At 61.1% G+C, this 56,130-nt stretch carries 56 protein-coding genes and 7 pseudogenes (2 of these 63 only partly in view); 52 read left to right on the top strand and 11 right to left on the bottom strand.

Translation table 11 applies throughout. The features are described from left to right. Together rpoB and rpoC are read left to right on the top strand one after the other, a co-directional pair. Positions 1–562 (top strand): annotated as a pseudogene (rpoB, locus tag MF410_RS10515) (DNA-directed RNA polymerase subunit beta); it begins 3,579 nt to the left of the window's first position. A 190-nt stretch (positions 563–752) separates the two neighbouring features. Next, positions 753–4,960: pseudogene (rpoC, locus tag MF410_RS10510) on the top strand (DNA-directed RNA polymerase subunit beta'). 162 nt (positions 4,961–5,122) lie between these two features. On the opposite strand, the gene MF410_RS10505 reads toward rpoC, so the two are convergent. Then, complete coding sequence (locus MF410_RS10505) at positions 5,123–5,416, bottom strand: hypothetical protein (RefSeq protein ID WP_003587200.1); 294 nt, start codon at positions 5,414–5,416, stop codon at positions 5,123–5,125. A 498-nt stretch (positions 5,417–5,914) separates the two neighbouring features. Between MF410_RS10505 and rpsL the strand changes: the two genes are divergently transcribed. The 32 genes and pseudogenes from rpsL to MF410_RS10345 all read left to right on the top strand — a co-directional run bounded on the left by rpsL (position 5,915) and on the right by MF410_RS10345 (position 25,642). Then, positions 5,915–6,286: a 30S ribosomal protein S12 gene (gene rpsL, locus MF410_RS10500; RefSeq protein WP_003547537.1), complete on the top strand. Its 372-nt coding sequence runs from the start codon at positions 5,915–5,917 to the stop codon at positions 6,284–6,286. Between the two features lie 77 nt (positions 6,287–6,363). Further along, positions 6,364–6,834, top strand: coding sequence for a 30S ribosomal protein S7 (gene rpsG / locus MF410_RS10495; protein WP_003578662.1), 471 nt, complete (start codon positions 6,364–6,366; stop codon positions 6,832–6,834). A gap of 29 nt (positions 6,835–6,863) precedes the next feature. Further along, positions 6,864–8,963, top strand: a complete 2,100-nt coding sequence (fusA, locus tag MF410_RS10490) for an elongation factor G (RefSeq protein WP_097630068.1) — start codon at positions 6,864–6,866, stop codon at positions 8,961–8,963. Positions 8,964–9,031: 68 nt separating this feature from the next. Next, entirely contained in the window at positions 9,032–10,207 is a 1,176-nt protein-coding gene (tuf, locus tag MF410_RS10485) for an elongation factor Tu (protein ID WP_003573803.1), read from the top strand. Positions 10,208–10,361: 154 nt separating this feature from the next. Next, on the top strand, positions 10,362–10,670 hold the full coding sequence (rpsJ, locus tag MF410_RS10480) for a 30S ribosomal protein S10 (protein ID WP_003547547.1): 309 nt from the start codon (positions 10,362–10,364) through the stop codon (positions 10,668–10,670). 39 nt (positions 10,671–10,709) lie between these two features. After that, on the top strand, positions 10,710–11,351 hold the full coding sequence (gene rplC, locus MF410_RS10475) for a 50S ribosomal protein L3 (RefSeq protein WP_003587198.1): 642 nt from the start codon (positions 10,710–10,712) through the stop codon (positions 11,349–11,351). Between the two features lie 13 nt (positions 11,352–11,364). Continuing rightward, positions 11,365–11,985 carry a 50S ribosomal protein L4 gene (gene rplD, locus MF410_RS10470; protein ID WP_003587197.1) on the top strand — a complete coding sequence of 207 codons (621 nt, stop codon included), beginning with the start codon at positions 11,365–11,367 and terminating at the stop codon, positions 11,983–11,985. Further along, positions 11,982–12,275, top strand: a complete 294-nt coding sequence (locus MF410_RS10465) for a 50S ribosomal protein L23 (protein WP_003547550.1) — start codon at positions 11,982–11,984, stop codon at positions 12,273–12,275. The genes rplD and MF410_RS10465 overlap by 4 nt, the downstream gene beginning before the upstream one ends. Before the next feature lie 11 nt (positions 12,276–12,286). Beyond that, a complete protein-coding gene (gene rplB / locus MF410_RS10460) occupies positions 12,287–13,123 on the top strand; it encodes a 50S ribosomal protein L2 (protein WP_003547551.1) in 837 nt (278 codons plus the stop codon). 15 nt (positions 13,124–13,138) lie between these two features. Next, positions 13,139–13,417 carry a 30S ribosomal protein S19 gene (gene rpsS / locus MF410_RS10455; protein WP_003573797.1) on the top strand — a complete coding sequence of 93 codons (279 nt, stop codon included), beginning with the start codon at positions 13,139–13,141 and terminating at the stop codon, positions 13,415–13,417. Positions 13,418–13,419: 2 nt separating this feature from the next. Next, positions 13,420–13,809, top strand: a complete 390-nt coding sequence (gene rplV / locus MF410_RS10450; protein WP_003573794.1) for a 50S ribosomal protein L22 — start codon at positions 13,420–13,422, stop codon at positions 13,807–13,809. After that, positions 13,809–14,540 (top strand): 30S ribosomal protein S3, encoded by a 732-nt coding sequence (gene rpsC / locus MF410_RS10445; RefSeq protein ID WP_003587196.1) that lies wholly within the window; start codon positions 13,809–13,811, stop codon positions 14,538–14,540. The genes rplV and rpsC overlap by 1 nt, the downstream gene beginning before the upstream one ends. 36 nt (positions 14,541–14,576) lie before the next feature. Continuing rightward, on the top strand, positions 14,577–14,990 hold the full coding sequence (gene rplP, locus MF410_RS10440) for a 50S ribosomal protein L16 (protein WP_003573792.1): 414 nt from the start codon (positions 14,577–14,579) through the stop codon (positions 14,988–14,990). 12 nt (positions 14,991–15,002) lie between these two features. Continuing rightward, on the top strand, positions 15,003–15,203 hold the full coding sequence (rpmC, locus tag MF410_RS10435; protein ID WP_003547556.1) for a 50S ribosomal protein L29: 201 nt from the start codon (positions 15,003–15,005) through the stop codon (positions 15,201–15,203). Between the two features lie 12 nt (positions 15,204–15,215). Further along, positions 15,216–15,455, top strand: coding sequence for a 30S ribosomal protein S17 (rpsQ, locus tag MF410_RS10430; RefSeq protein ID WP_003573791.1), 240 nt, complete (start codon positions 15,216–15,218; stop codon positions 15,453–15,455). 257 nt (positions 15,456–15,712) lie between these two features. Beyond that, complete coding sequence (gene rplN / locus MF410_RS10425) at positions 15,713–16,081, top strand: 50S ribosomal protein L14 (protein ID WP_003573790.1); 369 nt, start codon at positions 15,713–15,715, stop codon at positions 16,079–16,081. Positions 16,082–16,092: 11 nt separating this feature from the next. Further along, positions 16,093–16,401 carry a 50S ribosomal protein L24 gene (gene rplX / locus MF410_RS10420; RefSeq protein ID WP_003587195.1) on the top strand — a complete coding sequence of 103 codons (309 nt, stop codon included), beginning with the start codon at positions 16,093–16,095 and terminating at the stop codon, positions 16,399–16,401. Next, the gene (rplE, locus tag MF410_RS10415; RefSeq protein WP_003573788.1) at positions 16,394–16,951 is read left to right on the top strand and encodes a 50S ribosomal protein L5; all 558 of its coding nucleotides are present in this window, start codon (positions 16,394–16,396) and stop codon (positions 16,949–16,951) included. Before rplX ends, rplE begins: the two co-directional genes overlap by 8 nt. Before the next feature lie 32 nt (positions 16,952–16,983). Next, positions 16,984–17,289, top strand: coding sequence for a 30S ribosomal protein S14 (rpsN, locus tag MF410_RS10410; RefSeq protein ID WP_003573787.1), 306 nt, complete (start codon positions 16,984–16,986; stop codon positions 17,287–17,289). Between the two features lie 12 nt (positions 17,290–17,301). Continuing rightward, positions 17,302–17,700 carry a 30S ribosomal protein S8 gene (gene rpsH, locus MF410_RS10405; RefSeq protein ID WP_003547562.1) on the top strand — a complete coding sequence of 133 codons (399 nt, stop codon included), beginning with the start codon at positions 17,302–17,304 and terminating at the stop codon, positions 17,698–17,700. A gap of 42 nt (positions 17,701–17,742) precedes the next feature. Next, a complete protein-coding gene (gene rplF, locus MF410_RS10400) occupies positions 17,743–18,276 on the top strand; it encodes a 50S ribosomal protein L6 (RefSeq protein WP_003578670.1) in 534 nt (177 codons plus the stop codon). Positions 18,277–18,288: 12 nt separating this feature from the next. Continuing rightward, entirely contained in the window at positions 18,289–18,651 is a 363-nt protein-coding gene (rplR, locus tag MF410_RS10395) for a 50S ribosomal protein L18 (RefSeq protein ID WP_003573785.1), read from the top strand. A 130-nt stretch (positions 18,652–18,781) separates the two neighbouring features. After that, positions 18,782–19,351: a 30S ribosomal protein S5 gene (gene rpsE / locus MF410_RS10390; RefSeq protein ID WP_003573784.1), complete on the top strand. Its 570-nt coding sequence runs from the start codon at positions 18,782–18,784 to the stop codon at positions 19,349–19,351. A 14-nt stretch (positions 19,352–19,365) separates the two neighbouring features. Beyond that, positions 19,366–19,575, top strand: a complete 210-nt coding sequence (rpmD, locus tag MF410_RS10385) for a 50S ribosomal protein L30 (RefSeq protein WP_003547566.1) — start codon at positions 19,366–19,368, stop codon at positions 19,573–19,575. 16 nt (positions 19,576–19,591) lie between these two features. After that, entirely contained in the window at positions 19,592–20,068 is a 477-nt protein-coding gene (rplO, locus tag MF410_RS10380) for a 50S ribosomal protein L15 (protein ID WP_012557366.1), read from the top strand. 232 nt (positions 20,069–20,300) lie between these two features. Continuing rightward, positions 20,301–21,641: a preprotein translocase subunit SecY gene (gene secY / locus MF410_RS10375; protein WP_012557367.1), complete on the top strand. Its 1,341-nt coding sequence runs from the start codon at positions 20,301–20,303 to the stop codon at positions 21,639–21,641. Beyond that, complete coding sequence (locus MF410_RS10370) at positions 21,638–22,288, top strand: adenylate kinase (RefSeq protein ID WP_003587191.1); 651 nt, start codon at positions 21,638–21,640, stop codon at positions 22,286–22,288. Before secY ends, MF410_RS10370 begins: the two co-directional genes overlap by 4 nt. Before the next feature lie 221 nt (positions 22,289–22,509). Beyond that, positions 22,510–22,878 carry a 30S ribosomal protein S13 gene (rpsM, locus tag MF410_RS10365; RefSeq protein WP_003573772.1) on the top strand — a complete coding sequence of 123 codons (369 nt, stop codon included), beginning with the start codon at positions 22,510–22,512 and terminating at the stop codon, positions 22,876–22,878. A 133-nt stretch (positions 22,879–23,011) separates the two neighbouring features. After that, complete coding sequence (gene rpsK, locus MF410_RS10360; protein WP_003547577.1) at positions 23,012–23,401, top strand: 30S ribosomal protein S11; 390 nt, start codon at positions 23,012–23,014, stop codon at positions 23,399–23,401. Between the two features lie 97 nt (positions 23,402–23,498). Next, positions 23,499–24,509 (top strand): DNA-directed RNA polymerase subunit alpha, encoded by a 1,011-nt coding sequence (locus MF410_RS10355; RefSeq protein WP_003547579.1) that lies wholly within the window; start codon positions 23,499–23,501, stop codon positions 24,507–24,509. Positions 24,510–24,632: 123 nt separating this feature from the next. Next, a complete protein-coding gene (rplQ, locus tag MF410_RS10350) occupies positions 24,633–25,055 on the top strand; it encodes a 50S ribosomal protein L17 (protein WP_003573769.1) in 423 nt (140 codons plus the stop codon). A gap of 166 nt (positions 25,056–25,221) precedes the next feature. Beyond that, a pseudogene (locus MF410_RS10345) lies at positions 25,222–25,642 on the top strand (DUF2809 domain-containing protein). Positions 25,643–25,652: 10 nt separating this feature from the next. On the opposite strand, the gene msrQ reads toward MF410_RS10345, so the two are convergent. Together msrQ and msrP are read right to left on the bottom strand one after the other, a co-directional pair. After that, entirely contained in the window at positions 25,653–26,309 is a 657-nt protein-coding gene (gene msrQ, locus MF410_RS10340) for a protein-methionine-sulfoxide reductase heme-binding subunit MsrQ (protein ID WP_097629957.1), read from the bottom strand. Beyond that, complete coding sequence (msrP, locus tag MF410_RS10335; RefSeq protein ID WP_097629959.1) at positions 26,309–27,256, bottom strand: protein-methionine-sulfoxide reductase catalytic subunit MsrP; 948 nt, start codon at positions 27,254–27,256, stop codon at positions 26,309–26,311. Before msrP ends, msrQ begins: the two co-directional genes overlap by 1 nt. A gap of 336 nt (positions 27,257–27,592) precedes the next feature. Between msrP and ilvD the strand changes: the two genes are divergently transcribed. Beyond that, positions 27,593–29,431: a dihydroxy-acid dehydratase gene (ilvD, locus tag MF410_RS10330; RefSeq protein ID WP_097629956.1), complete on the top strand. Its 1,839-nt coding sequence runs from the start codon at positions 27,593–27,595 to the stop codon at positions 29,429–29,431. 36 nt (positions 29,432–29,467) lie between these two features. Here ilvD and MF410_RS10325 read toward each other — a convergent pair. Then, positions 29,468–29,822 (bottom strand): annotated as a pseudogene (locus MF410_RS10325) (hypothetical protein). A 21-nt stretch (positions 29,823–29,843) separates the two neighbouring features. After that, positions 29,844–30,224, bottom strand: a complete 381-nt coding sequence (locus MF410_RS10320; RefSeq protein ID WP_097629954.1) for a YkvA family protein — start codon at positions 30,222–30,224, stop codon at positions 29,844–29,846. Positions 30,225–30,481: 257 nt separating this feature from the next. On the opposite strand from MF410_RS10320, the pseudogene MF410_RS10315 reads away from it, so the two are divergent. Both MF410_RS10315 and MF410_RS10310 read left to right on the top strand, forming a co-directional pair. Then, positions 30,482–31,886: pseudogene (locus MF410_RS10315) on the top strand (DegQ family serine endoprotease). Then, the gene (locus MF410_RS10310) at positions 31,883–33,199 is read left to right on the top strand and encodes a replication-associated recombination protein A (protein WP_097629952.1); all 1,317 of its coding nucleotides are present in this window, start codon (positions 31,883–31,885) and stop codon (positions 33,197–33,199) included. Before MF410_RS10315 ends, MF410_RS10310 begins: the two are co-directional and overlap by 4 nt. A 32-nt stretch (positions 33,200–33,231) precedes the next feature. Here the strand turns inward: MF410_RS10310 and MF410_RS10305 are convergent, their stop codons facing one another. Together MF410_RS10305 and MF410_RS10300 are read right to left on the bottom strand one after the other, a co-directional pair. Further along, positions 33,232–33,906, bottom strand: a complete 675-nt coding sequence (locus MF410_RS10305) for a VIT1/CCC1 transporter family protein (RefSeq protein WP_097629950.1) — start codon at positions 33,904–33,906, stop codon at positions 33,232–33,234. Between the two features lie 286 nt (positions 33,907–34,192). Then, a complete protein-coding gene (locus MF410_RS10300; RefSeq protein WP_131711842.1) occupies positions 34,193–34,504 on the bottom strand; it encodes a DUF1883 domain-containing protein in 312 nt (103 codons plus the stop codon). A gap of 168 nt (positions 34,505–34,672) precedes the next feature. Here MF410_RS10300 and MF410_RS10295 point away from each other — a divergent pair, with 168 nt between their 5' ends. After that, positions 34,673–35,611, top strand: a complete 939-nt coding sequence (locus MF410_RS10295; protein WP_097629958.1) for an alpha/beta fold hydrolase — start codon at positions 34,673–34,675, stop codon at positions 35,609–35,611. A gap of 84 nt (positions 35,612–35,695) precedes the next feature. On the opposite strand, the gene MF410_RS10290 is transcribed toward MF410_RS10295, so the two are convergent. Next, positions 35,696–36,547: an oxidoreductase gene (locus tag MF410_RS10290; RefSeq protein WP_097629948.1), complete on the bottom strand. Its 852-nt coding sequence runs from the start codon at positions 36,545–36,547 to the stop codon at positions 35,696–35,698. Positions 36,548–36,679: 132 nt separating this feature from the next. Here MF410_RS10290 and MF410_RS10285 point away from each other — a divergent pair, with 132 nt between their 5' ends. Further along, a complete protein-coding gene (locus MF410_RS10285; RefSeq protein WP_097629946.1) occupies positions 36,680–37,567 on the top strand; it encodes a LysR family transcriptional regulator in 888 nt (295 codons plus the stop codon). Positions 37,568–37,737: 170 nt separating this feature from the next. Further along, positions 37,738–38,713 (top strand): annotated as a pseudogene (locus MF410_RS10280) (alpha/beta hydrolase). A 39-nt stretch (positions 38,714–38,752) separates the two neighbouring features. Here the strand turns inward: MF410_RS10280 and MF410_RS10275 are convergent. The 3 genes from MF410_RS10275 to MF410_RS10265 form a co-directional block, all read right to left on the bottom strand. Then, a complete protein-coding gene (locus MF410_RS10275; RefSeq protein WP_012557380.1) occupies positions 38,753–39,376 on the bottom strand; it encodes a carboxymuconolactone decarboxylase family protein in 624 nt (207 codons plus the stop codon). Between the two features lie 63 nt (positions 39,377–39,439). Continuing rightward, complete coding sequence (locus MF410_RS10270) at positions 39,440–40,975, bottom strand: PAS-domain containing protein (RefSeq protein ID WP_097629943.1); 1,536 nt, start codon at positions 40,973–40,975, stop codon at positions 39,440–39,442. Positions 40,976–41,173: 198 nt separating this feature from the next. Next, positions 41,174–41,494 carry a hypothetical protein gene (locus MF410_RS10265; protein ID WP_239620371.1) on the bottom strand — a complete coding sequence of 107 codons (321 nt, stop codon included), beginning with the start codon at positions 41,492–41,494 and terminating at the stop codon, positions 41,174–41,176. 277 nt (positions 41,495–41,771) lie between these two features. On the opposite strand from MF410_RS10265, the gene MF410_RS10260 reads away from it, so the two are divergent. The 12 genes and pseudogenes from MF410_RS10260 to MF410_RS10205 all read left to right on the top strand — a co-directional run. Further along, a complete protein-coding gene (locus MF410_RS10260) occupies positions 41,772–42,845 on the top strand; it encodes a LacI family DNA-binding transcriptional regulator (RefSeq protein WP_097629941.1) in 1,074 nt (357 codons plus the stop codon). 5 nt (positions 42,846–42,850) lie between these two features. Next, positions 42,851–44,464, top strand: a complete 1,614-nt coding sequence (locus MF410_RS10255; RefSeq protein WP_179867209.1) for an acyl CoA:acetate/3-ketoacid CoA transferase — start codon at positions 42,851–42,853, stop codon at positions 44,462–44,464. After that, on the top strand, positions 44,457–45,236 hold the full coding sequence (locus tag MF410_RS10250) for an enoyl-CoA hydratase/isomerase family protein (protein WP_097629937.1): 780 nt from the start codon (positions 44,457–44,459) through the stop codon (positions 45,234–45,236). Before MF410_RS10255 ends, MF410_RS10250 begins: the two co-directional genes overlap by 8 nt. After that, positions 45,236–46,756, top strand: a complete 1,521-nt coding sequence (locus MF410_RS10245; protein ID WP_097629936.1) for an aldehyde dehydrogenase family protein — start codon at positions 45,236–45,238, stop codon at positions 46,754–46,756. The genes MF410_RS10250 and MF410_RS10245 overlap by 1 nt, the downstream gene beginning before the upstream one ends. A gap of 88 nt (positions 46,757–46,844) precedes the next feature. Next, positions 46,845–48,107 (top strand): ABC transporter substrate-binding protein, encoded by a 1,263-nt coding sequence (locus MF410_RS10240; protein WP_222134750.1) that lies wholly within the window; start codon positions 46,845–46,847, stop codon positions 48,105–48,107. Between the two features lie 111 nt (positions 48,108–48,218). Continuing rightward, positions 48,219–49,172, top strand: a complete 954-nt coding sequence (locus MF410_RS10235; protein ID WP_183782586.1) for a sugar ABC transporter permease — start codon at positions 48,219–48,221, stop codon at positions 49,170–49,172. Further along, positions 49,169–50,140, top strand: a complete 972-nt coding sequence (locus MF410_RS10230; RefSeq protein WP_131711868.1) for a carbohydrate ABC transporter permease — start codon at positions 49,169–49,171, stop codon at positions 50,138–50,140. Before MF410_RS10235 ends, MF410_RS10230 begins: the two co-directional genes overlap by 4 nt. A gap of 3 nt (positions 50,141–50,143) precedes the next feature. Continuing rightward, entirely contained in the window at positions 50,144–51,259 is a 1,116-nt protein-coding gene (locus tag MF410_RS10225; protein ID WP_239620369.1) for an ABC transporter ATP-binding protein, read from the top strand. A gap of 15 nt (positions 51,260–51,274) precedes the next feature. Then, positions 51,275–52,821: pseudogene (locus MF410_RS10220) on the top strand (GMC family oxidoreductase). Position 52,822: 1 nt separating this feature from the next. Continuing rightward, the gene (locus MF410_RS10215) at positions 52,823–54,478 is read left to right on the top strand and encodes a GMC family oxidoreductase N-terminal domain-containing protein (protein WP_131711841.1); all 1,656 of its coding nucleotides are present in this window, start codon (positions 52,823–52,825) and stop codon (positions 54,476–54,478) included. 11 nt (positions 54,479–54,489) lie between these two features. Continuing rightward, complete coding sequence (locus tag MF410_RS10210) at positions 54,490–55,659, top strand: Gfo/Idh/MocA family oxidoreductase (protein ID WP_097625157.1); 1,170 nt, start codon at positions 54,490–54,492, stop codon at positions 55,657–55,659. A gap of 6 nt (positions 55,660–55,665) precedes the next feature. After that, positions 55,666–56,130 carry the beginning of an FAD-binding protein gene (locus tag MF410_RS10205; RefSeq protein WP_097625448.1) on the top strand. Its footprint extends 1,620 nt past the window's final position, so 465 of the gene's 2,085 nt are visible here — the first part of the coding sequence; its start codon is at positions 55,666–55,668; the stop codon falls past the right edge of the window.

Raw genomic sequence — 56,130 nt, 5'->3', positions numbered from 1 at the left:
TCTCGCCGACCAGTGGAAGCGTGGCGTTTCGATTGCAACGCCTGTCTTCGACGGCGCCAACGAAGCCGACGTCAACGACATGCTGCGTCTGGCAGGTCTCAAGGATACCGGCCAGTCGACGCTCTATGACGGCCGTACCGGCGAGCAGTTCGACCGCCAGGTGACCGTGGGCTACATCTACATGCTGAAGCTCAACCACCTGGTCGACGACAAGATCCATGCCCGTTCGATCGGTCCTTACTCGCTCGTGACCCAGCAGCCGCTGGGCGGCAAGGCGCAGTTCGGCGGTCAGCGCTTCGGCGAAATGGAAGTCTGGGCGCTCGAAGCTTACGGCGCGGCCTACACGCTGCAGGAAATGCTGACGGTGAAGTCGGACGACGTCGCCGGCCGCACCAAGGTCTACGAAGCCATCGTCCGCGGCGACGACACGTTCGAAGCCGGTATTCCGGAAAGCTTCAACGTTCTTGTCAAGGAAATGCGCTCGCTGGGCCTCAGCGTCGAGCTCGAAAACACCAAGCTTGACGAGGCGCAGGCAGCGCAGCTGCCCGACGCGGCCGAGTAAGCACCTGATAGGGCGTGCGCTGCCAATGCGGCGCACGCCGGTCCCGCCGGGCGCCGTATCCGTATCGGCCCTGCAGGGAAGTTTCGCCGCATCTTGCGGTTATTCTCGTTTAAGCGAGGGAGGCGGCTCCCGGGAATTTGCCGCCGACCATCGCATTTTGAGGGCGCTTTAGCCCATGAAGGAGACAGGCATGAACCAAGAGGTCATGAATCTTTCAATCCGCAGGTGCCTGCACAGAATTTCGATTCCATTCGGATTTCGATCGCATCTCCGGAGAAGATCCTCTCCTGGTCTTACGGTGAGATCAAGAAGCCGGAAACCATCAACTACCGCACGTTCAAGCCGGAACGCGACGGTCTGTTCTGCGCGCGCATCTTCGGGCCGATCAAGGACTACGAATGCCTGTGCGGCAAGTACAAGCGCATGAAGTACAAGGGCATCATCTGCGAAAAGTGCGGCGTCGAAGTCACGCTGTCGCGCGTTCGCCGTGAGCGCATGGGCCATATCGAGCTCGCCGCTCCCGTTGCCCATATCTGGTTCCTGAAGTCGCTGCCGTCGCGCATTTCGACGCTGCTCGACATGACGCTGAAGGATGTCGAGCGCGTCCTCTATTTCGAAAACTACATCGTCACCGAGCCGGGCCTGACTGCTTTGAAGGAGCACCAGCTCCTCTCGGAAGAAGAGTATATGCTGGCCGTTGACGAATACGGCGAAGACCAGTTCACCGCGATGATCGGCGCTGAGGCGATCTACGAGATGCTGGCCTCGATGAACCTCGAAAAGATCGCTGGCGACCTGCGCTCCGAGCTTGCCGACACCACGTCGGATCTCAAGCAGAAGAAGCTGATGAAGCGCCTGAAGATCGTCGAGAACTTCATGGAGTTGGGCAACCGTCCGGAATGGATGATCATGAAGGTCGTTCCGGTCATCCCGCCGGATCTGCGTCCACTGGTGCCGCTCGACGGCGGCCGTTTCGCGACGTCGGATCTGAACGACCTCTACCGCCGCGTCATCAACCGCAACAACCGTCTGAAGCGCCTTATCGAGCTTCGTGCGCCCGGCATCATCATCCGCAACGAAAAGCGCATGCTGCAGGAATCGGTTGACGCGCTGTTCGACAACGGCCGTCGCGGCCGCGTCATCACCGGCGCCAACAAGCGTCCGCTGAAGTCGCTCTCCGACATGCTGAAGGGCAAGCAGGGCCGCTTCCGCCAGAACCTGCTCGGCAAGCGCGTCGACTATTCCGGCCGTTCGGTCATCGTCACCGGTCCGGAACTGAAGCTGCACCAGTGCGGCCTGCCGAAGAAGATGGCGCTCGAGCTCTTCAAGCCGTTCATCTACGCCCGCCTCGACGCCAAGGGTTACTCCTCGACCGTCAAGCAGGCCAAGAAACTGGTCGAAAAGGAAAAGCCTGAAGTCTGGGATATCCTCGACGAGGTCATCCGCGAGCATCCGGTTCTGCTGAACCGCGCACCGACGCTGCACCGCCTGGGCATCCAGGCCTTCGAACCCACCCTGGTCGAAGGCAAGGCGATCCAGCTGCATCCGCTCGTCTGCACGGCCTTCAACGCCGACTTCGACGGCGACCAGATGGCCGTTCACGTGCCGCTGTCGCTCGAAGCCCAGCTCGAAGCCCGCGTGCTGATGATGTCGACCAACAACATCCTGCATCCGGCCAACGGCGCGCCGATCATCGTTCCCTCGCAGGACATGGTTCTCGGCCTCTATTACCTGTCGATCCTGAACCAGAACGAACCGGGCGAAGGCATGGCCTTCTCCGATCTCGGCGAACTGCATCATGCTCTTGAAAGCAAGGTCGTGACGCTGCACACCAAGATCCGCGGCCGTTTCAAGTCGGTCGACGAGGATGGCAAGCCCTACTCGAAGATCTATGAGACGACGCCTGGCCGTCTGCTCATCGGCGAACTGCTGCCGAAGAACGGCAAGGTGCCCTTTGACATCTGCAATCAGGAAATGACCAAGAAGAACATCTCCAAGATGATCGACACGGTCTACCGCCATTGCGGCCAGAAGGACACGGTCATCTTCTGCGACCGCATCATGCAGCTCGGCTTCTCCCATGCCTGCCGCGCCGGCATTTCGTTCGGCAAGGACGACATGGTCATTCCCGATGCCAAGGCGAAGATCGTTGCCGACACCGAAAGCCTGGTGAAGGAATACGAGCAGCAGTACAATGACGGCCTGATCACTCAGGGCGAAAAGTACAACAAGGTTGTCGACGCCTGGGGCAAGGCTACCGAAAAGGTCGCCGAAGAGATGATGGCCCGCATCAAGGCGGTCGAATTCGACGAGAACACCGGCCGTCAGAAGCCGATGAACTCGATCTACATGATGAGCCATTCCGGCGCCCGCGGTTCTCCGAACCAGATGCGCCAGCTGGGCGGCATGCGCGGCCTGATGGCCAAGCCGTCGGGTGAAATCATCGAGACGCCGATCATCTCGAACTTCAAGGAAGGCCTGACCGTCAACGAGTACTTCAACTCGACCCACGGCGCCCGCAAGGGTCTGGCAGATACCGCCTTGAAGACCGCCAACTCAGGTTACCTGACCCGCCGTCTCGTCGACGTCGCGCAGGATTGCATCGTCACGCACGTCGATTGCGGCACCGAAACCGGCCTCACCATGACCGCCATCGTTGATGCCGGTCAGGTTGTCGCCTCGCTCGGCGCCCGCATCCTCGGTCGCACGGCGCTCGACGATATCGATCATCCGGTCACCGGCGAGCGCATCGTCGATGCCGGCAAGATGATCCTCGAGCCCGATGTCATCGAGATCGAGAAGGCCGGTATCCAGTCGATCCGCATCCGCTCGGCGCTGACCTGCGAAATCCAGACGGGCGTCTGCTCGGTCTGCTACGGTCGCGACCTGGCCCGCGGTACGCCGGTCAACATGGGCGAAGCCGTCGGCGTCATCGCCGCTCAGTCGATCGGTGAACCGGGCACCCAGCTCACCATGCGTACCTTCCACCTTGGCGGTACGGCAACCGTGGTCGATCAGTCGTTCCTGGAAGCCTCGTACGAAGGTACGGTGCAGATCAAGAACCGCAACATCCTGCGTAACTCCGATGGCAACCTCGTTGCCATGGGCCGCAACATGACCGTCCAGATCCTGGACGAGCGTGGCGTGGAACGGTCGTCGCAGCGTGTCGCCTACGGTTCGAAGCTGCATGTCGACGAAGGCGACAAGGTCAAGCGCGGCCAGCGTCTGGCGGAGTGGGATCCTTACACCCGTCCGATGATGACCGAAGTGGCTGGTACCGTTCAGTTCGAAGATCTGGTCGATGGTCTCTCCGTTCTGGAAGCCACCGACGAATCCACCGGCATCACCAAGCGTCAGGTCATCGACTGGCGTTCGACCCCGCGCGGTTCGGACCTCAAGCCGGCGATCGTCATCAAGGATGCCAGCGGCAATGTCGCGAAGCTTTCGCGTGGCGGTGACGCCCGCTTCCTGCTCTCGGTCGACGCTATTCTGTCGGTCGAGCCGGGCACCAAGGTCTCCCAGGGTGACGTTCTCGCGCGTTCGCCGCTGGAAAGCGCCAAGACCAAGGACATCACCGGCGGTCTGCCGCGTGTTGCCGAGCTCTTCGAAGCCCGCCGTCCGAAGGACCATGCCATCATCGCAGAGATCGATGGTACGATCCGCCTCGGCCGCGACTACAAGAACAAGCGCCGCGTCATCATCGAGCCGGCGGAAGACGGTGTCGAGCCTGTCGAATACCTGATCCCGAAGGGCAAGCCCTTCCACCTTCAGGAAGGCGACTATATCGAAAAGGGTGACTACATCCTCGACGGTAACCCGGCTCCGCACGACATCCTGGCGATCAAGGGCGTGGAGGCTCTGGCCTCCTACCTCGTCAACGAGATCCAGGAAGTCTACCGCTTGCAGGGCGTTGTCATCAACGACAAGCACATCGAGGTGATCGTCCGTCAGATGCTGCAGAAGGTGGAAATCACCGATGCAGGCGACTCGACCTATATCGTCGGCGACAATGTCGACCGGATCGAGCTCGAAGACGTCAACGATCACCTGATCGAGCAGGGCAAGAAGCCGGCCTACGGCGATCCGGTTCTTCTCGGCATCACCAAGGCGTCGCTGCAGACCCCGTCCTTCATCTCGGCCGCATCCTTCCAGGAAACGACCAAGGTGCTGACGGAAGCTGCGATCGCCGGCAAGACCGACGGCCTGCAGGGTCTGAAGGAAAACGTCATCGTCGGCCGTCTGATCCCGGCCGGCACCGGTGGCACCATGACCCAGATCCGTCGTATCGCCACGTCGCGCGACGAACTGATCCTCGAAGAGCGCCGCAAGGGCACGGGTGCTGCCGTTGCCACGCCGATGCTGCAGGACATGGCCGAAAAGGCTCCGGCTGCAGAATAATCCGCAGCCGACGACCACCACTCAGGTGGCACGCGAATTGAAAAACCGCCCGGAGCGATCCGGGCGGTTTTCGTTTTTGGTCTGCATTGATTGGTTGGGGGAGGGAAGGTGCTGCTTCCGCTTATACTGCCTTTGCGACCCGCAGCGTCAGCGGCGGCTCCTTCAGTTGAAGCGGATGATGGCGACCTCGCCGTCGACGGCACCCTGGTAAGCAGAGGCGTGCGGCTCTTCGGCGGGCACCTCGGTCAGCATGCCGATCTGGTCGAGATCGGCCTCGATGAAGCCTTCCTCGGCAAGGGCGTTCAGGGCCTCGCGCACGGCCGTGTCGTCGTCGGGCGCCTTCAGCATGATGTGCAGGTCGATGCCTTCGCTGTCGTCGGACTCGTAGCCTTTGCCGATGATGATGAAGACCATCGGTCCGTCGAAATTATTGTCGTTATCAGGTGTCGTAATCATCGCCTGTCCTTCGGCTCTTTGACGATTCGGTCGCTCGAATCCTGCTGTGAGGGCCGCACGCCGCAATTGCTGATTCCTTAACTGCTTTTGCCGCGATGCCCAAGTTTTTATCTTGGTGCACGGCCGCCATTTCGTCTAGAAGGATGAAATCAGGGCGTTAGGCCCGCAGATCAAGGCGATACGGCGAGTTTATTTCTTAACCGGCCTTGACGAGAGGGGTGGAAACCAGTAGTACCCCGGCCATCAGATCCCATGTGAGGCTTGGCTGTTCGGGGCGACGCGCCCTGAAGTTCACCTCAAACAAGGTTCTAAACGCACGTTGAAGTCATGATGCTGCACGCACGACGCATATTTTATGCGTCCTCTGCTCCTTGTGGTCCATCTGCGGAAGCGGATTGGGCCATATTTTGCGCATTGACGGAAAGCATGCGTCACTGCCGGAGACGGCGCGAGTTCAAGCCCGCAAGGGTACTGAGATAAAACGTAAGGGATGGTTGAATGCCTACCGTAAACCAGCTGATCCGCAAGCCTCGCCAGGCGAACGTAAAGCGTAACAAGGTTCCCGCACTCCAGGAGAACCCGCAGAAGCGCGGCGTTTGCACGCGCGTCTATACGACGACGCCGAAGAAGCCGAACTCGGCTCTGCGTAAGGTCGCAAAGATCCGCCTGACCAACGGCTTCGAAGTCATTGGTTACATCCCCGGCGAAGGTCACAACCTTCAGGAACACTCTGTCGTCATGATCCGTGGCGGCCGCGTCAAGGACCTTCCGGGTGTCCGTTATCACATCATCCGCGGCGTTCTCGATACCCAGGGTGTCAAGAACCGCAAGCAGCGCCGCTCCAAATACGGTGCGAAGCGTCCGAAGTAATTCGGTTTTGAATAATCCGGCGCTGCGCGAGGTCCTCCGCGTGACGAAGCGCCTTAACGGTTGAAGAGACGAAAACTATGTCCAGACGTCATAAAGCAGAAAAGCGCGAGATCAATCCGGACCCGAAGTTCGGCGACCTCGTCGTCACCAAGTTCATGAATGCCATCATGCTCGACGGCAAGAAGTCCGTTGCTGAAAACATCGTCTATGGCGCGTTCGACGTCGTCCAGGGCAAGTCCAAGCAGGAGCCGCTCACGGTATTCCATTCTGCGCTCGACAACATTGCTCCGCACGTTGAAGTCCGCTCGCGCCGCGTCGGTGGTGCGACCTATCAGGTGCCGGTCGATGTTCGTCCGGAGCGCCGCCAGGCTCTCGCCATTCGCTGGCTGATCGCTGCCGCCCGCAAGCGCAATGAAACGACTATGGTTGACCGCCTTTCCGGCGAACTGCTCGATGCGTCCAACAACCGCGGCTCCGCCGTCAAGAAGCGCGAAGACACGCACAAGATGGCTGACGCCAACCGTGCATTCTCGCACTATCGCTGGTAATTCCGAACGGTATCGAAAGGCAGTCCACAATGGCTCGCGAATATAAGATCGAAGACTACCGTAATTTCGGTATCATGGCGCATATCGACGCCGGCAAGACCACGACCACCGAGCGTATCCTTTATTACACCGGTAAGTCGCACAAGATCGGCGAAGTCCACGACGGCGCAGCCACCATGGACTGGATGGAGCAGGAGCAGGAGCGTGGCATCACGATCACCTCCGCTGCCACCACGACCTTCTGGAAGGGCCGTGACGGCAAGATGCGCCGCTTCAACATCATCGACACCCCCGGCCACGTCGACTTCACCATCGAAGTCGAGCGTTCGCTGCGCGTTCTCGACGGCGCTATCGCGCTGCTCGATGCCAACGCCGGTGTCGAGCCGCAGACGGAAACCGTCTGGCGCCAGGCTGAGAAGTACAATGTCCCGCGGATGATCTTCTGCAACAAGATGGACAAGACGGGCGCCGACTTCTATCGCTCCGTCGAGATGATCAAGACCCGCCTCGGCGCAACGGCTGTCGTCATGCAGCTGCCGATCGGTGCTGAAACCGAGTTCAAGGGCGTTATCGACCTGATCGAGATGAACGCTCTCATTTGGCGCGACGAGTCGCTCGGCGCCCAGTGGGATGTCGTCGAGATCCCCGAGGACATGAAGGCCAAGGCCGAAGAATATCGCGAAAAGCTGATCGAAACCGTCGTCGACATCGACGAAGCCGCGATGGAAGCCTATCTCGAAGGCGTTCTGCCCGACAACGATCAGATCCGTGCGCTCGTTCGCCGCGGCACGATCGACGTCAAGTTCCACCCGATGTTCTGCGGCACCGCGTTCAAGAACAAGGGCGTGCAGCCGCTGCTCGACGCCGTCGTCGACTACCTGCCGTCGCCGATGGATATCCCGGCCATTAAGGGCATCGACTTCAAGACGGAAGCTGACATCGAGCGTCATGCCGATGACAACGAGCCGCTCTCCATGCTCGCCTTCAAGATCATGAACGACCCCTTCGTCGGTTCGCTGACCTTCGCCCGCATCTACTCCGGCAAGCTCGAAAAGGGCGCGTCGGTCATGAACACGGTCAAGGACAAGCGCGAGCGCGTCGGCCGCATGCTGCAGATGCACTCCAACTCGCGTGAAGACATCGAAGAAGCCTTCGCAGGCGACATCGTCGCTCTCGCCGGCCTCAAGGAAACCACGACGGGTGACACGCTCTGCGATCCGTTGAAGCCGGTTATCCTCGAGCGCATGGAATTCCCCGAGCCGGTCATCCAGATCGCCATCGAGCCGAAGACCAAGGGCGACCAGGAAAAGATGGGCCTTGCGCTCAACCGCCTGGCTGCAGAAGATCCGTCCTTCCGCGTCAAGACCGACCAGGAATCCGGCCAGACCATCATTGCCGGCATGGGCGAACTGCATCTCGACATCATCGTCGACCGCATGCGTCGTGAATTCAAGGTTGAAGCAACTGTCGGCGCGCCGCAGGTTGCCTATCGCGAAACCATCACGCGCCAGCACGAAGAAGACTACACGCACAAGAAGCAGTCCGGTGGTACCGGCCAGTTCGCGCGCGTCAAGATCGTCTTCGAACCGAACCCGGAAGGCGACGAATTCAAGTTCGAATCCAAGATCGTCGGCGGTTCCGTTCCGAAGGAATACATCCCCGGCGTCCAGAAGGGCATCGAAAGCGTCCTGTCTTCGGGTCCGCTCGCTGGCTTCCCGATGCTCGGCGTCAAGGCGACCCTCATCGACGGCGCTTTCCATGACGTCGACTCCTCGGTTCTCGCCTTCGAAATCGCATCGCGTGCCTGCTTCCGTGAAGCAGCCAAGAAGGCCGGCGCTCAGCTGCTCGAGCCGATGATGAAGGTCGAAGTCGTCACCCCGGAAGATTATGTCGGCGACGTCATCGGCGACCTGAACTCCCGTCGCGGTCAGATCCAGGGTCAGGAAAGCCGTGGTATCGCCGTGGTCATCAACGCGAACGTTCCGCTCGCGAACATGTTCAAGTACGTCGACAACCTGCGCTCCATGTCCCAGGGCCGCGCTCAGTACACGATGACCTTCGATCACTATTCGCCGGTCCCGTCGAACGTCGCAACTGAAATCCAGGCAAAGTATTCCGGTCAGAAGTGACCGGAATACCAATTGACCGATAACAAGAATTAGATCCCTTCGGGGACTAGCAAAACGGAGAGCCGAAAATGGCAAAGAGTAAGTTTGAGCGCAACAAGCCGCACGTCAACATTGGCACGATCGGCCACGTTGACCACGGCAAGACGTCTCTGACGGCAGCGATCACGAAGTACTTCGGTGAGTTCAAGGCGTACGACCAGATCGACGCTGCTCCGGAAGAAAAGGCCCGCGGCATCACCATTTCGACGGCGCACGTCGAGTATGAGACGCCGGCCCGCCACTATGCGCACGTCGACTGCCCCGGCCACGCCGACTACGTCAAGAACATGATCACCGGTGCTGCCCAGATGGACGGCGCGATCCTGGTGTGCTCGGCCGCTGACGGCCCGATGCCGCAGACGCGCGAACACATCCTGCTGGCCCGCCAGGTCGGCGTTCCGGCGATCGTTGTGTTCCTGAACAAGGTCGACCAGGTTGACGACGCCGAGCTTCTCGAACTGGTCGAGCTCGAAGTTCGCGAACTTCTGTCGTCCTACGACTTCCCGGGCGACGATATCCCGGTCGTCAAGGGTTCGGCGCTTGCTGCTCTTGAAGATTCTGACAAGAAGATCGGCGAAGACGCGATCCGCGAGCTGATGGCTGCGGTCGACGCCTACATCCCGACGCCTGAGCGTCCGATCGACCAGCCGTTCCTGATGCCGATCGAAGACGTGTTCTCGATCTCCGGCCGCGGCACGGTTGTGACCGGCCGCGTCGAGCGTGGCATTGTCAAGGTTGGCGAAGAAGTCGAGATTGTCGGTATCCGCGCAACTTCGAAGACGACGGTGACCGGCGTTGAAATGTTCCGCAAGCTGCTCGATCAGGGCCAGGCTGGCGACAACATCGGCGCCCTGGTTCGCGGTGTGAACCGTGACGGCGTCGAGCGTGGCCAGATCCTGTGCAAGCCGGGCTCTGTCAAGCCGCACAAGAAGTTCATGGCGGAAGCCTACATCCTGACGAAGGAAGAGGGTGGCCGTCATACGCCGTTCTTCACCAACTACCGTCCGCAGTTCTACTTCCGCACGACCGACGTAACCGGCATCGTGACGCTGCCGGAAGGTACCGAGATGGTCATGCCGGGCGACAACGTCACGGTTGCCGTCGAGCTGATCGTTCCGATCGCGATGGAAGAAAAGCTGCGCTTCGCGATCCGCGAAGGCGGCCGCACCGTCGGCGCCGGTATCGTCGCTTCGATCGTCGAGTAATTAGCGGCTGGGCCACCAGGCCCAAGGAAAGGATAGGGACGCCGATCTCGGTGTCCCTCTCGATCTTTGAAACCGGTGGCCCGCTAACGTAACTGAAGGTAAGTCGTGTCCCTGAATGGTGACACGCGGATAACAGACACAAGGATAAAGTCGAATGAACGGCCAGAATATCCGCATCCGCCTGAAGGCGTTCGATCACCGGATTCTCGATGCCTCCACGCGCGAGATCGTATCGACGGCTAAGCGCACCGGTGCAAGCGTCCGGGGCCCCGTTCCGCTTCCGACCCGCATCGAGAAGTTTACGGTCAACCGGTCCCCGCACATCGACAAGAAGAGCCGTGAACAGTTCGAGATGCGCACGCACAAGCGCCTTCTCGATATCGTTGACCCGACCCCGCAGACGGTAGACGCGCTGATGAAGCTCGATCTCGCCGCCGGTGTCGATGTTGAGATCAAGCTCTGAGACCTCGGGTCTTCGGGCTGAGTGAGAAGGATTGAACCGATGCGTTCAGGTGTGATTGCACAGAAGGTGGGAATGACCCGCGTCTATAACGACGCCGGTGAGCATGTCCCGGTAACGGTACTGCGTATGGACGGCTGCCAGGTCGTCGCCACGCGCACTGTCGAAAAGAATGGCTATACCGCAGTTCAGCTCGGTGCCGGCCAGGCGAAGGTGAAGAACACCTCCAAGGCGATGCGCGGCAACTTTGCCGTTGCCAACGTCGAGCCGAAGGCCAAGGTTGCTGAATTCCGCGTGTCGGAAGACCAGCTGCTTGAGATCGGCACGGAGATCAAGGCGGGTCACTTCGCAGCCGGTCAGCTCGTCGATGTGACGGGCACGACGATCGGTAAGGGTTTTGCCGGCGCCATGAAGCGCCATGGTTTCGGCGGTCTTCGCGCCACGCACGGTGTGTCGGTTTCGCACCGCTCGCACGGTTCGACCGGCTCGCGCCAGGATCCGGGCAAGGTTTTCAAGAACAAGAAGATGGCTGGTCACATGGGCCAGACGCGCGTCACGACGCAGAACCTGGAAGTGGTTTCGACCGACGAAGATCGTGGTCTGATCCTGATCAAGGGTGCTGTTCCCGGTTCCAAGGGTGCCTGGATCATCGTGCGCGACGCCGTCAAGTCGGCCGCGAAGTAAGGGAGCCAGATCAATGGAATTCAACGTCAAAACCCTCGAGGGAAAAGACGCCGGGAAGGTTTCCCTTTCGGACGCGATTTTCGGCCTCGAGCCCCGCGAAGACATTCTCGCCCGCGTCATCCGCTGGCAGCTTGCCAAGAAGCAGCAGGGCACCCACAAGGCAAAGGGCCGCGCTGAAGTTTCGCGCACCGGCGCCAAGATGTACAAGCAGAAGGGTACGGGCCGCGCTCGTCACCATTCGGCTCGCGCTCCGCAGTTCCGCGGCGGCGGCAAAGCTCACGGCCCGGTTGTCCGCAGCCACGAGCATGACCTTCCCAAGAAGGTTCGTGCACTCGGCCTGCGCCTCGCTCTTTCGGCCAAGATCAAGGCCGATGACGTCATCGTCATCGACAATCTGGTTGCCGCTGAAGCCAAGACCAAGGCTCTCGCGTCCGTATTCGAGACGCTCGGCCTGACCAACGCCCTCTTCATCGGCGGTGCAGAACTTGACGGCAACTTCAAGCTCGCAGCTCAGAACATCCCGAACATCGATGTTCTGCCGATCCAGGGCATCAACGTTTATGACATCGTGCGCCGCGGCAAGCTCGTGCTTTCCAAGGCTGCGGTTGAAGCGCTAGAGGAGCGATTCAAGTGACCGATCTTCGCCACTACGATGTGATCGTCTCTCCGGCGATCACCGAAAAGTCCACGCTGGTATCCGAAAACAACCAGGTTGTTTTCAATGTCGCCAAGCAGGCGACGAAGCCGGAAATCAAGGCTGCTGTCGAGGCGCTGTTCGGCGTCAAGGTTACGGCCGTCAACACTCTGCTGCGCAAGGGCAAGACCAAGCGGTTCCGCGGTTTCGTCGGCAAGCAGAAGGACGTGAAGAAGGCTGTTGTGACCCTGGCTGAAGGCCAGACGATCGACGTCTCCACCGGTCTCTGAGGTATAAGAAAATGGCATTGAAAACATTCAATCCGATCACCCCGAGCCAGCGCCAGCTGGTCATCGTCGACCGTTCGGCCCTCTACAAGGGCAAGCCGGTCAAGGCGCTGACGGAAGGCCTGACCAAGAGCGGCGGTCGTAACAACCTCGGTCGCATCACCGCCCGCTTCATCGGCGGCGGTCACAAGCGTACCTATCGCCTGATCGACTTCAAGCGTCGCAAGTTCGACGTCGAAGGCACGGTCGAGCGTATCGAATACGATCCGAACCGCACGGCTTTCATCGCGTTGGTCAACTATGCTGACGGCGAGAAGGCTTACATCCTCGCTCCTCAGCGTCTCGCTGCCGGTGACAAGGTCATCGCTTCCGAGAAGGCTGTCGACGTCAAGCCTGGCAATACCATGCCGCTGCAGTTCATCCCGGTCGGTTCCATCATCCACAACGTGGAAATGAAGCCGGGCAAGGGCGGTCAGATCGCTCGCTCCGCCGGTGGCTACGCACAGCTCGTCGGCCGTGACCAGGGCATGGCGATCCTTCGCCTGAACTCGGGTGAACAGCGTCTCGTGCATGGCTCCTGCCTCGCTTCGATCGGCGCCGTCTCCAACCCTGACCACGCCAACATCAACGACGGCAAGGCCGGTCGTACCGTTTGGCGCGGCAAGCGTCCGCATAACCGCGGTGTCGTCATGAACCCGGTCGACCATCCGCACGGCGGTGGTGAAGGCCGCACCTCCGGTGGTCGCCATCCGGTGACACCATGGGGCAAGCCGACCAAGGGCAAGCGCACCCGGTCGAACAAGTCGACCGACAAGATGATCATGCGCTCGCGTCATCAGCGTAAGAAGTAAGAGAGGAAGTCTCCAATGGCTCGTTCAGTATGGAAAGGTCCGTTCGTTGACGGCTATCTTCTCAAGAAGGCTGAGAAGGTTCGTGAAGGCGGACGTGCAGAAGTAATCAAGATCTGGAGCCGTCGCTCCACGATCCTGCCGCAGTTCGTCGGTCTTACCTTCGGCGTCTACAACGGCAGCAAGCATATCCCGGTCAGCGTCAATGAAGACATGGTCGGCCACAAATTCGGTGAATTCTCTCCGACCCGCACCTACTACGGTCACGGCGCGGACAAGAAGGCGAAGAGGAAGTAACAATGGGCAAGGCAAAAGCCGAACGCCGGCTGAAGGACAACGAGGCGCAAGCAGTCGCCCGCACGCTCCGCGTCAGCCCCCAGAAGCTCAATCTGGTTGCTGCGGCCATCCGTGGCAAGAAGGTCGAGCGCGCACTCGCTGAGCTGGAGTTCTCCCGCAAGCGTATCGCAGGTGCCGTCAAGAAGACGCTCGAATCTGCGATCGCCAACGCTGAGAACAACCACGATCTCGACGTCGACGCTCTCGTCGTCGCCGAGGCCTATGTCGGCAAGTCGATCGTCATGAAGCGTTTCCACGCTCGTGGTCGCGGTCGCGCGTCGCGCATCGAAAAGCCTTTCGCGCACCTGACGATCGTCGTTCGTGAAGTGCAGGCAGTTGAGGAGGCCGCATAATGGGTCAGAAAATCAATCCAATCGGTTTCCGTCTTGGCATCAACCGTACCTGGGATAGCCGCTGGTTCGCGGACAATGCCGAGTACGGCCAGCTGCTGCACGAAGACCTGAAGATGCGCAAGTTCGTCATGAGCGAACTGAAGCAGGCCGGGATCTCCAAGGTGGTCATCGAGCGTCCGCACAAGAAGTGCCGCGTCACGATCCACTCGGCACGTCCGGGCCTGATCATCGGCCGCAAGGGCGCCGACATCGACAAGCTCCGCAAGAAGCTGTCGGATATGACCAACTCAGAAACGCACCTCAACATCGTCGAAGTGCGCAAGCCCGAAGTCGACGCAACGCTGGTCGCTCAGTCGATCGCCCAGCAGCTCGAGCGCCGCGTGGCTTTCCGCCGCGCCATGAAGCGCGCCGTTCAGTCCGCGATGCGTCTTGGCGCCGAAGGCATCAAGATCACCTGCGCCGGCCGTCTCGGCGGCGCTGAAATCGCCCGTACGGAATGGTACCGCGAAGGTCGTGTGCCGCTGCACACGCTGCGCGCCGACATCGACTACGGCACGGCTGAAGCAGAAACCGCGTTCGGCATCTGCGGCATCAAGGTCTGGATCTTCAAGGGCGAAATCCTTGAGCACGATCCGATGGCTTCCGAGCGCCGTGCGATGGAAGGTGACGCCCAGGGTCCGGCAAGCCGTGATCGTGACCGCGACAGAGACCGTCGCCGCGACAACGCTTGATAGCGCGCGTGGCAGAGAAGTTCGGAGAATAAGAAAATGTTGCAGCCAAAGCGTACCAAGTACCGCAAGCAGTTCAAGGGCCGCATCAAGGGCGTCGCCAAGGGCGGTTCTGACCTGGCATTCGGCGAATTCGGCCTGAAGGCTCAGGAACCCAACCGCGTCAACGCGCGCGAGATCGAAGCGGCCCGCCGCGCGATCACGCGTTACATGAAGCGCGCCGGCCGTGTGTGGATCCGCGTGTTCCCGGACGTTCCGGTAACCGCAAAGCCGACCGAAGTCCGCATGGGTAAGGGTAAGGGCTCCGTTGAATACTGGGCATGCAAGGTCAAGCCCGGCCGTATGATGTTCGAGATCGATGGTGTCAGCGAAGAAATCGCCCGTGAGGCGCTTCGTCTCGGCTCTGCCAAGCTCTCGGTCAAGACGCGCTTCGTTCAGCGCATTGCAGAGTAAGGGATTGAGCTCATGAAAGCCTCAGATGTTCGCGGCTTCACCGCCGACCAACTCAAGGACGAGCTTGCCAAGCTGAAGAAGGAGCAGTTCAACCTGCGCTTCCAGAAGGCGACCGGCCAGCTCGAAAAGTCCTCGCGCATCAATGAAGTCCGCAAGGACATCGCCCGCGTGAAAACCATTGCCCGCCAGAAGGCGGCAGAAGTTAAGGCCTAAAGGAAGAAAAATATGCCGAAGCGCATCCTGCAGGGCGTCGTCGTTGGCGACAAGAACGAGAAGACGGTAGTGGTTCGCGTCGAGCGTCGTTTCGCTCACCCGCTGCTCCAGAAGACCGTTCGTCGTTCCAAGAAGTACAAGGCCCACGACGAAAACAACCAGTACAAGATTGGCGATACCGTATCCATCGAGGAATGCGCGCCGATCTCCAAGGACAAGCGCTGGACGGTAATTTCCGCCCAGGGCCAGTAAACAGAATTTTGTGCGAGGCCTTGCGTCTCGCCGAAATATCTGTATGAAGCAGCGTCAGAACGCTCGAATGCCGGGCGTTCTTTTGCTTTGAGCGCACGGAAGGTCCTTCGGGAAACCACCCTGGCACGATCGATCCCGCGCTATTCAGCATTGCCGCGTCTGTGCTGCCGTTACGGCAGTTCGGCCGGCGAAAATTTTCATAAGCCGGAGTAGGGGGCTAGCCCAACCATTCCGGTAAACCAAGAAGGCGACCTGATATGATTCAGATGCAAACAAACCTCGACGTCGCGGATAATTCCGGCGCACGTCGTGTCATGTGCATCAAGGTGCTGGGCGGCTCGAAGCGCAAGTATGCCTCGATCGGCGACGTCATCGTCGTTTCGATCAAGGAAGCGATCCCGCGCGGCCGCGTGAAGAAGGGTGACGTGATGAAGGCGGTTGTCGTTCGCACCGCCAAGGACATCCGTCGTCCGGATGGCTCCGTCATCCGTTTCGACACCAACGCAGCAGTCCTCATCGACAACAAGAAAGAGCCGATCGGCACCCGTATCTTCGGACCGGTTCCGCGCGAACTTCGCGCCAAGAACCACATGAAGATCATCTCGCTGGCTCCCGAAGTACTGTAAGGAGCAAAGCGATGCAGAAGATTCGTAAGGGCGACAAGGTCGTCATGCTCGCTGGCAAGGACAAGGGCCGTACCGGCGAAGTTGTCCAGGTCATGCCGAAGGAAGATCGTGCCGTTGTTCGTGGCGTCAACGTCGTCAAGCGCCACCAGCGCCAGACGCAGACCCAGGAAGCCGGCATCATCAACAAGGAAGCCTCCGTTCACCTGTCGAACGTTGCAATCGTCGACAAGGACGGCAAGCCGACCCGCGTCGGTTTCAAGGTTGTTGACGGCAAAAAGGTCCGTGTGGCCAAGCGTTCTGGAGAAGTGATCGATGGCTGAGGCAAAATACGAGCCGCGGCTCAAGAAGGAATATGTCGAGCGCATCCGCAAGGCGATGCAGGAGCAGTTCTCCTACGCCAACGAGATGATGATCCCGAAGCTCGACAAGATCGTGATCAACATGGGTGTCGGCGAAGCGACCGCTGACTCGAAGAAGCCGACGGTAGCTGCCGCCGACCTCGCGGCGATCGCCGGCCAGAAGCCGGTCATCACCCGCGCCCGCAACTCCATCGCAGGCTTCAAGGTCCGCGAACAGATGCCGATCGGCGCGAAGGTCACCCTGCGCGGCGCCCGCATGTACGAGTTCCTGGATCGCCTGGTCAACATCGCGCTTCCGCGCGTTCGCGACTTCCGCGGCCTGAACCCGAAAAGCTTTGACGGCCGTGGCAACTTCGCCATGGGCATCAAGGAGCACATTGTGTTCCCTGAGATCAACTACGACAAGGTTGATCAGATGTGGGGCATGGACATCATCGTTTGCACGACGGCGACGACCGACGACGAAGCACGGGCTCTTCTGAAAGAGTTCAGCTTCCCGTTCCGTCAATAACCGTAACGACGAGCGTAGAAAAGGAACCTGACATGGCGAAGACAAGCGCAGTTGAAAAGAACAAGCGCCGCCGTACTACCGTCGCCAACCAGGCCGCTAAGCGGGCTGCGTTGAAGGCGATCATCATGAACCAGGCTCTTCCGATCGAAGAGCGGTTCAAGGCCTCGATCAAGCTGGCATCCCTGCCGCGTGATGGATCGAAGACCCGTATTCGCAACCGTTGCGAAGTTTCGGGGCGTCCGCGCGCATATTACCGCAAACTGCGCATGTCGCGTATTGCGCTGCGTGAACTGGGCAATCTCGGCAAGGTGCCGGGCATCGTCAAGTCGAGCTGGTAAGGAGCAGGTTACATGACAATGACTGATCCGTTGGGCGATATGCTCACCCGTATCCGTAACGGCGCTTCCCGCCGCAAGTCGTCGGTTTCGACGCCTGCGTCCAAGCTCCGTGCACGTGTTCTCGATGTCCTGCAGTCCGAAGGCTACATCCGTGGCTATTCCGTTGTCGATTTCGGCAATGGCAAGTCGGAACTCAGCATCGAGCTGAAATATTATGAAGGCGCATCGGTGATCCGTGAGATCGGCCGTGTGTCCAAGCCGGGCCGCCGGGTTTATGTCTCGGTCAAGTCCATTCCGCAGGTCGCGAACGGCCTCGGCATCACCATCCTTTCGACTCCGAAGGGTGTGATGGCCGATCACCAGGCTCGCGAACAGAACGTTGGCGGCGAGGTTCTTTGCTCGGTCTTCTAAGATCGGGCAGAGATCTCCATAGCGAACAGACAGGATTGAAACATGTCTCGTATCGGTAAAAAGCCCGTTCAGGTGCCTGCTGGGATCACGGCTACGGTCGATGGCCAGAAGGTCACTGCAAAGGGCCCGAAGGGCGAGCTGTTTTTCGTTGCTAACGACGAAATCAGCCTCAAGCTCGAAAACAACGCGGTCGTCGTGACGCCCGTGAACCAGACCAAGGATGCACGTTCGAAGTGGGGCATGTCCCGCACGATGATCGAAGGCATCTTCAAGGGCGTCAAGGACGGCTTCGAGCGCAAGCTCGAAATCAACGGCGTCGGTTACCGCGCCTCCCTGCAGGGCAAGAACCTGCAGCTGGCCCTCGGCTTCAGCCACGACGTGATCTATGAGCCGCCGGTCGGCATCACGATCGCCGTTCCGAAGCCGACTGAAATTGTTGTCTCCGGCATCAATAAGCAGCAGGTCGGTCAGGTCGCCGCCGAAATCCGCGAATATCGCGGTCCCGAGCCCTACAAGGGCAAGGGCGTCAAGTACGCTGACGAGCGGATCGTCCGCAAAGAAGGCAAGAAGAAGTAAGGATCACGCGAAATGGCTAGCAGGAAAGAAGCACTTGCACGTCGTGCCAACCGCGTGCGCCGTCATCTCAAGTCGGTGGCCAACGGCCGTCCGCGCCTGTCGGTTCATCGCTCCTCGAAGAACATCTACGCTCAGGTTATCGACGATGTTGCCGGCAAGACACTTGCCGCTGCATCGACCCTCGACAAGGATCTGCGCGGTTCTCTGAAGACCGGTGCTGACACAGCAGCAGCTGCCCTCGTCGGCAAGCTCGTTGCAGAGCGCGCTTCGAAGGCGGGTGTCACCGAGGTCGTATTCGACCGTGGCGCCTTCATCTATCACGGCCGCATCAAGGCTCTCGCCGATGCAGCCCGCGAAGGCGGTCTCACCTTCTGATCAGTTTCCGGCCGGACGCTTTGGCGCCGGCCGGATTTTCGCCGGACCGCAGGCACTCTCCGGAAGGGGAGGCTGATGCGGTCCACATGTATTTGCCGATTGCACCCGGAAAAGAAAAAGGAAGAGGACAATGGCACAGGAAAGAAGGCCGCAGCGGGAAGACCGCCAGAGCCGTGAAGAGCGCGATAGCGAATTCGTCGACAAGCTTGTCGCGATCAACCGCGTCGCCAAGGTCGTCAAGGGCGGCCGTCGTTTCGGTTTCGCAGCACTCGTCGTCGTCGGCGACCAGAAGGGCCGCGTCGGCTTCGGCCATGGCAAGGCACGCGAAGTGCCGGAAGCCATCCGCAAGGCAACCGAAGCCGCCAAGCGCGAACTGATCTTCGTACCGCTGCGTGACGGCCGTACGCTGCATCACGACGTTCACGGCCGCCACGGCGCCGGCAAGGTTCTGCTGCGCTCGGCCAAGGTCGGTACCGGCATCATCGCCGGCGGTCCGATGCGCGCCGTTTTCGAAACGCTCGGCATGCACGACGTCGTCGCCAAGTCGACTGGTTCGTCGAACCCCTACAACATGGTTCGCGCCACCTTCGACGCTCTGAAGCACCAGGTTCACCCGAAGGACATCGCAGCTCAGCGCGGCATCAAGTATGCAACGCTGCAGGCTCGTCGTAGCGCCTCCGGCAACGCCTCTGAAGAATAAGAGGAGTTTGACAGATGGCCAAGGCTACCAAGAAGGCTGAAGCGAAGACTGTCACGATCGAACAGATCGGCAGCCCGATTCGCCGTCCGGATGTTCAGCAGCGCACGCTGATCGGTCTCGGACTGAACAAGATGCACCGTCGCCGCACGCTGGAGGATACTCCTTCGGTTCGTGGCATGATCCGTGCTGTCCAGCATCTCGTTCGCGTCGTCGACGAGAAGTGAGACGGAGGAAACGCTCATGAAACTCAATGAAATTAAAGATAACGAAGGTTCGACCCACAGCCGCAAGCGCCTCGGCCGCGGTATCGGCTCGGGCTCCGGCAAGACCGGTGGTCGCGGTGTGAAGGGTCAGAAGTCCCGTTCGGGCGTCGCCATCAACGGCTTCGAAGGCGGCCAGATGCCGATCTATCGTCGCCTGCCGAAGCGCGGCTTCAACAACATTTTCGCTTCCGATTTTGTTGTTGTGTCGCTGGCTCGCATCCAGGCGGCGATCGACGCCGGCAAGCTCGATGCCAAGGCGACCGTTGACGCAGCTGCCCTCAAGGCCGCCGGCGTCATCCGCCGCACCAAAGACGGCGTTCGCGTTCTCGCTGACGGCGAGCTGAAGGCCAAGATCACCATCGTCGTTGCCGGCGCCTCCAAGCCTGCCGTCGAGAAGATCGAAAAGGCCGGCGGCACCGTGACGCTGCTTTCGGCTCCGGCTGCAGCCGAATAATAATCTGATGATATATCGCCCGGGGTGCTTCACACCGGGCGATTTTGCTCCCATATGTGGGCCTCACAAAATGTTGGCTGGCGCGCCCGCGTCATGCCGGTAAGACTGAAACAAGGGTGAGGCATGGGGTTGCGCTGCAATCCGTACTGAACCCGGTTTTGAATAATTTTCATACTGATTCCGGGGCCGGCCTATCCCCAGAGACGCCGGAATTGGTAGCGCGGAGAAACGCATGGCTTCTGCAGCGGAACAATTGGCATCCAACCTCAATTTTTCGACCTTTGCCAAAGCCGAGGATTTGAAGAAGCGCCTGTGGTTCACACTGGCAGCTCTCCTCGTTTACAGGCTCGGTACCCATATTCCGCTTCCAGGCCTCAACCCCGAAGCCTATGCCCAGGCTTTCCGCGGCCAGGCAGGTGGCATTCTCGGCCTTTTCAACATGTTTTCGGGCGGCGCCGTTCAGCGCATGGCGATCTTCGCGCTCGGCATCATGCCCTATATCTCCGCTTCGATCATAGTGCAGCTGATGACATCGGTCGTGCCGGCGCTCGAAAACCTCAAGAAAGAGGGCGAGCAGGGCCGTAAGATCATCAACCAGTATACCCGCTATGGCACGGTCATCCTCGGTGCGCTCCAGGCCTACGGCATTGCCGCCGGTCTCGAGAGCGGCCAGGGCCTCGTCGTCGATCCGGGCTTGTTCTTCCGTGTTTCCACCGTTCTGACGCTGCTCGGCGGCACGATGTTCCTGATGTGGCTCGGCGAGCAGATCACCTCGCGCGGTATCGGCAACGGCATCTCGCTGATCATCTTCGCCGGCATCGCCGCCGGTCTTCCGACAGCTCTTGCCGGCACGCTCGAGCTCGGCCGCACGGGTGCGCTGTCGACCTTCCTCATTCTGTTGGTGATCATCGTCGCGATCGGCGTCATCGGGGTCATCGTCTTCGTCGAGCGCGCGCAGCGCCGGCTGTTGATCCAGTATCCGAAGCGCCAGGTCGGCAACCGGATGTTCCAGGGCGATACGTCTCATCTGCCGCTGAAGCTCAACACCTCGGGCGTCATCCCGGCGATCTTCGCCTCGTCGCTGCTGCTGCTGCCGGCAACGCTTGCAGGCTTTGCCAACACCACGGCGATGCCCTCCTGGGCAACATCGATCGTCGCGGCCCTCGGCCATGGCCAGCCGCTCTACATGGTGCTCTATGCGGCGCTGATCGCCTTCTTCGCCTTCTTCTATACGGCCATCGTCTTCAATCCGAAGGACACGGCCGACAATCTGAAGAAGCATGGCGGCTTCATTCCCGGCATCCGCCCGGGCGAGCGCACCGCCGAATATATCGACTACGTGCTGACCCGAATCACGGTGATCGGCGCAATCTATCTCGTCTTCGTCTGCATCCTTCCGGAGATCTTGGTGTCGCAAACCGGCATTCCATTATCCCTTGGTGGGACTTCGCTTTTGATCGTGGTTAGCGTAACTCTTGATACGGTTGCACAGATCCAGGGTCACCTGATCGCGCAGCAATACGAAGGCCTGATCAAGAAATCGAAGTTGCGTGGAGGAAAGAGGGGGCGATGAGACTTATCCTTTTAGGGCCGCCGGGCGCGGGTAAGGGAACCCAGGCCCAGCGGATCGTGGAAAAGCACGGCATTCCGCAGCTTTCCACGGGGGACATGCTGCGCGCAGCGGTCAATGCCGGCACGGATGTCGGCAAGCGCGCCAAGGCGGTGATGGATGCCGGCAAACTTGTCTCGGATGAGATCGTTATCGCCATCGTCTCCGAGCGAATCGATCAACCCGATTGCGCCAACGGCTTCATTCTCGACGGTTTCCCGAGGACGCTCGTCCAGGCGGATGCCACCGAAGCGATGCTGAGGGCAAAGGGTCTGGGTCTGTCCGTCGTCATCGAATTCCGTGTCGACGATGACGAACTGGTCCGCCGTGTCGCCGGCCGCTACTCCTGCGCCCAGTGCGGCAGCGTCTATCACGATACCGATAAGGTTCCGGCCGCCGAAGGCGTGTGCGACAAGTGCGGTTCCACGCACTTCAAGCGCCGTCCCGACGACAACCCGGAGACCATGACGGCTCGGCTGCAGGTCTATTACAAGGAAACCTCGCCGCTGATCGGCTATTACCATGCCAAGGGCAAACTCAGGTCCGTGGACGGCATGGCGGAAATCGATCAGGTGACGGCCGAGGTCGAAAACATTCTTTCTAAGCTTTAAGGCTTTGAAAATAAACTTGGCGGAACGGTTGCTTTTCAGCAGTGATTCCGCTAAACACCGCGCCAACTCGCGACATTCCATGCGATCGGCGCGGATTTCCCAGGGAAGTCCGGGTGCGGTCGTTTTGACATGTTACGGACGTAAATCTGAACGAGCGGTTCCAAAGGCCGCATAACGAAGCCCACTTGCCGGATGGCAACTGGAATGCAAGGAGAACAGGCGTGGCACGTATCGCTGGCGTCAACATCCCGACTGCGAAGCGCGTTGTTATCGCGTTGACCTACATTCACGGGATCGGTCCGAAATTCGCACAGGAAATCGTCGAGAAGGTCGGTATCCCGGCTGAACGTCGTGTGCATCAGCTGACGGACGCCGAAGTCCTTCAGATCCGCGAAGCCATCGACCGCGACTATCAGGTCGAAGGTGATCTTCGTCGCGATACCGCGATGAACATCAAGCGCCTGATGGACCTGGGCTGCTACCGCGGCCTGCGTCATCGCCGCGGCCTTCCGGTCCGCGGTCAGCGCACGCATACCAATGCCCGCACCCGCAAGGGCCCGGCAAAGGCAATCGCTGGCAAGAAGAAGTAATTTCCGGGAAACCGGGGTGGGGAGGCTGGCGGTCTGCGCCGGCCTCTTTTGAGTTTGGAGCGGGACCATATAGGCGCCGTTCCGGTGTAGCCGCTGGCATTACGGCGGTGAAGAGATCAACGAAAGGAATACCATGGCTAAGGAAGCCGTCCGCGTTCGCCGTCGTGAACGCAAGAACATCTCGTCGGGTGTCGCTCACGTCAACTCGACCTTCAACAACACGATGATCACCATCACCGATGCCCAGGGCAACGCGATCGCTTGGTCGTCGGCTGGCGCCAAAGGCTTCAAGGGCTCGCGCAAGTCGACCCCGTTCGCTGCCCAGATTGCTGCTGAAGACTGCGCCAAGAAGGCTCAGGAGCACGGCATGAAGTCGCTGGAAGTCGAAGTCTGCGGTCCGGGTTCGGGTCGTGAATCGGCTCTGCGCGCGCTCCAGGCTGCAGGTTTCATGATCACGTCCATCCGCGACGTGACCCCGATCCCGCACAATGGCTGCCGTCCGCGCAAGAAGCGCCGCGTCTGATCATCGCTCTCGTCACTGGTGAGCGCCTTGGCGCTCCCGGTGGTTTTCAAGCTCGGTTGCCACGATTGGATGGTGGCAACGAACGGAAGGCAAACTCATGATTCAGAAGAACTGGCAGGAACTGATCAAGCCGAACAAGGTGGAGTTCTCCTCGAGCTCGCGCACCAGGGCGACGCTTGTTGCCGAACCGCTGGAGCGCGGCTTCGGCCTCACCCTCGGCAATGCGCTTCGCCGCGTTCTGCTCTCCTCGCTGCGCGGCGCTGCCGTTACGGCGGTGCAGATCGATGGCGTGCTGCATGAATTCTCCTCGATTCCGGGCGTCCGCGAAGACGTGACGGACATCGTGCTCAACATCAAGGAAATCGCCATCAAGATGGATGGCGACGACGCAAAGCGCATGGTCGTGCGCAAGCAGGGCCCGGGCGTTGTCACGGCTGGCGACATCCAGACGGTCGGCGATATCGAAATCCTCAACCCCGAGCATGTCATCTGCACGCTCGACGAGGGCGCCGAAATCCGCATGGAGTTCACCGTCAACAACGGCAAGGGCTACGTTCCGGCTGAGCGCAATCGTGCGGAAGATGCTCCGATCGGTCTCATCCCGGTCGACAGCCTCTATTCGCCGGTCAAGAAGGTGTCCTACAAGGTAGAAAATACCCGCGAAGGACAGGTTCTCGACTACGACAAGCTGAACATGACCATCGAAACCGATGGCTCGATCACCGGCGAAGACGCCGTCGCTTTTGCGGCGCGCATTCTCCAGGATCAGCTTGGCGTCTTCGTCAACTTCGACGAGCCGCAGAAGGAAACCGAAGAGGAAGCAGTCACCGAACTCGCTTTCAACCCGGCTCTCCTGAAGAAGGTGGACGAACTCGAACTGTCGGTCCGTTCGGCAAACTGCCTGAAGAACGACAACATCGTCTACATCGGCGACCTCATTCAGAAGACCGAAGCAGAAATGCTCCGCACACCGAATTTTGGTCGCAAGTCGCTGAACGAAATCAAGGAAGTTCTCGCTTCCATGGGCCTGCACCTCGGCATGGAAGTGCCGGCATGGCCGCCCGAGAACATCGAAGATCTCGCCAAGCGTTACGAAGACCAATATTGAGAAAACAAAAGGCAGGCTCTTTCGGCTGCCTTTCCCCGTCAAACAGCAGGCCGATCGCCTGCATGTGCCAGGAAACGGCAGGCCCACGTAACGTAAGGGCACCTGCATTAAAGGAGAATAGCAATGCGCCATGGTAAAGCCGGCCGCAAGCTGAATAGAACTGCAAGCCACCGCAAGGCGATGTTCGCCAACATGGCGGCTTCGCTGATTACCCACGAGCAGATCGTCACGACTCTGCCGAAGGCCAAGGAAATCCGTCCGATCGTCGAGAAGCTCGTCACGCTCGGCAAGCGCGGCGACCTGCATGCTCGCCGTCAGGCGATCTCGCAGATCCGCGATGCCGCTGTCGTCTCGAAGCTGTTCGACACGATCGCAACGCGTTACGCCACCCGCAATGGCGGCTATCTGCGTATCATGAAGGCCGGCTTCCGCCAGGGCGACAATGCCGCCATGGCAGTTGTCGAATTCGTTGACCGCGACACCTTCGCCAAGGGCGCAGCCGACAAGGCCCGCGTCGCTGCCGAAGAGCAGGCCGTCGCCGCTTAATCTTCCGCTCCGTCGGAAACAAAACAGCCGGGCTCGCAAAGCCCGGCTGTTTTTGTTTGTTCAGAGCAGCGGGCCGGACCTTCGCTCTGTGACGACGGCTAAGCCTGACAATGCGGTATCTGCATAAAAGCTGTTGGAATGGCCGGGATTGTGAGGGACAGCTGAATTGCAGGAAATCATTCAAACCCGCTCCCGCGTGCAGTTCCGTCGTCTCGCCACTCTACTTCTCGTCATCTTCCTCGGACTGGCGCTCAGGCGCTTCGGCTACGCGATCGAGCTGCCCTTCATCGTCGTCAAATATGGCGGTCGGCGCTCTGGGGGCGATGGTCTATCTGCTCATGGCGCTCTTGGTCGCACGGTCACGACCGGCAATCATTGCCGTCATGGCGCTGTTCCTGGCGATCGCAGTGGAGTTGTTCCGTCTCTATCATACGCCTTGGCTCGACGCATTTCGCCTGACGACCGCAGGCGCACTGCTGCTCGGCCACGTCTTTTCGCTCTGGAACATTCTGGCCTATGCGATCGGTATCGCCGTGGCCTGCGCCTGCGATCCCGTCCATCGGGCGGCAGTTGATTCCCGCCGATAGCTCTACGGTCTCATGAAGCCGACGCCATGGCGCGATTGCGCGTCCGTCCCTGGCCCTTTTTCCGGTTGCGGGCGATCGGCCGCCAGGAGCGGTAGAGGATGAGGGCGATGATCAGCCCGACATAGATATATTGCTCGAAATCGAGGATCTTGGTCGAGAGCGCGAAATGCAGCGCTCCGCAGGCGGCGATGATCGTGACGAGGCGGTGCAGCCAGATCCAGCTCTTGCCGAGGCGGCGGATCGAGAAGTTGTTGGATGTCACCGCCAGCGGTATGAGCATCGCAAGTCCGGCCATGCCGAACATGATGAAAGGCCGCTTCAGCACGTCGTTGACGACGGCGTGGATATCCATCGCTTGGTCGAGCACCATGTAGACGGTGAAATGCATCAGCGCGTAATAGAAGGTCAGCAAGCCCAGCGCGCGGCGGTAACGCAGATAGTTCCAGCCGAGGAGTTCGCGGGCCGGGGAGACGGCAAGTGTTGCGATCAGGAAGCGGATCGTCCAGATGCCGAGAAACAGCTCGAAGGTCTTGACCGGATCGGCGCCGAGCTGATCGGTCGCGCCGAGATAGAATGTCCAGGCCGCAGGCACCAGCCCCACGACATAATGCAGCCAGACGGAAGCGGGCTGCCAGCGCTTCGGGATGGCGAGCGACAATTCCGCCATCAGAAATTCGCCTTCAGATCCATGCCTGCATAGAGGCCCGCCACCTCGTCGGCATAACCGTTGAAGGGCAGGGTGGGGTGACGGCTCGCGCCGAAGAAGCCGCTTTCGCCGATGCGCCGTTCGCTCGCCTGGCTCCAGCGCGGATGGTCGACCGAAGGATTGACGTTGGCGTAGAAGCCGTATTCCTGCGGATTGGTCACCTGCCAGGTGTTCTTCGGCTGCTGGTCGGTGAGCGTGATCCTGACGATCGACTTGATGCCCTTGAAGCCGTATTTCCACGGCACGACGAGGCGGATCGGCGCGCCGTTCTGGTTCGGCAGTGTTTCGCCATAAAGCCCGACGGCAAGCAGCGTCAGCGGATGGCGCGCCTCGTCGAGCCGCAGACCTTCGACATAGGGCCAGTCGAGCGACTGGAAGAAGCCCTTCTGCCCCGGCATTTCCTCCGGCCGCACCACGGTTTCGAAGGCGACATATTTGGCGCTGCCGAGCGGCTCCACCTTGTCGAGCAGCGATGCCAGCGGAAAGCCATCCCAGGGAATGACCATCGACCAGGCCTCGACGCAGCGCATGCGGTAGGTGCGCTCCTCGATCGGGAATTCCTTGATCAGCGCCTCGAGGTCGAAGGTGCCAGGTTTGTTGACCATGCCGTCGACCTTGATCGTCCAGGGCAGCGGTTTGAAATCGCCGGAATTCGCCGCAGGATCGCCCTTGTCGAGGCCGAACTCATAGAAATTGTTGTAGGTCGTGACGTCCTTGATCGGCGTCGGCTTCTCGTCGACCTTGTATTTGCTCTCGACGGCGGAAAGGGCCGCCGCACTCGCTGTGCCGGCGCCGTAGAGCGCCATGGCGCCGAGTGCTGCAGCACCGAGGAATTCTCGGCGGCGCAGATAGAGCTGGTGCGGCGTGATCTCCGACGACGCGATCTTAGGTGGGCGATAGCTAGGCATGTCGAAAACCTCCAAGGCGGATTTCCTCAATATAGTTCTTAAACGAACCGCCCGCATATTCGGATTAGTGTCTAAGCCTTGAATATTGCTGACGGGAAGCCAATTTTTTGTGTTCGGCTGTGATGAAATAGGCTGTAACCGAGCGCCGCGCCGAACCGTATATGCCCAATGGCGCTCGAGGCGCTTCTCCAGGCAGCGTACCGGATTTGGCCTTGCCGGTAGTGACAGCCCCCGCCGATTGGATTAGGACAATTCCAAACAGCAGCGTTGCCCGGCCGCAGGCTCAATGCCGCCCCGCTTCGCCTGATGATCTCCGACACGTCGAGGAAGATACCGATGCCAGCCTACCGTTCCAGAACCACGACCCACGGCCGCAACATGGCAGGCGCGCGCGGCCTTTGGCGCGCCACGGGCATGAAGGATTCGGATTTCGGCAAGCCGATTATCGCGGTGGTGAATTCTTTCACCCAGTTCGTGCCCGGCCACGTGCACCTGAAGGATCTCGGCCAGCTCGTTGCCCGCGAAATCGAGGCGGCCGGCGGCGTTGCCAAGGAGTTCAACACGATCGCCGTCGACGACGGCATCGCCATGGGCCATGACGGCATGCTCTATTCGCTGCCCTCGCGCGAACTCATCGCCGACAGTGTCGAATACATGGTCAATGCCCATTGCGCCGACGCTATGGTCTGCATCTCCAATTGCGACAAGATCACCCCCGGCATGCTGATGGCGTCGCTGCGCCTCAACATACCCACAGTCTTCGTCTCAGGCGGCCCGATGGAAGCGGGCAAGGTCGTGCTGCACGGCAAGACGCATGCGCTCGACCTCGTCGATGCCATGGTCGCAGCAGCCGATGAAAAAATCAGCGACGAGGACGTTCAGACCATCGAGCGCTCGGCCTGTCCGACCTGCGGCTCCTGTTCCGGCATGTTCACCGCGAATTCGATGAACTGCCTGACCGAGGCGCTCGGCCTGTCGCTGCCCGGCAATGGCTCGACGCTTGCAACCCACGCCGACCGCAAGCGCCTCTTCGTCGAGGCCGGCCATCTGATCGTCGATCTTGCCCGCCGTTACTACGAGCAGGACGATATCAAGGCGCTGCCGCGCACCATCGCCTCCAAGCAGGCCTTCGAGAATGCCATGGCGCTCGATATCGCCATGGGCGGCTCGACCAATACGGTCCTGCACATCCTCGCCGCCGCTCATGAAGGCGAAATCGATTTCACCATGGCCGATATCGACGCACTCTCGCGCCGGGTGCCCTGCCTGTCGAAGGTCGCACCCGCCAAGAGCGATGTTCATATGGAAGACGTGCACCGCGCCGGCGGCATCATGTCGATCCTCGGAGAGCTCGATAAGGGAGGTCTCTTGAACCGCAATTGCCCGACAGTGCATGCCGAAACGCTGGGCGATGCAATCGACCGCTGGGATATTACCCGCACCACCAGCGAAACCGTCCGCAACTTCTATCGTGCCGCACCCGGCGGCATTCCGACCCAGGTCGCCTTCAGCCAGGAGGCCCGTTGGGACGAACTCGACACCGACCGCCAGAACGGCGTCATCCGCTCGGTCGAACATCCTTTCTCTAGGGATGGCGGCCTTGCCGTGCTCAAGGGCAATCTCGCGGCCGACGGGTGCATCGTCAAGACGGCCGGCGTCGATGAATCGATCCTGAAATTTTCCGGCCCGGCCCGTGTCTTCGAAAGCCAGGATGCCTCCGTCAAGGCGATCCTCGCCAATGAGGTGAAGGCCGGCGACGTCGTCGTCATTCGCTACGAAGGCCCGAAGGGCGGCCCCGGCATGCAGGAAATGCTCTATCCGACGAGCTATCTGAAATCGAAGGGCCTCGGCAAGGCCTGCGCGCTGATCACTGACGGCCGCTTCTCCGGCGGTACCTCCGGCCTCTCGATCGGCCACGCCTCGCCGGAAGCGGCAAATGGCGGTACGATCGGCCTGGTGCGCGAAGGCGACATGATCGACATCGACATCCCGAACCGCACGATCAGCCTGCGCGTCGACGAGGCCGAACTTGCCGCCCGCCGCGCCGATCAGGACGCCAAGGGCTGGCATCCCACAGAAGTGCGCAAGCGCAACGTCACGACGGCGCTGAAGGCTTACGCCGCCTTCGCGACGAGCGCCGATCGCGGCGCCGTGCGGGATCTGAACGCTCGCTAACGCGCGTCAATCGATAGTCTTTTCGACCGGTCGCTTTCAAAGCGGCCGGTTGATGTTTTTATAGCTCTCGCCGAGACTGCTTCAGCCGCTCATCATAGGCAGCCTTGATACAGACGGCATCCGCCGCGCATTCCTGCCGTTTCTTCAGCCAGGCGGTCTGCTCGTCCTGCAATGTCCCGCGCGCGCCCATCGCCAGCAGGCCGGAGAGCAGCTCGAAGGTCGTCACCATCTTCACGTCGGCGTCGTTGAGCGCGCGATTGTCGCAGATCGTCTTTTCGTCCGGCTTCAATTCCTTCGCGTCGCAGTCGAAACTCGCCGCCTGTGCCATATCCGATGCGAAGATCGAAATCGCAAAACCAAAACCCATCATCATCGCTCTTGCCGTCATCATTCCTGTTCCTGTTGCTGCCGGTCAAACCAGGTTGCGCAATGCCAGAGCCAGGAAGATGATGCAGGCAAGCCAGACGGCAAGGATGAAGATCAGTCCGGCCCGGCCGGAGGGGCGCTCGATACGTCTTGCCGCCTCGTCGCGAAGCGCGCTCATCACCTCAGCCGGGATAAGCCGCGTCGCCAGCAGAATGCCGAGAGGCACGATGATGAGATCGTCGAGATAACCGAGCACGGGAATGAAATCGGGGATGAGATCGACGGGCGACAGCGCATAGGCGGCAACGGCGCCGGCCACCGCTTTCGCATGCCACGGCACCCGCGGATCCCGCGCGGCAAGCCATAGGGCGACGATGTCACGCTTCAGTGACTTCGCCCAGATTTTGGCTTTTGATATCAGTTGCATGGCCAAATTTCCTGAATCGAATTCGCAAAGGCTTCAAGCGCAGTCTCGTGGGGTCGTCTCTGCCTCATTCTTCCATGCTTCCGCCCTCTTTCCTTTCTAGCGTCGGGCGGCAGACAGGATGAATTTGGGCCGGTTCGGCCTGAAATCTGAATACTGTTCGCATTAAATAGTTAGAGGAGGATGTCGTCCGAAAACCGCTCACACTTTTCGGCATCATGCTCTAAAACGATCCACAAGAGGATTCAAAAGGGATACCCATGCAAGGCCTGTTCAAGCGCGCCTCCGTCTCGCTACTCGCTCTCATGCTCGTTCTGCCGGCTGCGGCCAATGCGCAGACCGCAAAGACGGTGCCCGAGAGCCAGATGCAGATGCAGCTCTCCTTCGCGCCGCTCGTCAAACAGACGTCGGGCGCCGTCGTCAATGTCTATGCGGAAAAGACCGTCCGGCGGCAGTCGCCCTTTGCCGGCGACCCCTTCTTCGAGCAGTTCTTCGGCCAGCAGATGCCGAATCGCTCGGAAAAGCAGTCCTCGCTCGGTTCCGGTGTCATCGTCGAGGCGAACGGCACTGTGGTGACCAACAATCACGTGGTCGAAGGCGCCGATGATATCAAGGTTGCGCTGCCGGATGGCCGCGAATTCCCCTGCAAAGTGGTACTGCGTGATGACCGTGTCGATCTTGCCGTGTTGAAGATCGACACCAAGGAAAGTTTCCCGACATTGCCGATCGGCAATTCCGATGCCGTCGAGGTCGGTGATCTCGTTCTGGCGATCGGCAATCCCTTCGGCGTCGGCCAGACGGTGACGAGCGGTATCGTCTCCGCACTGGCCCGCAACCAGGTGGTCAGGAACGAGTTCGGCTTCTTCATCCAGACCGACGCCTCGATCAATCCCGGCAATTCCGGCGGCGCTCTGATGAACATGAAGGGTGAGTTGATCGGCATCAACACCGCGATCTTCTCGCGCGGAGGCGGCTCGAACGGTATCGGCTTTGCCATCCCCGCCAATCTGGTCAAGGTCTTCCTCGCCTCGGCCGATGCCGGCGTCAAATCCTTCGAGCGGCCCTATGTCGGCGCGAGTTTCGATGCCGTGACCTCGGAAGTCGCCGAAGCGCTTGGACTGAATAAGGCTCGCGGCGCGCTGGTCGTCAAGGTCTCGGAAGGCGGCCCGGCCGCCAAGGCCGGGCTGAAGGCCGGTGAAATCATCACCGCTGTCGACGGTATTTCGGTCGAGCATCCGGATGCGCTGCTTTACCGGCTGACGACGGCCGGTCTCGGAAAATCGGTCAAGCTCACGGTCGTCGAGAACGGCCGCGAGGAGCAGCTGCCGCTGACGCTCGATCGCGCCCCGGAAACCTCGCCGCGCGACCAGCGCACCATCGGCGGGCGTACCCCCTTCAGCGGCGCTGTCGTCGAGAACCTGTCGCCGCGGGTCGCCGACGAGCTGCGCATGCCGCCGGAATCGGCAGGCGTCGTCGTATCCGAGGTGAAGGAGGATTCGCCTGCCGCCCGAACTCGGTTTCGAGCCGAAGGATATCATCGTCTCGATCAACGGCACCGATGTGAAGTCGACCAGCGAGCTGTCCCAAATCGCCGATAGCGACCCCGGCCTCTGGCGGGTGGAAATCGAGCGCGACGGCCAGCGCATCCGGCAGTTCTTCCGATGAGCAATGATCTCTTCGCGCCGCGTGTTCCGGAGGAGGTTGCCGCCAAGCGGCCGCTTGCCGACCGGCTGCGGCCGAAGACGCTCGCCGATGTCACCGGTCAGGAACATCTGACCGGTGAAGACGGCGTGCTGAAACGAATGATCGAAAGCGGTTCGCTCGGCTCGATGATCTTCTGGGGCCCGCCCGGCACCGGCAAGACGACGGTGGCGCGGCTGCTGTCGGGCGAGGCGGGGCTGGCTTTCGAGCAGATTTCAGCGATCTTTTCCGGTGTCGCCGATCTGAAGAAGGTGTTCGAAACGGCCCGCCTGCGCCGCATGGACGGTCGTCAGACGCTGCTCTTCGTCGACGAGATCCACCGTTTCAACCGCGCCCAGCAGGACAGTTTCCTGCCCGTCATGGAGGATGGCACCGTTATCCTCGTCGGCGCCACCACCGAAAACCCGTCCTTCGAGCTCAACGCCGCTCTGCTGTCGCGCGCCCGGGTGCTGACCTTCAAGTCGCATGACGAGGAGAGCCTGGAGGAATTGCTGAGGCGCGCCGAGGCGATCGAGCAGAAGCCGCTGCCGTTGACCGAGGAAGCGCGTCTCAGCCTGATCCGCATGGCCGACGGCGACGGCCGTGCGGTGCTGACCCTTGCCGAAGAGGTGTGGCGAGCCGCCCGCGAGGGCGAGAGCTTCGACACCGAAGGCCTGACGCGGATCGTCCAGCGCCGCGCGCCCGTCTACGACAAGGCGCAGGACGGCCATTACAATCTGATCTCGGCGCTGCACAAATCCGTGCGCGGCTCGGATCCCGATGCCGCTCTATATTATCTCGCCCGCATGTTCGATGCCGGCGAGGATCCGCTCTATCTCGGCCGGCGGCTGGTGCGCATGGCGGTGGAAGATATCGGCCTTGCCGACCCGCAGGCGCTGGTGATCTGCAACGCCGCCAAGGATGCTTATGAGTATCTCGGCTCTCCGGAAGGCGAACTGGCGCTGGCGCAGGCCTGCGTCTATCTCGCCACCGCGCCGAAATCGAATGCCGTCTACACCGCCTTCAAGGCGGCAAGCCAGGCCGCCAAGCAGAACGGCTCGCTGCTTCCACCGAAGCATATCCTCAATGCGCCGACCAAGCTGATGAAGGGCGAAGGTTACGGCGACGGCTACCGCTACGATCACGATGAACCGGACGCCTTTTCCGGCCAGGATTATTTCCCAGAGAAAATGGGCCGCCAAACCTTCTACGATCCTCCGGAGCGCGGCTTCGAGCGCGATATCCGCAAGCGGCTGGAATGGTGGGCGAAGCTTCGCAAGGAGCGCAACCCGCGCTGACGCCTCTGTGGCTGTTCGGTTGCGAACGCGGCTCAGCCGCCAAGAGCGATCGCTATTGCAACCAGAAGCAATCCAAGACACGTCATCGTCATGCCTGCCTGAAAGGCCCTGCCTCCGGAAAATTTCGCCCACGCATAACCCGTCACAAACAGCAGCATGATCAGAAACAGGTTGCTGACCCTCAAGGCAAGGTGCGCGTCTTCGAGGAGAAAGAATGGGAGAACTGCCGGAATGGCGGTCGCCGAAACCAGGAGGAAGACGGCGATTGCGGCGGACAGATCACCTTTCGAAAATGACACCTTCACTGGGGCGGCCTGGCGTGCGAGGGTCAGCAGCGATTGATAGAGCGCGTCCGTGTCGGCGGCCTTCGCAGAGAATGGCGCTTCTTTAATCGGGAATTCGTTCGCGAGAACCATGAGCGCTTCAGATTCGTCCCCGGCGGCTTTGATTTGCCGGAAAAGGCGCAGCCGCCTGCTCTTGTAAAATGTGGTACCCAGAATGAACAAGACGGCGTCGATGATCCCCCACGCGACATTGCATCCGATCGTCGCGACGATCAACTCGTGGACATTTAATCCTTCTTCTTCAAAAACAAGCCTGGAACCAACCGTCAAGGTCAGCGCCATGATCAATCCGAAAAGGATTTCCCCTAACGCATCGCCTGGATCGATGATTTTGGTGATGCGACCGGTCGGGTTCGACGTCATGGACTACTCCCACATGATGAAAATCCTGCAGCGTCGCGCGTCGTCGATTCCGATTCAAGGAATTACGCAATAGCCAGCGGTTTCCGCTCGCTATCGGAACATGAAATCGCGAGCCGAGTTGCAGCTGGCGGCCTGAAGAATTGTTATCGACCTTGCCGCCCAATTCATTGATTGCGATCAAAGGTCAGTGTGATTGGCCACATTGTGACCAGGGCCTCTTGCTGATGGGGCGTTGTCTGCACATGCCCGGTGCTTTCCACGTGGCGGAGGGGCGGTGCTGCAAAGCTTAGGAGGACCGCGGCGTCTTCTGATTGGCTGGCGCGGCGATTACCTTGACGGTGGATTCCGCCAACCCGTGATGACCTTCCATGTCGACGACGACATGCCAGTGACCGTGTTCCGGAACGGCAAGCTTGACTGGCGATTTGCGCGCCACGCCGCCGATATATTTGAAATCGAGAACTTCGGTGAAGCGCTGGAAATTCGGCGCCGACATCAGCCGCACATTGTTCACCGCATTCAACGACACCTCGACGATCGTTCCGGCGCGTTGTTCCTTAAGATCGTAGTGGGTGAAGCGAAAATTCGGTTTCGGCATCGGTCTCGTGGTGTCTGACGTCTCTGCGGCGAGATTTTACCAGCATGCCGGTTAAGGAAAAGTTGGATATCGCTCGCAAAGCCCGATCGGAGAAATTCCGAAACCCGGTGTCGGAAAAGCCTGGCCCCCGCCGTCCTTGCGGTATTGATGCAAAAACGGAGCAAGGACATGTTGAAAATGAGGCTGATTTCGATGATCGCAACCGTCGCCGCATTCCTGGCCGCGCCCGACATGGCAGGCGCCGGCGGTGCGCCGAGCGAGGATAAGGCGGTCGCGCCGATAGTCAGGAAGGGAAGCGTACCGGTCAACGGTATTGACTATTACTACGAAATCCGCGGGAAGGGCGAACCGCTGCTGCTACTGCACGGCGGCCTCGGGCAGATCGAGATGTTCGCGCCGGTCATGCCTGTTTTCGCCGACCACCGGCAGGTGATCGCCGTCGATCTGCAGGGCCATGGCCGTACGCCCCTCGGCAAGCGGCCGATCGACCTTGCGGCAATCGGCGCCGACCTTGCGATCCTGGTGAAGCAGCTCGGTTACGACAAGCTCGACGTCTTCGGTTATTCCTTCGGCGGCGGGGTGGCGCTGAACATGGCGGCGAATGCGCCCGACCGCGTGCGCCGCCTGGTAATCCTCTCGGCGCCCTATGCGCAGAACGGCTTCTTCCCGGAGATGCTGCCGCAGCAGGCGGCCGTCGGCGCCGGCATGGCCGAGATGATGAAAGACACGCCGATGTTCCTCACCTACAAAGCGGTGGCGCCCGACGTTTCCGAGTTTCCGAAGCTGCTCGACGCCATGGGTGCGTTGATGCGCGAACCCAAGGATTATAGCGATGCCGTCGCAAGGCTCACCATGCCGGTCATGCTGATCTATGGCGATGCCGATATGATCCGCCCCGAGCATATGATCGACTTCTACCACAAGCTCGGCGGCGGCCTGCGCGATGCGGGCTGGATGCGGGAGAACATGTCGAAGAACCGGCTGGCGATCCTGCCCGATCTCACCCATTACGAGACCTTCGCTTCGCCGCTGATGGCCAATGTGGCGATGACTTTCCTCGACGGCGGCGGCAAGGCGCCGAACTGGGCCGAGCAGGTCGGCAAATAAAGTGAGGCGGTCGGGCTTCTGGTCACGAGCGAACCTGCGCCGCACCCCGATATCCGGGAAGCGGCGCAGGCATGGTCTTGGGTATCAGGCCGAGGCCGTTGCATCGCTCTGAAAATCCGTGGAGACGGCAAGTTCACGCCAGGCGGCAAGTTCCATTTCGACGCTCGCATGCTGCCCTTCGATCATCGCCACCGTGTCGCTGCCGAACGGCATGCGCAGCGGCGGGTTGGCCGAATTGACCATTGTCATGATGCCGGCTGCGAGCTTGGCGGGGTTGCCGGGCTGGGCATGATTGGCGTCGGCGGCGAAATTGCGCATGTTGCCGGCCGGCGTGCCTTCGTAATCGGCGATGGAGGCCGGGCTGACCGCGAGCGATGTGTCGGCGAGAAAGTCGGTGCGGAAGAAGCCGGGCTCGACAATCGTCACCTTGATGCCGAAGGGTTCGAGTTCGGCGGCCATCGATTCCGACAGCCCCTCGACGGCGAATTTCGTCGAGCCGTAGACGCCCCAGCCGGGATAGCCGAAGTAACCGCCGATCGAGGAAAAGTTCAGGATATGGCCGGAACGCTGGCGGCGCATATAGGGCAGCACGGCGCGCGTCACCTTCAGAAGGCCGAAGACATTCGTGGCATAGAGCTTTTCGATCTCCTCGGCCGTGGCCTCCTCGACGGCACCGAGCAGGCCGTAGCCAGCATTGTTGGCGAGAACATCAATGCGGCCGAAGCGGGCGATGCCGGCTGCCGCAGCTTCTTTCGCCTGGGCCTCGTTGGTGACGTCAAGGGCGACGGCGAGGAGGTTCGGATGATCGCCGAACTGCTCGGTGACGGTCTTCGGGTTGCGGGCGGTGGCGATAACGGCATCGCCAGCGGCGAGAGCTTCCTTGGTCATCAGCGCGCCGAAGCCGCGGGATGCACCAGTGATGAACCAGACTTTCATGACAAATTCCTTTCGACGACTAATTGGCTGTCTCGGCGTCGCATCTCTGTGCTGACTAGGCTGAATTTGACCGAAAATCCGTTGCTGTATAAGATTTGTTATTCTTGAAACTATGATGAGCAAAATTCAGCAATGCGCGCCACCGACCTTTCCGAACTCGCTGCCTTCGCGGCCGTTGCCCGCCATAAGAGTTTTCGCAAAGCGGGCGAGGAGAGGGGTGTCACCGCCTCAGCGGTCAGCCATGCGGTGCTCAACCTCGAAGATCGGATAGGCATTCGCCTGCTCAACCGCACGACGCGCAGCGTCTCGCTGACCGAGGCCGGCGAACTACTGATCTCGCATCTCGACCCCGCCTTCGGCGAGATGGCGGCAGCGCTCGATGCGCTGAACCGTTACCGCGACACGCCCTTCGGCAAGGTGAGGATCAACGTGCCGAATTCGATCGGCCCCTTCGTCATCGGCCGCGTCATTGCCCCGCTGCTCCAGCGTAATCCCAATCTGCAACTGGAGATCAACGCAACGGACAGGCTGGTCGATATCGTCGAGGAGGGTTTCGATGCCGGCATCCGCTTCGGCGAGCGTGTCACCGAGGGCATGATCGCGCTACGCATCAAGCCGCGGATCCGTCTGGTCGTCGTCGGTTCGCCTGCCTATTTCGAGGCCCGACCGAAGCCGGCGACGCCGCACGATCTCAAGCGCCATCTCTGTATCCAGAACATGTTTCCGTCAGGCGCGCGTTATGCCTGGGAGTTCGAGAAGGATGGCCAGACGGTCAGCTTTCAGCCGACCGGACCTCTGTCGCTCGATGATCACGAACTGATGCTGCAGGCAGCGCTCGGCGGCGTCGGCCTTGCCTATATCTGGGAGCCGCGGGTGGAGAAGGCGATTGCCGACGGAGAACTGATCCAGGTGCTCGACGACTGGTGCCAGCCGGAGGAGCCGCTCTATCTCTACTATCCGAGCCGCCGCCACATGTCGGCGGGCTTCAGGGCGGTCATCGATGCGATGAAAGCCGAGTAAAAAAGCTCAGGATTCGCACTCTTCACCCTTTTGACTCCTGCGGGTGAACCGGCCAATGATGCTGCCATGGCCGCCATGGTCAGCATCATCGGGAGAGGTTGATGAACGGTCGGATTTTGCCAACTGTCAATCGAAGCGCATTAAAGCGGCTCGGCGGTCTGTTGCCCGCATTGGCCACGGTGATGTTGCTGGCCTCGGCGGCCGTCGGAAAGGACATTGAACCGCAAAGCCAGGCCTCGCGCGAGCAGGTCGAAAAACTCGTCGGCCTCTGGAAGGATCATTTTACCGGCGCCGATAGCCTGCAGCAGCGGCGGACAGCCTTCCGAACGCTGCTGGAAACGACGCCGGGGCCAACACGCATCCAGGTCCGGCAGGTCGATGCCGACGGCGTCGATGCCGAGCTCGATGTGGCCCGCCCGTCTTCATCACCCGATCGGCCAAAGGGTGATCCTTTATATTCATGGCGGCGGCTTTTCGGGCGGCTCTATCCGCACGCACAGCCTGCTTGCCGGCTCGCTCGCCAAGGCCGCATCCAGCGACGTGCTTCTGATCGAGTATCGGCTAATGCCCGAATATACCTATCCCGCTCAGATCAACGACGCGCTGACGGCCTATCGCTGGCTTCTCGACAACGGCTATCGCGCCGAGAATGTCGTCGTGGCGGGAGACGGCGCCGGCGGCAATATCGCGCTGGAGACGGTGCTGCGGCAGAGGCAGGCGGCAAAACCGCTGCCGGCGGCCGTCATTGCGCTCAGCCCCATCACCGATCTTGCCGCGACCGGTGGATCGATGACATCGAATGCCGACAGCGATCCGCTGGTCGGCAGGGCCTCGATCGAAACTTTGCGCAAGGCCTATCTCGGCAGCCGGTCGCCGAACGATCCCCAGGCATCGCCGCTTTATGCCGACATGACCGGCTTTCCGCCGCTACTGCTGCAGGTTGGCTCCGGCGAAGCGCTGCTGGACGATACGCTGCGGCTTGCCGACAAGGCACGTCAGGCGGGGGTGGATGTCACCACCGAGATTTGGCCGGGCATGCCGCATCAGTGGCAGCTGTTTCCCTCGCTGCTCGACGATGCCGACCGGTCGAGCCAGAATATCGCCGAATTTGCGATCCGGCATTTCGCAGACAAGCCGCAGGAGTAGGACCGCAGAAGCAGGGGCTTCACGTCCTCGCGCTCCGCCTTATTGCGATGTGCCACGCGACGGTGACGGCGCCAGAGGCCGCTCGACCTCCCGGCCGACGCTGAGCGCCTTTCTGACATTCGGCTCCAGCCGCTCGATATAGGCGTGATCGGGTGCAGCCCCCAGCGCATCCAGCATTTTCGAGAAGAAACACCGGGCCGCCGCCGCGGCCGTGACGTCGAAGACCTCGGCATCGCTCAGCCCGTGTTTTTTCAGCCCGTCTATATCCTGCTGGGTGATCGACGTCGCGTCGCGCGCCACCTTGGCGGCAAAAGCCATGATCGCCCTTTCGCCGGCATCGATCGGCGCTTTCTCCGTTTCGTTGACGACAGCCGTCAGCCCGTCGCTGGTAAAACCTTCCCGCAGCAGCACCGAGCCGTGCGCCAGCATGCAATAGGAGGATTTCAGCTCCTTGGCCGCCGCCAGCGTCACCAGCTCATAGCGCCTGAGGCTCATATGTCCGCGAATGCTGGAAAGCAGCGCTGCCCAGTTCTCCATCACCTCCGGCCGGTGTCCGAAGGCGCGGTACATGTTCGGCAGATAACCATAATTCGCCTCGGCCGACGCATACATCGACGTCGTCTTCTCGCTGGCGGATGCATTGGGGGTGTGAATGAAAGCCATGGCATGGTCCTCCTCTATAGCGAGAAGGATAGGGTAGATATTGAGGACAGCAATCCTGAAATATCAGGCAGCGTCGCTGTTCTCTGAAGCGTTACCGGTGCGCCTGATCGGAAGGGTTACGGTGAATGTCGATCCGCAGCCTCTCGCGCTTCGAACCTCTATCGAGCCGTTGTGCAGTTCGACGATCTGCTTCACCAGGTTCAGGCCAATGCCCGTCCCGGCAATTCCGGTCGACGTTCCGGCACGAAAATAGCGCTGGAACAGCCGGGGCACGTCTTCGGGATCGATCCCCACCCCGTCATCGCTGATCGAAACTTTGACGTTTCCCGTCTCCTCCCATGCCGTGACGCGAATTTCCGAGGTTCCGGGCGCGTATTTGACGGCGTTGGACAGCAGGTTGGTAAAGACCTGCGCTAAAGTTCGGGGATCGGCATCGATGAACTCCGGCAGCCCGTCGATATCCAACACGAAGCTGTGCGTTTTGGCGATCGTCGACTGCCGCTCGCAACAGCTTCTTATCAATGATCGCAAGGCGCAGGCATCGTAGCTGATGTCGATCTTGCCGGTGTCGAGGCGCCCGGCCGAAAGGATGCTCTCCATGAGATCGACTATCCGGTTCACCGATGCGCGGATCTGATCGACCTTGTCGCTTAAGAATTCGGGCTCGACTGCTCCTCTTTTGCGCAGCAGCCGCTGGGCGGCAGCGTCGATGATGGCGAGCGGGGTGCGGAATTCATGGGAGGCCATTGCCACGAACTGCCGCTGCAATTCGTTGATGTTCCGCTCCTGCGCAAGCATTCGCTCGAGTTCCCGCGCCTGCCGCTCGACCTCGGCCGTGCGGCTCTGCACCGTCGTTTCGAGCTGATCGTGGTGCTGGCGCAGCTCTTCCGTCAGCCGCACTGTTTTGGTGACGTCTTCGTGGGTGGCGACGTATCCACCGTTCTGCATCGGATTGTGGGTGATTTTGATGACGCGGCCGTCGGAAAGCACGATATTCTGGCTGGCCACCGCGCCGCGCGCGGTCGCTTCGAACACCACATCGAAATAGGTGGCAGTGTCGGCCGGACCATTTCCCTCGCGGCTGCGATAAGCCAGGATATCGACAAGCGGCGTCCCCGGTTGCGTCAATCGGTCCGGCAGATTGTACATCCGCGCGTAGGCTGGGTTGCACAGGATCAGCTTCTTCGTCGAATCGAACATGCACAGCCCGTGCGGCATGTTGCGGAGTGCTGCGTCGAACCGGTGATGTTGTTCGGTGAGACTGTCTTCGACGCGGATCAGGGTCGAGATGTCTTCGTAGCTGAGGATCCAGCCTCCCTCTTTCGATGGGGCGTAGGTCATTGAGACCATCCGTCCGTCAGACAGCGCAAACTGAGACGTGTGCGGCCTGCCTGTCGTCGACCGCCGGCATGCGGCCGCGCGGCAATCGGCGGTGCCCGGCAGTCCGTCGATATTCATTCCTCTGCCGATGGCTCCAGCCGGCAGCCCGAGAATATCGAGGGTGCGGGAGTTGAACGCCGTCACCCTATTGGCAGAATCAAGCAGAACGATGCCCTGCGGCAGGCTCTCCAGAATGGATTCAAACGAGTGTGGCGTCATCCCGCCCTGCTTCAGATCTGACACGTTGCACGTATCCGTAGCATTCGTCAGAAACGATAAAGTTTCGCTAAAGCCTATCGGCGGGAGCTCATCGAGAGCAATTCCAGCAACAGTGCGCCGCGGTTTTGCATCACTTAGCCGCGTTGGTCGCGCTGCTCGTCCAGAAGATCAAGGCTGTCCTCTCCCGCCTCGTTGACGTCACTCGGCATGGCTTTGCCGGTCTCCTGATAAACAAGCCAGGCGACGTGCATTCCACCCGCCTTCGCTGGGCTTACCTGCCGCCTCGGTAAGACGACGAAGAGTCCCGCGCTCCTCATCGCCGTAGACAAGATCGGAGAAATATCCGCCGGTTAGGCGCCCGCCATCGCCCCAGGCGCGGATTGCCGCCAAGGCGGCCTCTGCTTCCGCCGCGTCGGGTTCGGTGCGCCTAATTTGCGCCACCAGAGATGCGGCGACGGCTGTCAGGCGCTGTGCCTGTTCGCGTGGCGGCAGAGCGGTCAGTTCAGCGCGCAATGTCATGTTTCGATGATCTCCTCCACTGGTCGCGGCGCAATCATTGTCTCGACAGCATAAGGGACGAGTTCCGAATCCTCCACGACTTTGCAACCGCAGGCGCCTCTCAACTGTGGCCGGAATTTAGATCGTTCCAATTTTTTAGTTGAAATGTTGACAACGAAATAAAGCTGGCAACTCACTAGAAGCAAATAAATGCATACCGGATCCCTAAATTTCCCTTGACAGAATTGGAACGTTCCAAATATTTATCCATCAGTCGACGTCGTGGTCGGAGAGGGAAATGACAAAGGCGCGGGTGACCGTCATTGACATCGCAAAGGCCGCCGGCGTCTCCAAGTCGACGGTGTCGCTGGTGTTGCAGGGCTCCTCCCTGGTCAATGAGGGGACGCGCTCCAAGGTCAATGCCGTGATGCGCGAACTCGGCTATGTCTATAATCGCGGCGCCGCCAATCTTCGCCAAGCCGGTGCGAAATCGAAGATTGTCGGAGTTGTCGTCAACGATCTGACGAACAGCTTCTTTGCGGAGCTGGCGGTCGGCGTCGATATGGTCGTTCAGTCGGCCGGCTTCGTGCAGTTCCTGTCGAACACCGGCGAGAGCATCGACCGGCAGCGTGAGGTTGTCGCGTCGATGCGTGAGCACGGCATTTCCGGCCTCATCGTCTCGCCGGCCCGCGCCACCGATGCCGCCGACTTCAAGCCGCTCGTTGCAGCCGGGATTCCAGTTGTGGTCGTCGTTCGAAACCTGCCCGGCGCCAAGGTCTCGTCGATCGTTTCCGACAACCAGGCCGGCATGATGTCCGCGGTCAAGCATCTGGCGGGCCTCGGTCACAAGCGCATCGCTTTTCTCGGCGGCTTTCCGGACACCGCCGTCTTCGACGACAGGCTTGCCGGCTACCGAAGCGGCGTTGAGGCAGCCGGGCTCGACTATCACGAAGAACTCGTCATCGCGTCCGCGCCGTCGCGGGCCGGCGGGGTAGAGGCGATCGGAAAAGCGATTGCGCTCGGCCGCCGGCCGACCGCGGCCGTCTGCTTCAACGATGCGGTGGCGTTCGGCGTTTGCGACGGGTTGCGCGCGCGCCGGCTGGAGCCGGGTGCCGACTTCGCCGTGGTGGGCTTCGACGATGTCATCGAGGCCCAGGCAGCGGTCCCGGCGCTGACGACGGTCTCGGTCGACCCGCAGGGCATCGGGCGTCGCGGCGCGCAGATGCTGCTCAAGCAGATCAATGCGGGCAAGGCCGAAGCGGAGACGGTGACGACGGCCGTTCGGCTGGTCGTTCGCGAAAGCTGCGGCGCCGGCAGGGCCCCGCCGTCGAAGACCGGCAAGAGCGTAAAATCGAAACAGGACGCCGAGTAATGCACATGAAGAAGCATCTCACCCCAGCCGAAGCGGCCGCGCTCATCCCGGATGGCGCCGTCGTGACGGTATCGTCTTCGAGCGGTCTCGGTTGCCCGGATCTCATGCTGAAGGCGATCGGCGAGCGTTTCGAGGCGACCGGCCATCCCCGTGATTTGACGACCCTTCATCCGATCGCTGCCGGCGACATGAGCGGTATCAAGGGCATCGACCATATTGCCAGGAAGGGCCTGCTGAAACGTATCATCGGCGGCTCCTACCCGTCGGGACCGTCATCGTCCGAGCCGCCGCTGATCTGGCAGATGATCACCAACAACGAGATCCCGGCCTACAACATTCCCTCTGGCATCCTGTTCGACATCCATCGCGAAGCCGCCGCCAAGCGGCCGGGCGTGCTGACCAAGATCGGCGTCGACACATTCGTCGACCCCCGGCGGCAGGGCTGCGCGATGAACGAGCTGGCTTCGGAGCAGCAGGTGGTCAAGCGCGTCAGCTTCGAGGGCGACGACTGGCTGTTCTTCCCCTCGATCGTCCCTCAGGTCGCCATCATCCGCGCCACCACCGCTGATGAGCGCGGCAACCTGACATACGAACATGAGGGCGCCTATCTCGGCGGTCTCGATCAGGCGCTCGCCGCCCGCAACAACGGCGGCATCGTCATCGCCCAGGTCAAGCGGATCACCAAGGAAGGCTCTTTGAAACCGCATGACGTCCGAGTGCCGGGAATGCTGGTCGACTATATCGTCGTCGATCCCGATCAGAAGCAGACAACGCAGACTGGGTATGATCCGGCGATTTCGGGTGAGATCTTCCGCCCGCTCGACAGCTTCCACGTTCCGGAGTTCAATGTTCAGAAGGTGATCGCGCGCCGTGTCGCGCAGGAGTTGCAGGCGGGAAGCTGCGTCAATCTCGGCTTCGGAATTTCGGCCAATGTACCGCGCATTCTGCTGGAGGAGGGGCTCCACGGCGCCGTCACCTGGGTGATCGAGCAAGGCGCGGTCGGCGGCGTGCCGCTGCTCGATTTCGCCTTCGGCTGCGCCTCCAATGCCGACGCCTATATGCCATCCCCTTATCAGTTCACTTACTTTCAGGGCGCTGGCTTCGATGCGTCGCTGCTCTCCTTCCTCGAGATCGGCAAGGACGGGTCGGTCAACGTCTCCAAACTTTCCTTCCGGCCGCATGTGACGGCCGGCGCCGGCGGCTTCGTCGACATCACGGCGCGGGCAAAGAAGATTGTTTTTTCAGGCATGTTCAACGCCGGGGCGAAGCTTTCGATCGCCGATGGGGCTCTGCTCATTGAAAAAGAGGGCAAGCTGAAGAAGCTCGTCAACAAGGTCGAACACGTCACTTTCAGCGGCAGGCGGGCGATCGAGCAGGGGCAGGATATCATCTATGTCACCGAGCGCTGCGTGATGAAGTTGACGCCCGAAGGCATCGTCCTCACCGAGATCGCCCCGGGCGTCGATCTTCAGTCCCAGATCCTCGATCAGTCCGAATTTCCGCTGATCGTCGCGCCCGACCTGAAGGTCATGGATGCGACACTCTTCGGCGAGGCCGGCATCGGCCTGTCGCTTCCAGCCAAACGGGCACGGACGCTGGAGGGCACTTTCCATGGCTAGCGGAACAGTCAGGATCGATATCGACGGACATGTTGCGACCCTGACAATTTGTCGTCCTGAGAAACTCAACGCGCTCGATCTCGACATGCTGAAAGCCTTGGCGGACGCCGCCGATGCCGTGGAGGCAAACCCGGACGTACGCGCCGCGGTTCTGACCGGTGAAGGAAAGGGTTTTTCCGCCGGAGGCGATATCAAGGCCTGGGGCGGAATGCTGCCCCAGGAGTTCGGTCACGCCTGGGTTCGGCATGGTCACCGGATCTTCGAACGGCTGGCGACGCTTCGGGTGCCGCTGGTCGCGGCGCTGAACGGCCACGCTCTCGGAGGCGGGCTCGAGCTGGCGGGCGTTGCCGACATTCGCATCGCCGAGGAACACATTAAGATAGGCCTGCCGGAAACCGGCCTTGGCATGGTGCCGGGCTGGTCCGGCACCCAGCGTCTCGTGCGCCGGTTCGGCGCCCAGGCCGTCCGTCGCATGGCGCTCGGCGGCGAGATATTCACCGCCGAGGAAGCCCGCCTGCTCGGTATCGTCGACGCGGTCGTTCCGACAGGAAACTCGGTCGCCGCCGCCAGGGAATATGCCGGGCGGATCGCGGCGAGGGGACCGGCGGCCCTCGAGATCGTCAAATTGATGATCGCATCGGCGAACGGCGAAGACAACGGAACGGCGGTCGAAGCCCTGGGCTCGATCCTCGCCGCGAAAACCGGCGATCTGAAGGAGGGCGTCGCATCATTCAGCGAGAAGCGCCCGGCAACGTTCAAGGGAGAATGGTAATGACGGTTCTCGTCAACCCCACGGCGCTCAGCGACCACAAGGCGCGCGATTTCAAGATGCTGATCGACGGCAAATGGGAGGCCGGCGCCTCCAATCCGATCGAACGTATCGCGCCAAGCCATGACGTCGTGGTCAGCCGGTTTTCGACCGGCAGTCGGAAGGATGCCGAGCGCGCGATTGCTGCAGCACGCAAGGCCTTCGATGACGGGCCGTGGCCGCGCATGACCGCGTCCGAACGCTCCGCCATCCTGCTCAAGGCTGCAGATCTGATCGCGGCGCGTGCTGAAGAACTGGCATTTCTCGATGCCATCGAGGCAGGCAAACCCATCACCCAGGTGAGGGGAGAAATTGCCGGCTCGGTCGACATCTGGCGCTATGCGGCGGCTTTGGCACGCGATCTCCATGGCGAAAGTTACAATACGCTCGGCGACGGCACGCTCGGCGTCGTCCTGCGCGAAGCGATCGGCGTTGTCTCGATCATCACGCCGTGGAACTTCCCGTTCCTGATCGTCGGCCAGAAACTGCCCTTCGCGCTCGCCGCAGGCTGCACGGCCGTCGTCAAGCCTTCGGAACTGACGTCGGGATCGACGCTCGTCTTGGGCGAAATCCTGCAGCAGGCGGGCATTCCCGATGGCGTCGTCAATATTGTCACCGGTACGGGACCTGAAGTCGGCGCGGTCATGACCTCGCATCCCGATGTCGACATGGTCTCCTTCACCGGCTCGACCGGTGTCGGAAAACTGACGATGTCGAATGCCGCGCAGACGCTGAAGAAAGTCTCGCTGGAGCTGGGCGGCAAGAACCCGCAGATCGTTTTCCCCGATGCCGACCTCGATGCCTTCATCGATGCCGCGGTCTTCGGCGCCTATTTCAATGCCGGCGAGTGCTGCAACGCCGGCTCGCGGCTGATCCTTCACAAGTCGATCGCCTCAGACGTCGTCAGGCGTGTCGCCGAGCTGTCGAAGGGGGTGAAGGTCGGCGATCCCCTCGATCCCTCGACGCAGGTCGGCGCGATCATCACGCCGCACCATTTGGAGAAGATTTCAGGCTATGTCGCCGGCGCCAGGAGCAGCGGCGCCCGCGTCGCCCATGGCGGCGAGACGCTCGACCTCGGCATGGGGCAGTTCATGTCGCCGACGATCCTCGAAGCCGTCACGCCCGATATGCCGGTGGCGCGCGAGGAAGTCTTTGGTCCGGTCCTGTCAGTCCTGACATTCGAGACTTCAGCCGAAGCGATCAGGATTGCCAATTCCATCGACTACGGCCTGTCGGCCGGTGTCTGGAGCCGTGATTTCGACACCTGCCTGACGATCGGCCGGTCGGTGCGGGCGGGCACGGTCTGGATGAACACCTTCATGGACGGCGCCTCGGAGCTTCCCTTCGGCGGCTACAAGCAGAGCGGCCTCGGCCGCGAACTCGGCCGCCATGCGGTCGAGGATTATACCGAGACCAAGACGCTGAACATGCATATCGGCAAACGCACCGGTTGGTGGATGCCGCAGACGGAAAAGCTGGCCTAGCTGGCAAAGCAACTACGCCCGGGGAGGGCGGGTAATCGGATGCGGGAATGGTCCTGCATCTTCCAAGAGGGAACTGGGAGGTTCTTCGATGAATAGGTTTTTGACCACCACGGCCGTGATCGCATTGTCTCTGGCGGGCGCCCATGTCGCGGCGCAGGCAGCCGACGTGAAGGAAGTGCAGATGCTGCACTGGTGGACATCAGGCGGCGAAGCGGCGGCCTTGAACGTCTTGAAGCAGGATCTGTCGAAGGAAGGCTTTGCCTGGAAGGACGTTCCGGTTGCCGGCGGCGGCGGTGATGCGGCGATGACGGCGCTGAAGGCGATGGTGGCGGCCGGCACCTATCCGACAGCCTCGCAGATGCTGGGTTATACCGTCCTCGATTATGCCCAGGCCGGCGTCATGGGCGACCTGACCGAGACGGCGAAGAAGGAAGGCTGGGACAAGTCGGTGCCGGCGGCGCTGCAGAAGTTCTCCGTCTATGACGGCAAATGGGTCGCAGCCCCCGTCAACGTCCACTCGGTCAACTGGCTGTGGATCAACAAGGCGGTGATGGACAAGATCGGCGGCACTGAGCCGAAGAGCTTCGACGACCTGATCGCGCTGCTCGACAAGGCCAAGGCTGCCGGTGTCATTCCCTTGGCGCTCGGCGGCCAGAACTGGCAGGAAGCGACGATGTTCGATTCCATCGTGCTGTCGACCGGCGGCCCGGAGTTCTACAAGAAGGCCTTCAACGACCTCGATGAGGAGTCGTTGAAGTCGGACACGATGAAGAAGTCCTTCGACAATCTGGCGAAGATCGTCAAATACGTCGACCCGAACTTCTCCGGCCGCGACTGGAACCTCGCGACCGCCATGGTCATCAAGGGTGATGCGCTGGTGCAGGTGATGGGCGACTGGGCCAAGGGCGAATTCGTCGCCGCCAAGAAGACCCCGGACAAGGACTTCCTCTGCTACCGCTTCCCCGGCACCGATGGCAGCGTCGTCTACAACTCCGACATGTTCGGCATGTTCAACGTCCCCGACGACCGCAAGGCGGCGCAGGTGGCGCTGGCGACGGCGACGCTGTCGAAGAGCTTCCAGTCGGCCTTCAACGTCGTCAAGGGTTCGGTGCCGGCGCGCACCGACGTTCCCGACACCGACTTCGACGCCTGCGGCAAGAAGGGCATCGCCGACCTGAAGGCGGCCAATGAGGGCGGCACGCTGTTCGGCTCGCTCGCCCAGGGCTATGGCGCCCCGCCGGCCATCGCCAATGCCTATAAGGACGTCGTCTCGAAGTTCGTCCACGGCCAGATCAAGAGCTCCGACGAAGCCGTCAAGCAACTCGTCCAGGCGATCGACGACGCCCGCTGAGACCGCTGAGATCTGTCGATGAATATGCTTCCCCGCGCGATCGCGCGGGGAGGCTTCAGGCTCCGCAGCGATCATTGCCGGGCCGATCCTGCGGGAAGGGAGATGATATCCATGAGCACAGTTGCCACCACCGATCCGGTTCTGACGCCGCGGCATTCGACGGCGATCTCGCTGCGGGGCCGGCTGCAGGATGCGCTGCCGAAGATCGTGCTGGCGCCGAGCTTCGTCATCACCCTCATCTTCGTCTACGGCTTCATCGTCTGGACGGCCTACCTGTCCTTCACCAATTCCAAGACCTTCCCGTCTTATGCGTTGACCGGGCCACGCGCCTATCAGCGGCTGTGGCGCTGGACCTTCGAGAGCGATCCGCCGTCTTCCTGGTATACTTCGATCACCAACATGGCGATCTTCGGCTTCCTCTATGTCGGCATTTGCCTGGCGCTCGGCCTGCTGCTCGCCATCCTGCTCGACCAGAAGATCCGCGGCGAGGGGTTGCTCAGGCCGATCTTCCTCTATCCGATGGCGCTCTCCTTCATCGTCACCGGGGTTGCCTGGAAATGGTTCCTCGATCCCGGCCTCGGGCTGGAGCAGACGCTGCACCACTTCGGCTGGACGAGCTTTCACTTCGACTGGATCAAGAACAAGGACTTCGTCATCTACACCGTTGTCATCGCCGGTGTCTGGCAGGCGTCTGGCTTCGTCATGGCGATGTTCCTGGCAGGCCTTCGCGGCATCGACGGCGAGATCATGAAGGCGGCGCAGATCGACGGCGCCTCGCCCTTGCAGCTTTATCGCCGCATCGTCATTCCGCTGTTGCGGCCGATCTTTCTCTCCGCCTTCATCGTGCTCGCCCATATGGCGATCAAGTCCTACGACCTGGTGGTGGCGCTGACCTCGGGCGGGCCGGGCGGCTCGGCCTGGCTGCCGTCCAACTTCATGTATGAATACACCTTCAAGCGCAACGAAATGGCCGTCGGCTCGGCCAGCGCCATCATCATGCTGATGACGATCTCGGCGATCATCGTCCCCTATCTCTATTCCGAACTGAAGGAGAAGGCCCGATGAGCAGTGTCACCGCCTCGACCGTACCTTCGACCGCACCGCTTTCACAAAGCAGCGACAGCAGAAATAACAACACACGCTGGATCGGCCGCCTGGTGATCTACGGCCTGCTGACGATCTTCGCCATCCTCTATCTGATGCCGCTCTTCGTCATGCTCACGACTTCGTTCAAGACGATGGACGAGATCCAGGGCGGCAACATGCTGGCGCTGCCGCAGGCGCCGACCTTCGATCCCTGGGTGAAGGCCTGGGGCGAGACCTGCGTCGGCCTGACCTGCGCCGGCATCAAGGGCTACTTCTGGAACTCGATCAAAATGGTGGTGCCGGCTGTGGCGATTTCCACCATCATGGGGGCGCTGAACGGTTATATCCTGACCAAATGGCGCTTCCCCGGCCATACGCTGGTGTTCGGGCTGATGCTGTTTGCCTGCTTCATCCCGTTCCAGTCGGTGCTTCTGCCGATGGCGACCATTCTCGGCTCGCTCGGCCGCTTCGGGGTGACGCTGCAGAACGCCACCGGCTGGAACTTCGGCTTCGGCAATTCGACCGTCAACCTGGTCTTCGTCCATGTCGTCTATGGCTTGGGCTTCACCACGCTGTTCTTCCGCAATTTCTACGAGGCTTTCCCGACCGAGCTGGTCCGCGCCGCCCAGGTCGACGGCGCCAGCTTCTTCCAGATCTTCCGCCGCATCATGCTGCCGAATTCGCTGCCGATCATCGTCGTCACGGTGATCTACCAGTTCACCAATATCTGGAACGACTTCCTGTTTGCCTCGGCCTATGCCGGCACCGGTGACTCCATGCCGATGACGGTGGCGCTCAACAATGTCGTCAACACCTCAACGGGGGTGGTCGAATACAATGTCAACATGGCGGCGGCGATGATCGCGGCCGTTCCGACGCTCATCGTCTATATCCTCGCCGGCCGCTACTTCGTGCGCGGTCTGATGGCGGGCGCAGTCAAAGGGTAAGTCATGGCCTTCCTGGAAATCTCCGGTCTCAGAAAACGCTTCGGCGCCGTCGACATTCTCAAGGGCATCGACCTCGAACTCGAAAAGGGCGGCTTTCTCGTGCTGGTCGGCCCGTCCGGCTGCGGCAAGTCCACGCTGCTCAACACCATTGCCGGGCTGGAGACGATCACCTCTGGCGATATCAGGATCGACGGGCGCGCCATCAACGGCCTGCATCCGTCCAAGCGCGACATCGCCATGGTGTTCCAGTCCTATGCGCTCTATCCCAACATGACGGTGGCGGGCAATATCGCCTTCGGCATGGAGATCCGCGGCGTTCCGAAGGAAGAGCGGGCCAAGGCGATCAAGCAGGTCTCCGACATGCTGCAGATCGGCCATCTGCTCGACCGCAAGCCGAGCCAGCTGTCCGGCGGCCAGCGCCAGCGCGTCGCCATGGGCCGGGCTTTGGTGCGCAATCCGCAGGTCTTCCTGTTCGACGAGCCCTTGTCCAATCTCGACGCCAAGCTGCGCGTCGACATGCGCACCGAGATCAAGCGGCTGCATCAGCGCATGGGCACCACCTTCGTCTATGTCACCCACGACCAGATCGAGGCGATGACGCTGGCGACCAAGATCGCCGTGCTCAAGGACGGGGTGCTGCAGCAGTTCGGCACGCCGGCCGAGATCTATAACAGCCCGGCCAATCTCTTCGTCGCCGACTTCATGGGATCGCCGGCGATGAACCTGCTGACCGCCACCGTCGAGAACGGCGCCGGCGGCCTTGCCGTCGCACTGGAGCGGCCGAATGGCGCGCCGCTAAGACTGCCAGTTGTTTCCGGCAATCACGGCCTGTCTTCCTATGCCGGCCGCCAAGTGATCTTCGGCATCCGCCCCGAGGCGCTGACCGATCCCGACGGCGCCGACCGCAAGGCGCGCTCGCTGACCGAGGACGATTGCCTGATCGAGGTCGTCGAGCCGGCCGGCTCCGACACCTTTGCCGTCACCAAGCTCGGCGGCAAATCCGTCGTCGCCCGCCTGCGCGCCGATGCCGGCATCGCGCCCGGACAAAACACCCGCCTTGCCTTCAATCTCGACAAGGCCGTGTTCTTCGATCCCGACAGCCAGATGCGGATCGCCTGATGGTCAGAGGCTAAGATGAGCAGTTCACCAGACATCGTCATCATCGGCTCAGGCGTCGGCGGCGCCACTGTCGCCGCCGGCCTGGCCGCGACCGGCGCTGACATATTGATCCTCGAAGCCGGCGATCAGATCGCCGATCTTCCGGTCAATCGCGACCAGCGCGCTATCTTCCAGCGAGGTCATTTCCGCCCTAGGGAAATCTGGTACGAGGCGAGCGGCAAGGGTTTCAACCCCGGCAACTACTACAATGTCGGCGGCAATTCGAAATTCTACGGCGCCGTCTTGTCGCGCTACCGCAAAGAAGACTTCGGTGTGATCGAGCACCGGGAAGGCGTGTCGCCGGCCTGGCCCTTTCCTTATGAGGAGTTGGAGCCCTGGTACTCCAAGGCGGAGCGGATGTATCAGGTCCGCGGCAGTCTCGGCGACGATCCAACCGAACCGTATCACTCGACTGCCTACGAATTCCCGCCCGTGCCCGACGAGGCGCCGGTCGCCGATGTCAGGGCCCGCCTCAAGGCGAAAGGCCTGCATCCGTCTTCCCTGCCGCTCGGGTTGGATCTCGACGCGTGGCTGTCCAAGGCGCGCACGCCATGGGATGCCCATCCGAATGCAAGAGACGGCAAGATGGACGCCGAAACCGCCGCACTTGCGGTGGCGTTGAGACATAAGAACGTCCGGCTCGAAACCAATGCGCGCGTGGCGCGGCTCGACACCGGATCAGGCCGCCGGATCGACCTGGTCACCTATATCAAGGACGGTGAGACGCTGACTGTCTCGCCTGACATCGTGATCCTTTCGGCCGGGGCGGTCCAATCGTCGGCGCTGTTGCTGCGGTCGAAGAACGATCGCTTCCCCAGGGGCCTCGCCAACTCTTCCGATCAGGTGGGGCGCAACTTCATGAACCACAACGCCTCAGCCGTGATCGGCGTTTCGCCACGGTTCAGGAACACCGCCGTCTACCAGAAGACCTTTGCCTTCAACGATTTCTACCTTTCCGACGGAGAGGGGGACCGCCGCTCGGCAACGTCCAGCTCCTGGGTCGTATCTCCGAAAAGGTTCTGAAGGGCTCTCTGCCGCAGGCTCCGGAATGGCTTCTCCGTTTCATCACCGGCCATGCCATCGACTTCTACGCAATGAGCGAAGACGTGCCCAATCCCGAAAGCCGAGTCATGGTCGATGGCGATCGGATCATTCTTCAATGGCAGAGGACCAACTGGGACGCTCATCTGGCGCTCGTCGCCAAGCTGAAGTCGATCCTGCGGTCGATCGGATTTCCCGTCGTGCTGTCGCGGCCTTTCGACAAGCGCACGCCGTCCCATCAGTGCGGAACGGTTCGGATCGGCAACGACCCTGCGATGGCACCGCTCGATCCCTACTGCCGGTCCTACGATCACGAAAACCTCTTCGTCGTCGACGCCGGCTTTCTGCCCACCTCGGCTGCGGTCAATCCCGCGCTGACCGTCGCCAGCCAAGCGCTGAGAGTTGCAGATCACATCGCATCGAAGGACCTGCAGGCAAATGCAGATCCGCTGGCGCGTTCCGGCTCTCAAATAGGACAGTAAGATGGGATTCGATTATATCATCACCGGTGCCGGTCCTGCAGGCTGCGTCCTGGCAAGCCGGCTCAGCGAAGACCCGGATGTCAAAGTACTGCTTCTCGAAGCGGGCGGCGGCGACTGGAATCCGCTTTTCCACATGCCGGCCGGCTTTGCCAAAATGACCAAGGGCGTGGCCAGCTGGGGATGGGAAACCGTCCCCCAGAAGCACATGAAGGGCAGGGTGCTCCGTTACACCCAGGCGAAGGTCATCGGCGGCGGCTCGTCGATCAACGCCCAGCTCTATACGCGCGGAAACGCGGCCGACTACGATCTCTGGGCCAGCGAAGACGGCTGTGAGGGCTGGGACTATCGCTCGATCCTGCCCTATTTCAAACGCGCCGAGGACAATCAGCGCTTCGCCGACGACTATCACGCCTATGGCGGCCCGCTGGGTGTCTCGATGCCGGCAGCATCCCTGCCGATCTGCGATGCCTACATCCGGGCAGGGCAGGAGCTCGGCATTCCCTATAATCACGATTTCAATGGCCGCCAGCAGGCGGGCGTTGGATTCTATCAGCTGACGCAGCGCAATCGCCGCCGGTCTTCGGCGTCGCTCGCCTATCTCTCGCCGATCAGGGACCGGAAGAACCTGACGGTCAGAACAGGCGCGCGCGTTACGCGGATCATCGTCGAAGGAGGCCGAGCAACAGGCGTCGAGATCACAACCGCCGGTGGCTTGGAGATCGTGCGCGCCGAACGCGAGGTCCTGGTGTCGTCAGGTGCGATCGGATCGCCGAAGCTTCTTCTGCAGTCCGGCATCGGGCCGGCCGATCATCTGAAATCGGCGGGCGTCAAGGTGAACCACGATCTGCCCGGCGTCGGCGGCAATCTGCAGGATCACCTGGATCTTTTCGTCATCGCCGAATGCACCGGCGATCACACCTATGACGGCGTCGCGAAGTTTCACCGCACACTCTGGGCCGGGGTTCAATATGTCCTGTTCCGCACCGGTCCGGTCGCCTCGTCGCTCTTCGAGACCGGCGGCTTCTGGTATGCCGATCCCGATGCCCGCTCTCCCGATATCCAGTTTCATCTCGGCTTGGGATCGGGCATCGAAGCCGGCGTCGAGCGGCTGAAAAATGCGGGCGTGACGCTGAACTCCGCCTACCTGCATCCGCGCTCGCGCGGGACGGTGCGTCTGTCATCCGCCGACCCAGGTGCCGCGCCCTTGATCGATCCCAACTACTGGTCCGATCCGCACGACCGGAAGATGTCGCTGGAGGGGTTGAAGATTGCGCGCGAGATCATGCAGCAGGCGGCGCTGAAGCCCTTTGTCATGGCCGAACGGCTTCCCGGGCCGAAAGTCATGACCGACGAGCAGCTGTTCGACTATGGCTGCGCCAACGCAAAGACCGACCATCATCCCGTGGGCACCTGCAAGATGGGAACGGGGCCGGACGCGGTCGTCGGGCTGGATCTCAAGGTCCACGGCCTTGATGGCCTGAGGGTCTGCGATTCCTCGGTCATGCCCCGCGTGCCGTCCTGCAATACCAACGCGCCAACGATCATGGTCGGCGAAAAGGGATCGGATATTATCAAGGGCTTGCCTGCGCTGCCGTCGGCGATCTTCGCGTATGAGCGCAACGATATCAGGCCTCGAGCCCGCGCAGAAATCCGCTAAGGAGAATGACGATGTCTGAAGTGAGAGTTGCAGTGCTTGGCGCCTCGGGCTGGATGGGTAAGGTCCACACGATGGCCTATCAGACCTTTCCGCATTTCTTCGGCGTCTCGGAGGGAACGGCGCGGATCGTGGCGCTGGTCGACAGCAACCCTGACGTAGCGCAGGATATTGGCAACAGGGCGCCGGGCGCCAGGATCTATCAGGATTGGAAGCTGGCGGTCGCCGATTCCGAGGTCGATCTGATCGATATCTGCCTGCCCGATCACCTGCACTATCAGGTGGCGAAGGCGGCTCTGCTCGCCGGCAAACATGTCTATTGCGAGAAGCCATTGGCCAACAGCGCCGATGAGGCGCGGGAACTTGCCGACATCGCCAGAGAGAAGGGTGTAATCACCCGTGTCGGACACGCCTTTCCCCGCAATCCCGTCCATGACCTGGCAAAAGACATCATAGAATCCGGCGAAATCGGCGAGATCAAGCTGTTCCGCGGCTGCCAGCACGTCGACATGTACGGCGATCCCCTGGCCCCCTTCATGTGGCGCGCCGACGGCAAGCTGGCGCCGACCGGGATCGTTGGAGACACGGGCTCGCATATCTTCAGCTTCATGGATTTCCTGGTCGGCCGCGTCAGTTCGCTGATTGCCGACAATCTGATCGTCACGCCGCGCCGGCCCGTCGTCGAGGGCCTTGCCTATGGCGAGCAGGTGAAACTGACAGGCAACGAATCCTGGGCCGATATCACCAACCCGGACGCGACGAACCTCTTGTGCCGGTTTGCCAACGGCGCCGGCGGCATCGTCGATTTCAGCCGTGTCGCGACCGGGCGCAAATTCATGCAGACCTACGAGGTCTACGGAACCAAAGGCAGCATCGCCTATACCTATGACGAGATAAACCGGCTGCTCTTCTACTCCAACGACGACCGCACGGGGCGGCGTGGCTTCCGGGAGATCGACGTCGGCCCGGAAAATGCCACCTTCCGCGCTTTCCTGCCGCTGCCGAATTTCGGCATCGGCTATAACGAAAGCAAGATCATCGAGGTGGCCGAGGTGATCCGCTCGATCGTTGCAGACAAGCCGATGTGGCCGACCTTCGATACGGGCCACCACATCTGCCAGATCGTCGACGCATGCATGGAGTCCTCCCGGCAGAAGCGCTGGGTCGACATCCCGCTCGGATAAATGCCGATGACCATAGACGTCCCGCAGGAAATTCTCGACGCGCTGACCGATGTCGATATGCCCAGGCTTCCGCTTGAAGCCGGTCCCCCGGCAATGGCTCGGCTCGCCGGTGTCGACGTGCCGATCTATCGAGCCGGCTGTGTCGTCGTTGGATCCGGTGCGGCAGGTCTGCGTGCGGCCGTGGAAATGAAGCGGCGCGGCGATGATGTCGTCATCGTCAGTCAAAGCGCCTGGGGCGGAACCTCGGCCTGCTCCGGTTCGGACAAGCAGACCCTGCACACGGCCAACACGGCGGATCAGGGCGACAATTACAAGGCGATGGCCCGCGCCATCCGCAGCGGCGGTGCCATGGACGAGGACACGGCCTATGTCGAAGCGATCGGCTCGTCGCGGATGATGGCATCGCTGCAGTTCCTGGGCCTGCCGCTGCCGCAGGATCCGCTTGGCGGAACGCTGCGATATCAGACCGAC

The organism is Rhizobium sp. C104 (assembly GCF_022354505.1).
Taxonomy (GTDB): domain Bacteria; phylum Pseudomonadota; class Alphaproteobacteria; order Rhizobiales; family Rhizobiaceae; genus Rhizobium; species Rhizobium redzepovicii.
Note: the sequence above shows the minus strand (reverse complement) of the source record. Positions and strands in the feature narration are given on the sequence as shown.

Bases quoted from the DNA above. Each gene is read 5' to 3' on its own strand.
- rpsJ (WP_003547547.1), top strand. From the start codon at position 10,362: ATGAACGGCCAGAATATCCGCATCCGCCTGAAGGCGTTCGATCACCGG.
- rpsS (WP_003573797.1), top strand. From the start codon at position 13,139: ATGGCTCGTTCAGTATGGAAAGGTCCGTTCGTTGACGGCTATCTTCTC.
- rplC (WP_003587198.1), top strand. From the start codon at position 10,710: ATGCGTTCAGGTGTGATTGCACAGAAGGTGGGAATGACCCGCGTCTAT.
- MF410_RS10245 (WP_097629936.1), top strand. From the start codon at position 45,236: ATGACGGTTCTCGTCAACCCCACGGCGCTCAGCGACCACAAGGCGCGC.
- MF410_RS10225 (WP_239620369.1), top strand. From the start codon at position 50,144: ATGGCCTTCCTGGAAATCTCCGGTCTCAGAAAACGCTTCGGCGCCGTC.
- tuf (WP_003573803.1), top strand. From the start codon at position 9,032: ATGGCAAAGAGTAAGTTTGAGCGCAACAAGCCGCACGTCAACATTGGC.
- MF410_RS10265 (WP_239620371.1), bottom strand. From the start codon at position 41,494: ATGACATTGCGCGCTGAACTGACCGCTCTGCCGCCACGCGAACAGGCA.
- rplR (WP_003573785.1), top strand. From the start codon at position 18,289: ATGGCTAGCAGGAAAGAAGCACTTGCACGTCGTGCCAACCGCGTGCGC.
- rplD (WP_003587197.1), top strand. From the start codon at position 11,365: ATGGAATTCAACGTCAAAACCCTCGAGGGAAAAGACGCCGGGAAGGTT.
- rpsN (WP_003573787.1), top strand. From the start codon at position 16,984: ATGGCGAAGACAAGCGCAGTTGAAAAGAACAAGCGCCGCCGTACTACC.
- MF410_RS10240 (WP_222134750.1), top strand. From the start codon at position 46,845: ATGAATAGGTTTTTGACCACCACGGCCGTGATCGCATTGTCTCTGGCG.
- rplO (WP_012557366.1), top strand. From the start codon at position 19,592: ATGAAACTCAATGAAATTAAAGATAACGAAGGTTCGACCCACAGCCGC.
- rpsE (WP_003573784.1), top strand. From the start codon at position 18,782: ATGGCACAGGAAAGAAGGCCGCAGCGGGAAGACCGCCAGAGCCGTGAA.
- rpmC (WP_003547556.1), top strand. From the start codon at position 15,003: ATGAAAGCCTCAGATGTTCGCGGCTTCACCGCCGACCAACTCAAGGAC.
- rpmD (WP_003547566.1), top strand. From the start codon at position 19,366: ATGGCCAAGGCTACCAAGAAGGCTGAAGCGAAGACTGTCACGATCGAA.
- MF410_RS10235 (WP_183782586.1), top strand. From the start codon at position 48,219: ATGAGCACAGTTGCCACCACCGATCCGGTTCTGACGCCGCGGCATTCG.
- MF410_RS10250 (WP_097629937.1), top strand. From the start codon at position 44,457: ATGGCTAGCGGAACAGTCAGGATCGATATCGACGGACATGTTGCGACC.
- MF410_RS10505 (WP_003587200.1), bottom strand. From the start codon at position 5,416: ATGATTACGACACCTGATAACGACAATAATTTCGACGGACCGATGGTC.
- msrP (WP_097629959.1), bottom strand. From the start codon at position 27,256: ATGCCTAGCTATCGCCCACCTAAGATCGCGTCGTCGGAGATCACGCCG.
- MF410_RS10290 (WP_097629948.1), bottom strand. From the start codon at position 36,547: ATGAAAGTCTGGTTCATCACTGGTGCATCCCGCGGCTTCGGCGCGCTG.
- fusA (WP_097630068.1), top strand. From the start codon at position 6,864: ATGGCTCGCGAATATAAGATCGAAGACTACCGTAATTTCGGTATCATG.
- rpsH (WP_003547562.1), top strand. From the start codon at position 17,302: ATGACAATGACTGATCCGTTGGGCGATATGCTCACCCGTATCCGTAAC.
- MF410_RS10215 (WP_131711841.1), top strand. From the start codon at position 52,823: ATGGGATTCGATTATATCATCACCGGTGCCGGTCCTGCAGGCTGCGTC.
- secY (WP_012557367.1), top strand. From the start codon at position 20,301: ATGGCTTCTGCAGCGGAACAATTGGCATCCAACCTCAATTTTTCGACC.
- ilvD (WP_097629956.1), top strand. From the start codon at position 27,593: ATGCCAGCCTACCGTTCCAGAACCACGACCCACGGCCGCAACATGGCA.
- rpsQ (WP_003573791.1), top strand. From the start codon at position 15,216: ATGCCGAAGCGCATCCTGCAGGGCGTCGTCGTTGGCGACAAGAACGAG.
- MF410_RS10310 (WP_097629952.1), top strand. From the start codon at position 31,883: ATGAGCAATGATCTCTTCGCGCCGCGTGTTCCGGAGGAGGTTGCCGCC.
- MF410_RS10355 (WP_003547579.1), top strand. From the start codon at position 23,499: ATGATTCAGAAGAACTGGCAGGAACTGATCAAGCCGAACAAGGTGGAG.
- rplX (WP_003587195.1), top strand. From the start codon at position 16,093: ATGCAGAAGATTCGTAAGGGCGACAAGGTCGTCATGCTCGCTGGCAAG.
- MF410_RS10300 (WP_131711842.1), bottom strand. From the start codon at position 34,504: ATGCCGAAACCGAATTTTCGCTTCACCCACTACGATCTTAAGGAACAA.
- rplP (WP_003573792.1), top strand. From the start codon at position 14,577: ATGTTGCAGCCAAAGCGTACCAAGTACCGCAAGCAGTTCAAGGGCCGC.
- rplB (WP_003547551.1), top strand. From the start codon at position 12,287: ATGGCATTGAAAACATTCAATCCGATCACCCCGAGCCAGCGCCAGCTG.
- rplE (WP_003573788.1), top strand. From the start codon at position 16,394: ATGGCTGAGGCAAAATACGAGCCGCGGCTCAAGAAGGAATATGTCGAG.
- rpsK (WP_003547577.1), top strand. From the start codon at position 23,012: ATGGCTAAGGAAGCCGTCCGCGTTCGCCGTCGTGAACGCAAGAACATC.
- rplV (WP_003573794.1), top strand. From the start codon at position 13,420: ATGGGCAAGGCAAAAGCCGAACGCCGGCTGAAGGACAACGAGGCGCAA.
- rpsC (WP_003587196.1), top strand. From the start codon at position 13,809: ATGGGTCAGAAAATCAATCCAATCGGTTTCCGTCTTGGCATCAACCGT.
- rplF (WP_003578670.1), top strand. From the start codon at position 17,743: ATGTCTCGTATCGGTAAAAAGCCCGTTCAGGTGCCTGCTGGGATCACG.
- MF410_RS10305 (WP_097629950.1), bottom strand. From the start codon at position 33,906: ATGACGTCGAACCCGACCGGTCGCATCACCAAAATCATCGATCCAGGC.
- MF410_RS10285 (WP_097629946.1), top strand. From the start codon at position 36,680: ATGCGCGCCACCGACCTTTCCGAACTCGCTGCCTTCGCGGCCGTTGCC.
- rplN (WP_003573790.1), top strand. From the start codon at position 15,713: ATGATTCAGATGCAAACAAACCTCGACGTCGCGGATAATTCCGGCGCA.
- MF410_RS10210 (WP_097625157.1), top strand. From the start codon at position 54,490: ATGTCTGAAGTGAGAGTTGCAGTGCTTGGCGCCTCGGGCTGGATGGGT.
- rpsG (WP_003578662.1), top strand. From the start codon at position 6,364: ATGTCCAGACGTCATAAAGCAGAAAAGCGCGAGATCAATCCGGACCCG.
- msrQ (WP_097629957.1), bottom strand. From the start codon at position 26,309: ATGGCGGAATTGTCGCTCGCCATCCCGAAGCGCTGGCAGCCCGCTTCC.
- MF410_RS10295 (WP_097629958.1), top strand. From the start codon at position 34,673: ATGTTGAAAATGAGGCTGATTTCGATGATCGCAACCGTCGCCGCATTC.
- rplQ (WP_003573769.1), top strand. From the start codon at position 24,633: ATGCGCCATGGTAAAGCCGGCCGCAAGCTGAATAGAACTGCAAGCCAC.
- MF410_RS10255 (WP_179867209.1), top strand. From the start codon at position 42,851: ATGAAGAAGCATCTCACCCCAGCCGAAGCGGCCGCGCTCATCCCGGAT.
- rpsL (WP_003547537.1), top strand. From the start codon at position 5,915: ATGCCTACCGTAAACCAGCTGATCCGCAAGCCTCGCCAGGCGAACGTA.
- MF410_RS10275 (WP_012557380.1), bottom strand. From the start codon at position 39,376: ATGGCTTTCATTCACACCCCCAATGCATCCGCCAGCGAGAAGACGACG.
- MF410_RS10320 (WP_097629954.1), bottom strand. From the start codon at position 30,224: ATGCAACTGATATCAAAAGCCAAAATCTGGGCGAAGTCACTGAAGCGT.
- MF410_RS10260 (WP_097629941.1), top strand. From the start codon at position 41,772: ATGACAAAGGCGCGGGTGACCGTCATTGACATCGCAAAGGCCGCCGGC.
- MF410_RS10370 (WP_003587191.1), top strand. From the start codon at position 21,638: ATGAGACTTATCCTTTTAGGGCCGCCGGGCGCGGGTAAGGGAACCCAG.
- MF410_RS10230 (WP_131711868.1), top strand. From the start codon at position 49,169: ATGAGCAGTGTCACCGCCTCGACCGTACCTTCGACCGCACCGCTTTCA.
- MF410_RS10270 (WP_097629943.1), bottom strand. From the start codon at position 40,975: ATGACGCCACACTCGTTTGAATCCATTCTGGAGAGCCTGCCGCAGGGC.